This is a genomic window from Rhizobium sp. PK7-22, assembly GCF_056530405.1.
In genome coordinates this window covers 2,314,585-2,371,476 of record NZ_CP096514.1, presented here as the reverse complement: position 1 = coordinate 2,371,476, position 56,892 = coordinate 2,314,585, and the positions used below count along the sequence as shown (strand labels likewise).

The following is a 56,892-nucleotide window of genomic DNA, read 5'->3' as shown; positions in this document are numbered from 1 at the left end:
CATCAGCACCGTGTCGCCCGGCTTGATCTTCTGCAGGTGGGAGGTCAGCGGCCCGTCCGGCACCTTGATGGAGAAGAACTCCAGCTCCTCGTCCCAGGAGGGGCTGGCGATCGAATAGGCGCGGTAGATCGGCTTGTCGCCGACCATCAGGCCGATCATCGCAAATTCCCCGGAGCGGAAGCGGAAGCCCGCCGGCCGTGTCATGCGGAAGCGGAACAGGTGGTCGGTGTAATGCTCCACCGCCAGCACCGTCTCGGCATAGACGTTGTCAGGAATCGCCGGCTTGCTGGCTGCTGCCTCGGGGGCAACGAATTCGTCCGTCTTGGCTGGAGCGTTCATGCGGCTTCCGTCTCGCTTAAGCTTGTGGTCTCGCTCGAGCGAAATATACCATCCGCCGCGGCTTTTGAAGGGACGGGCGTGCATATGCCGCGCCCGACCCGGAAAATATGTGCGAATGGCTCCGCTTTTCGCCCCTTAGGACGACACGGAGCGGCGGCGCCAGGCGTAGGCGGCGCCCTCGCCCGCCACCTCGGCCCGGGGACGAACCTCCGTCCGGGCGGCCGGCTGGTAGTGCTCATCGATCCCCGGCAGGCGGTGTTCGGAAAGCCGCTTCAGCGCCGTGGCATTGGTGACGGCAAAGCTGTCGATGCCGGTGCGCAGCATCAGCGGCACCTGGTCGATCAGCACGTCGCCGACGGCGCGCAGCTCTTGTCTGTAGCCGAGCCGCTCGCGCAGCAGCGTCGCATGGGAGAAGGCGCGGCCGTCGCTGAAGGCCGGGAAGTCCACCGCGACGATCGCCAGGCGGTCAAGATAGGGCTCCAGCCGCCGCACGTCGTCGCCGGGCTTCACCAGCACGCCGAGCCCGGTGTCGTTGCTGGCATCGGCCTTCTCGATCAGCGCGTCGAGCGTCAGGAGCGGCTTCTCGTCGCCGGACGCCTCGCGTTCCTCGGTCTCGATCACCCAGGGATCGCCCTCGACGAAGCCGGTCTCCCGCCAGATCTTTGTCACTGCACCCGCCTCCGTCATGCCGCTTCCACCGCCGTGCCGTAGAGCGCATCCTTGAACGGCTGCGGCCCGACGCGGCGGTAGGCCTCCAGGAAGATCTCATCCTTGGAGAGCCGCAGGCCGAGGTAGGTGTCGACAATCTTCTCCACCGCGTCGGTCACCCGCTCCGGCTCAAAGCCGCGGCCGATGATCTCGCCGATCGAGGTGTGTTCGTCGCCGGAGCCGCCGAGCGTGATCTGGTAAAGCTCGGCGCCCTTCTTCTCGACGCCGAGCAGGCCGATGTGGCCGACGTGGTGGTGGCCGCAGGCATTGATGCAGCCGGAGATCTTGATCTTCAGCTCGCCGATCTCCGCCTGCCGCTCGGGATCGCCGAACCGGGTGGAGATCTCCTGCGCCACGGGGATCGAGCGGGCGTTCGCCAGCGCGCAGTAGTCCAGGCCCGGACAGGCGATGATGTCGGTGATCAGCCCGGCATTCGCCGTCGCCAGCCCCTGGGCGACGAGCGCCCGGTAGACCGGCTCGAGGTCGGCCAGCGCCACATGCGGCAGGATGACGTTCTGCTCGTGGCTGATGCGGATCTCGTCGAAGGCATAGTCCTCGGCGATCTCGGCGATGGCGTCCATCTGGGCGTCCGAGGCGTCGCCCGGAATGCCGCCGATGGGTTTTAGCGACACCGTCACCATGCCGTAGTCGGGGTGCTTGTGGGGCTGGACGTTCTGACCCACCCAGCGGGCGAAATCCTCGTCCTGCTTCTTCCAGCCGGCCAATTGGGCCCAGCCTTCCGGCCGCTCCGGCAGCGGCGGCGGGGCGAAGTAGCGGGTGATCGCCTCGATATCTGCCTCGGGCAGCGTCAGCTCGGTGCCCTTCAGGTGGGAGAACTCCTCCTCGACCTGGCGGGTCAGCTCCTCGACGCCGGTCTCGTGGACGAGGATCTTGATGCGCGCCTTGTACTTGTTGTCGCGCCGGCCGTGGAGGTTGTAGACCCGCATGATCGCGGTCGTATAGGTCAGGAGGTCCTCTTCCGGCAGGAAGTCGCGGATCTTCTTGGCGATCAGCGGTGTGCGCCCCTGCCCGCCGCCGACGTAGACGGCAAAGCCGATCCGGCCGTCGGCATCCTTCTTCAGGTGCAGGCCGATGTCGTGGACCTGGATCGCGGCGCGGTCGCGCTCGGCGCCGGTGACGGCGATCTTGAACTTGCGCGGCAGGAAAGAGAACTCCGGGTGGACCGAGGACCACTGCCGCAGGATCTCGGCGTAGGGCCGCGGATCGGCGACCTCGTCGGCGGCAGCGCCGGCGAAATGGTCGGCGGTGACATTGCGGATGCAGTTGCCGGAGGTCTGCAGCGCATGCATCTCGACGCTGGCGAGCTCCGAGAGGATCGCCGGCGTGTCCGAGAGCTTCGGCCAGTTGTACTGGATGTTCTGGCGCGTCGTGAAATGCCCGTAGCCGCGGTCGTACTTGCGGGCGATGTGTGCCAGCATGCGCATCTGCCGGCCGTTCAGCGTGCCGTAGGGAATGGCGACGCGCAGCATGTAGGCGTGCAGCTGCAGGTAGACGCCGTTCATCAGGCGCAGCGGCTTGAAGGCGTCCTCGGCAAGCTCGCCGGACAGGCGGCGCTCCACCTGGTCGCGGAACTGCTCGACGCGGCTGGAGACAAAGGCGTGGTCGAATTCGTCGTAGCGGTACATGATGTCCTCAGACTGCGATGAAGGCTGCGTCGGCCGGGCTGTAGCCGGCGGCGTATTCCATGGTGGGCCCGGCGGCGCGGATGCGCTCGCGCAGGCGTGTCGGCCAGAGCTTGCCGTCGACCTCGGTCACGTCGATGACATTGACGTCGACCACCAGGTTGCCGGCAAAGTCGCGCTTGCCGATGGCCGCCAGCGCGGCTTCGGCCTCGGCGTGGCGTGCCACCAGCGCGTCCTGCAGGTTTTCCGTCCACTGGCCGTTGGCATCGAGCCAGACGGCAATCCCGTCGCTCAGCCGGTTGGCGGTCAGCACCTTGTCTGTCATCGTTGGTTTTCCACTTCCTGGAGCGTCATAGATGTCCGGGCGGACAAAGGCGCTGACTTTTCGAAATTGGCGCCGGCGACGGCCTCGCCGATGATCACCATCACCGGCCCTGTCAGATCATCGCGCGTCTGAAGGTCAGGCAGTTGCCGCAGCACGCCATGGAACAGGCGCCGGTCGGCACGGCTGGCGTTTTCCACCACGGCGACGGTAGTGTCGGGCGAAAGTCCGGCGTCCATCAGCCGTCCGGCGACGGAGGCGGCCACCGTGCGGCCCATGTAGACGGCGACGGTCGCGCCGGAGATGGCAAGGCTTGCCCAGTCGGGCAGAACGTCGCCGGTCAGGTCGTGGCCGGTGGTGAAGATCAGCGAGGAGGCAACCCCGCGCAGCGTCAGCGGCAGCTCGAAATCGGCGGCAGCGGCGAAGGCGGAGGTAATGCCCGGGACGATCTCATAGGTGATGCCGGCTTCGCGCAGCGCCGCCATCTCCTCGGCAGCGCGGCCGTAGACGAGCGGATCGCCGGACTTCAGGCGCACCACCCGCTTGCCCTCGGAGCCCAGCCGCACCAGCAGCCGGTTGATCTCGTCCTGGGATTTCGAGTGACAGTTCTTGCGCTTGCCGACCGACAGGCGCTCGGCATCGCGGCGGCCCATATCGACGATTGCCTGCGGCACGAGCGCATCGAAGACGATGACGTCGGCCTCCATCAGCACGCGCTGGGCGCGCAGCGTCAGCAGGTCCTCGGCGCCCGGACCGGCACCCACCAGCCAGACGTGGCCTTCGACGCGGCCGGAACCGGCAAGAAGGTCGTCGGCGCAGTGGCGCGCTGCAGCGATATCGCCGGCATCAACGCTGTCGGCCACGGTGCCGGTGAAGAAGCGGCGCCAGAAGACGCGGCGCGAGACGCCCTTGGGGATATGCCGCTCGACGGCATCGCGGTAGTCGACGGCAAGCGAGGCCAGCCGGCCGAGCGAGGGCGACAGCATCTGGTCGACCCGGGCGCGGATCATCTGCCCCAGCACAGGGCCTGCGCCTTCGGTGCCGATGGCCACCGCGACCGGGGCACGGTTGACGAGCGCCGGCGTCAGGAAGTCGCAATAGTCCGGCTGGTCGACAGCATTGGCCGGGATTTTCGCAGCGCGCGCGGCTCTGACAATCGCCTGATCCTGCAGTTCGTCGCCGGTGGCCGCAAAGACCAGCGTCACGCCAGCCAGATGACCGAGGCAAAAGCCCGCCCTGACGGTTTCGACGCCATGGGTTGTGAGATAGGCATGGTAGTCGGCCTCCGGGTTGGCCGCATAGGCGACGATCCGGGCGTCGGTGTTGCGCAGCAGCCGGACCTTGGCATAGGCCTCGTCACCATCGCCAAAGATGGCGACGGTCTTGCCGCTGACGCGGAAGAATGCTGGAAACACGGTCAAAAGGTTGCTGGACATGCGGCCTTCCCAATTCTGAACCGCTACTATCGCCCATCGGGCAAACGGACAGAAGAAACTGTAGTGCGGTTTCGCAAGGAGGTGAACATTTCTGTTCCCGCTGACCCGCGTTCTTGAGTAAAAGCCACCGGAGCCCCCATTATCAGCCGGGCCGCCGACAGCGCCGCACTGCACCTCCCCGCTACAGGATTCTTCCGCCATGACACCCCTGATCCCTGACATTGCCTCTCGCCTGCTCGACGTCATCGAACAGGACATCCTGCCGCTCACGCGAGCGGGCGTTGCGACCGGCAACAAGGTGTTCGGCGCGGCCATCCTGAAAAAGTCCGACCTGTCGCTCGTCGTCGCCGAGACCAACAACGAACTGGAGAACCCGCTCTGGCACGGCGAGGTGCATGCGCTGAAGCGCTTCCACGAGCTTGGCGAAAAGCCGGACACGAAGGAGCTGATCTTCCTCTCCACCCACGAACCCTGCACCATGTGCATGTCGGCGATCACCTGGGCCGGCTTCGACAACTTCTATTATTTCTTCAGCCACGAGGACAGCCGCGACGCCTTTGCCATTCCGCACGACCTGAAGATCCTGAAGGAGGTGTTCGGGCTGGAACCGGGCGGATATCGCCGCCAGAACGCCTTCTGGCGCTCCTTTGCACTCAGCGAACTGGTGGAGACCGAGGAGGAACCGCAGCGGGCGGCGCTGCAGGCGCAGTCGGCCCGGATCCGCACCGCCTACGACCGGCTGTCCGACGCCTACCAGTCCGGCAAGGCCGACAACGCCATCCCGCTCCGCTGAACCCGAGACCAGGACGACATCCCATGGACGCTTCCAAAGACATCTCCCGCCTGATCGAGATCATGGTGGCGCTGCGCGACCCCGAGACCGGCTGCCCCTGGGACATCGTCCAGACCTTCGAGACGATCAAGCCCTATACGATCGAGGAGGCCTATGAGGTGGCCGACGCCATCGAGCGCAAGGATCCCGACGACCTCTGCGACGAGCTGGGCGACCTGCTGCTGCAGGTGGTCTACCACGCGCGCATCGCCGAAGAGGCCGGACAGTTTGCCTTCGGCGACGTCGTCGAGGCCGTCACCCGAAAGATGATCCGCCGCCACCCGCACGTCTTCGCCCGCTCCGACGAAATGACGCCGGATGCGGTCAAGGTTCAGTGGGACGAGATTAAGGCGGAGGAGAAGCGCGAGCGGGCCGAACGTCGGGCACGCCGCGGCGTCACGGAAGACTTCAAGGCGGGCTTCCTCGGCAGCGTGCAGCGCAGCCAGCCGGCGCTGACGGAGGCGCTGAAGCTGCAGCAGAAGGCGGCGCAGGTCGGCTTCGACTGGTCGGAGGCCGAGCCGATCCTCGACAAGATCGAGGAGGAGATCGGCGAGCTGCGCGAGGCCCTGCGCGGCGGACGCCAGGACAAGGTGGCCGACGAACTCGGCGATCTGATCTTCGCGCTGGCCAACATCGGCCGCCATGTGGATGCCGATCCGGAGGATGCACTGCGCGGCACCAACACGAAGTTCCGTCGCCGATTCAGCTACATCGAAACGGAACTTCAGAAGTCAGGTGAAACCCTGCAGGGCGCGACGCTGGAGCGGATGGAAGCGCTGTGGCAGGCGGCGAAGCTCGGGGAACGGTAGCGGCTCAAGCAGCGGCGGAGGCACGGCTGGCCGCACCCGCCTGTTCGGCATATCGCGAGGGCGGCAGTCCGACCAGCCGGGTGAATGCGGTGCTGAAAGCACTGGCGGAACCGTAGCCGATGCTCTCGGCAATCTCCTGCAGCCCGGCCTGCCCGTTCCGCAGCAGGTTCCTGGCCAGCGCCATGCGCCAGGATGTCAGATATTCCATCGGCGCCACGCCCAGCTTCTGCCGAAACCGGTTGAAGAAGGCCGAGCGTGAGAGGGCCGCCACCTGCGCCATCTGTTCGACGGTCCATGGCCGTGCCGGATCCTGGTGCAGGTGACGGATGGCCAGTGCGAGACGCGGATCTGCCAGTGCCCGCAGGATCCCGCTGGGCGCCGCCTCCGCGGCGGTCGAACGCAGCGCCTCCAAAAGCAGGACCTCCAACAGACGGGCAAGGATCATCTCCCGCGCCGGCCGCTGCGTGCGGGCCTCGTCCGTGATCAGCCGGACGATCGTCGACAGCCGGGGCTCGCCACGGATGTGCAGGAGTTGCGGCAGCAGGGAAACGAGCAGGTCGCTGTCGGGCGAACCAAAGACAAAATGGCCGATCAGCAACCGGACGTCGGCGGGACCCTCGGGATTGCCATGCCGCGTCTCTCCCTCACGCATGGTGACCGTCCCCTGCAGATCATCATCGGTCTCGGCCATGCCCGCCATGGTGAAGGCGAAGGCGGCCGGGATCAAAATGAAGTCCCCCTCCTGCAAGGTGATGGTCGGATGCCCCTGTACGGAGAGGCGAGCGCTCCCTTCAAGAACCACGCAATAGAAGGGTTCGCCGCGTTCAAGGCGGTCGACGCGCCAGGCGCCTGCGCCGCTGACCACCTTGGACAAAGGCGCAGCAGGCGCGAGGACGCCGACGATTTCGGCTAGAGGATCCAGCAAACGATACTCCTGATAATGAATACTCTATTTCCGATTATAGATGATATCCTCATTGCGGTCCATGATCTGTCATCCACAATGAAGGAGACAGACATGAAAACCATTCTCATCACCGGCTGCTCGTCCGGCTTCGGCCTCGAAATCGCGAAGTTCTTCCTCGACAAGGGTTGGCGGGTGGTCGCGACGATGCGCACGCCGCGGAACGACATCCTCCCCGCCTCCGCCAATCTGAAGGTTCTGGCGCTGGACGTGCGCGACGCCGAGAGCATCCGCGTCGCCGTCGAAGCGGCCGGTCCGATCGACGTCCTGGTGAACAATGCCGGCATCGGCTGGATGAACGCGGTGGAAGGGACGCCGATGGAGACCGTGCGGGACGTCTTCGAGACGAACACCTTCGGCACGATCGCCATGATGCAGGCGGTGCTGCCGCAGATGCGCGAACGCCGGGCGGGCGTCATCGTCAACGTCACCTCCAGCGTGACGCTGAAGCCGCTGCCGCTTCTGTCCGCCTATACCGCCAGCAAAGCGGCCGTGAACGCTTTCACGGAGTCCATGGCGCTGGAACTCGAGCCGTTCAACGTGAGGGTCCGGGTGGTTCTGCCGGGACGGGCGCCGCAGACCAGCTTCGGCGACACGGCGCGGGCCCGCATCCAGGGGCAAGGCGGATTTCCGGCGGCCTATTCCGACTTTGTGGCCGGTGTCTTCGCACCCCAAGAGCAGTCATCGGATGCACCGGTCACCCAATCGGCCGACGTGGTGGCAGCCGTCTGGCAGGCGGCTACCGATGCCGCTTCGCGCATGCGGATCCCCGCCGGCGCGGATGCTGTGGCACTGGCAGAGTAAGGCCGGCGCCGGCCAAGGGAGCCGCCGGCCCTAGCGGTCGTGCATGCCCTTGCCGGCCAGGATACGGTCGCGGCTCTTCGCGATGCGCGACTGGCGCGTGGCGGGCTGCTTCGGCTGAGAGAAATGGAGGATGTAGCCGCGTCGGCGGCCGGGCGTCAGGGCGTCGAAGGCGGTCTGCAGATCAGGATCGTCCTCGAGCGCCGCCACCAGCTCCTCGGGGTAGGCCAGATCGTCCTTCGGCAGATCGACCCGGGCTCCGACCACCTCGAGCTGCATTGCTTCGCGGAGATAGTCGCGGATCGATGCTTCCGTTTCGATGATCTGCGAGAGCGCCGTGAAGCGCATAACGCGCGAGGAGCGTGAGTTCTCGCCGGGCGCCACGAGAAGCCCGGCTGGATCCTTGAGGAGGACGCCCTTGAAGAAGCCGAGTGTGGCGCTGTCCTTGAAGCCCCAGAGGAGCGCGACATTGCCGCCATCGACCGTGTAGCAGGGCGAGCTCCACTTGAACTCTTCCGTCAGGCCACAGTCGAGGAGGATGGACCGAAGCGCGTCGAGCTCAGCCTGCCATCGGTCTTGTTGCGCAAAGAAGGCTTCGATCCTGCCAGCATCATCCATGGTGACCTCCACGTCTGACGCCACATGTAACGCGATCGCCGCCGATCCTTCAACAGGATCGACGTGCGTGGCGCAGACCGGGCGCGGTTACCGCTCCCAGTCTTCCTTTTCCGGCTTCTGGCCGTTGCCGAGCTTGCGCTCCAGCTCGACGGCCTGGCCGTCCGAGAGGCGGACGTCGAGTTCGACGGCTCCATCCTCGAGGTCTTCGCGGCCATCGACGATGGCGTTCTCGTAGACCCAGGAGACCAGCGCCAGCTTGTCGGCCGGAATCGTGATCGTCGCCTCGGTGAGGACGCCGGAGAGGCGCCTGGAGATCTCTTCCATCAGCGGTTCGACGCCCTCGCCGCTGACGGCGGAGACGGCCATGATGTCATCGCGACCATGGGCGCGCTCAATGAGCGCATCATGGGCTTCCGGGTCGAGCCGGTCGATCTTGTTCCAGACCTCGATGATGCGCTTCTCGCGCTCCTTCTCGTCGATGCCGAGATCGGTGAGGATGCGCAGCACGTCGCCGGACTGGGCGGCATTGTCGGGGTCGGACATGTCGCGGACATGCAGGATCAGGTCGGCCTCCAGCACCTCTTCCAGCGTGGCGCGGAAGGCGGCCACGAGGTGGGTCGGCAGGTTGGAGATGAAGCCGACGGTATCGGAGAGGATGACGGTGCGGCCATGCGGCAGCTTCATCCGGCGCAGCGTCGGGTCGAGCGTTGCAAACAGCATGTCCTCGGCCAGCACGCCGGCACCGGTGATGCGGTTAAAGAGCGTCGACTTGCCGGCGTTGGTGTAGCCGACGAGCGCCACGATCGGATGCGGCACCTTGCGGCGCTTGGCGCGATGCAGCTGGCGGGTGCGCACCACCTGCTCGAGCTCGCGCTCCAGCTTGACGATGCGGTCCTGCAGCAGCCGACGGTCGGCCTCGATCTGGGTTTCGCCGGGGCCGCCCATGAAGCCTGCACCGCCGCGCTGGCGTTCCAGGTGGGTCCAGCTGCGCACGAGTCGGCCCTTCTGGTAGTTCAGATGCGCCAGATCGACCTGCAGCGTGCCTTCCTTGGTGGAGGCACGGCGGCCGAAGATCTCGAGGATGAGGCCCGTCCGGTCGATGACCTTGGCGTTCCATTCCTTCTCGAGGTTGCGCTGCTGCACGGGGGTCAGCGGGTGGTCGACGATGACGAGGCCGGCGTCGTGCTCGTCGAGCAGCGCCTTGATCTCCTCGATCTTGCCGCTGCCCAACAGGGTCCCGGGCTTCGGCTGGGCGACCGGCACGACCAGGCCCTGCACGATCGTCAGGTCGATCGCCCGGGCAAGGCCGATGGCCTCCTCGAGACGCGCCTCGTCGGACCGCTGCGGCGACGGGGATGCGGAATCGGCCTGTGCCGAGCGGGCGGAACGGCCCTGCTTGAGGACCGGCACCATGACGACGGCACGCATGTCGTCCCGGTGACGCTCGGTCTCCGGGATCATCGATTCATTGGAAGTATCGCGATTTGAAATCTGTAGTTGTCCTGTTATGCGGCGGTTTCTTCGCTCTCGAACATCTGCATCGGCTGGCCGGGCATGATGGTGGAGATGGCGTGCTTATACACGAGTTGCGAATGTCCGTCACGGCGAAGAAGGACACAGAAGTTGTCGAAGGAGGTCACGACACCTGTGAGCTTCACCCCGTTGATCAGGAAAATAGTCAGGGAAATCTTCTGTTTGCGGACTGTATTGAGAAATAAGTCCTGCAGGTTCTGAGAACGTTCCGCCATGGCGCCGCTTCTTTCTATTTTGCCGGCCGTCGGCCGGATCATGATCTAGCTGTCAAGAGATGATTGGGAAGCGCCCTCGTGCTTCCCTCCCCTAAAACTTCGTTATCAAATCGCCGTGTTTTCCGCAACGTGCAAAAAGGCACTCCTAAAGTTCAGCGTCGTCCCGTTGTCTTAGAAATACTGAATGGAGACGCGGAACATCTGCTCGACGTTCTTGACCGCCTCAGCGGTGGAGAACAGCACGACCCGGTCCTTGGCCTTGATCTTCGTATCGCCGCTGGGGCGGATCACCGCGCCATCGCGGTAGATGGCGCCGATGCGGATGCCGTCGGGCAGTTCGAGGTCGCGGAACGGGCGTCCGACGAGCGGCGAGGTTTCCAGCGCCTCGGCCTCGATCACCTCCGCGGACCCCTGCTGTACCGCATAGACGGAGCGGATGCGGCCCTTGCGCACGTGCTGCAGGACGCGCGAGATGGTGACGGCGCGCGGGTTGATCTGGGCGTCGATGCCGAGCGACTTGGTGACGTTGTTGAGCGAGGAGCTGTTGATCAGCACGAGGTTCGACTTGCAGCCGAGCGATTTGGCCATGACCGCGCCAAGGATGTTGATCTGGTCGCTGTTGGTAAGCGTCACCATCAGGTCGGCGTCCTGGACATCGGCCTGCAGGAGGATGTTCTGGTCGAGCGCCGATCCGTGCAGGACGACGGTATTGCGCAGCTGCTCGGAGACGGCAACCGCCTTCTCGCGATCGGTCTCGATGATCTTCAGCCGGGTCTTCGGCTGGTGCTCCTCGATGGTGCGGGCGACGAAATGGCCGATGTTGCCACCGCCGGCGATGATGATGCGGCGGGCCTCCTGCTCCTCGTGGCCGAAGAGACCGAGGGTGCGGCGTACGTGTTCGCGCTGGCAGATGACATAGGCGAGATCGCCCGCATGCAGCTGGTCGCCGGAATGGGCGACCGAGAGGTGGCCATCACGGAAGATGCCGACGACGGTCGCCATCAGGTCCGGGAAGAGCTGGCTCAGCTGATGCAGCGGCGTGTTGAGGACCGGGCAATCCTCCATGCATTCGATCGCCACCATGGCGATCGAGTCCTCGGCGAAGCGGACGATGTCGGTGGCGCCGGGGAAGGAGATGCGGCGCAGCACCATCTTGCCGACTTCGATCTCCGGCGAGATCGTCACGTCGATCGACATGTTCTGGCGGCTGAAGAGATCGGCATATTCCGGCTGCAGATAGGCCTGGGCGCGGATACGGGCAATCTTGGTGGGAACGTTAAAGAGGGCGTGGGCGACTTCGCAGGCGACGATGTTGACCTCGTCGTAGAGGGTCACGGCGATGATCATGTCCGCCTGCTCGGCGCCGGCCTTGGCCAAAACGTCCGGATGAGCGCCGTGGCCGACATAGCCGCGCACATCCAGCGATTCGGTGATGGCATTGATCAGCGAGGCGGACGTGTCGATGACGGAGACGTCGTTATCCTCCTGCGACAGGCGCTCGGCGATGCCGTAGCCCACCTGGCCTGCCCCGCAAATGATGACTTTCATGCTTGCTCTTTCGTCGGTAGCGTGAAGCGGCCAGGTCCTGCCGTTTTGCTATACGCCCAGGGACTTCAGTTTGCGGTGCAGCGCAGAGCGCTCCATACCAACGAATTCGGCCGTGCGCGAGATATTGCCGCCGAATCGATTGATCTGCGCAATCAGATAATCGCGCTCGAACATTTCGCGAGCCTCGCGCAGCGGCAGCGTCATGATGTGATAGTCGCCCTTGGTGGAGATCTTCGGCAGCATGTCGCCGAGATCGGGCGGCAGCATGTCGGCCGAGATCGACGTGTCGGGGCCGTCGGTGCGGGCGAGAATCATCAGCCGCTCGATGTTGTTGCGCAGCTGGCGGATATTGCCGGGCCAGTCGTGCGCCTGCAGCACGGCCATGGCGTCCTCGCCGATCTTGCGCGGCCGGATGCCGGCCTGCTCGGAGATCTGGCGCATGAACATGTCGACGAGGAAGGGGATGTCCTCGCGGCGCTCCGCCAGCGCCGGAACCTTGATCGGCACGACGGCCAGCCGGTGGTAGAGGTCTTCCCGGAAGATGCCTTCGGAGATCAGGTTCTCGAGGTTGTAGGCGGTCGAGGAGATGATCCGGACGTCGACCTTGACGCGCTTGGAGCCGCCGACGCGCTCGAACTGTTGGTCGACCAGCACGCGCAGGATCTTGTTCTGCGTCTCGCGCGGCATCTCGCCGACCTCGTCGAGATAGAGGATGCCGCGATGCGCCTCTTCCAGGGCACCGATCTTGCGTGCCTGGCCGGGCCCGCCTTCGGTTCCGAAGAGGGCAATCTCCATGCGGTCCGGGGTGATGGTGGCGGCGTTCAGCGCCACGAAGGGACCATTGGCACGCGACGACTTCTTGTGGATCATGCGCGCCACGAGTTCCTTGCCGCAGCCGGAAGGTCCCAGGATCATGATGCGGCTATTGGTGGGCGCCACCTTGTCGATGGTCTGGCGCAGCTGCGACACCGAGACCGAGGTGCCGACCAGCTCGACCGCGTCGCCTGTCCGCTTCTTCAGCTCCGTGACCTCGCGCTTCAGATTGGAATTCTCCAGCGCCCGTTCGGCAATCAGGATCAGTCGGTCGGCCTTGAACGGCTTCTCGATGAAATCGAAGGCGCCGCGCTTGATGGCGGAGACGGCCGTCTCGACGTTGCCGTGGCCGGAGATCATCACCACGGGAAGATCCGGGTGACGGCTCTTGAGCTCGTCGAGCAGAGCCAGCCCATCGAGCTTCGACCCCTGCATCCAGATGTCGAGAAAGACGAGGCGCGGCACCCGATCGGAAATGGCCGAGAGCGCGCTGTCGCTGTCATGGGCCATGCGGGTTTCATGCCCCTCGTCGGAGAGGATGCCGGAGACGATCTCGCGGATGTCGGTCTCGTCGTCAACGACCAGAATATCAGACGCCATATGCGAATTCCTTGTCTGTTTCTGTTCCGGCGCCGCCCACCTGCATCACCTGCGGCAGCAGCACCCTGATCATGGCGCCCCGGCCCTGATCGAATTCGGCAGGTGCGTCGTGGAGTTCGAGCTGCCCGCCGTGGTCTTCAATGATTTTCTTGACGATAGCGAGGCCAAGGCCGGTGCCTTTCTCGCGCATGGTCATATAGGGCTCGAGGATCCGGTGACGGTTCTCCGCCGGCAGGCCGCTGCCGTTGTCGATGATCTCGACGAGGAACAGATCGCGGCTGTGGTCGAAGCGGGCGCGGACCCAGACCTTGCGGTCGTCGCGCTCCTGATCGCTCGGCACCGCCTCGATGGCCTCGACGGCATTCTTGACGAGATTGCCGAAGGCCTGACCGAGCATGCGCGCATCGAACATGCCGATCAACGGCTCGTCGCCCAGATCGCGGATGAACTCGACGTGGCTCGTGCCCATTTCGCGCAGGAAGACAGCATCGCGGACGATATCGCGCAGGTCGGTCTCTTCCTTGGCGGGCTTCGGCATGCGGGCGAAGGAGGAGAATTCGTCGACCATCCGACCGATATCGCCGACCTGGCGCACGATCGTGTCGGTGCACTGGTCGAAGACGGCGCGATCGTCCTCGGCAATCTGCTTGCCATAGCGCCGCTTCAGACGTTCGGCGGAGAGCTGGATGGGCGTCAGCGGGTTCTTGATCTCATGGGCGATGCGGCGGGCGACATCGGCCCAGGCCGTCGAGCGCTGGGCGATCACCAGATCAGTGATGTCGTCGAGGGTGATGACATAGGAATCGCGTGAGGAGCCCTGCTCCTCGCGCGTCACCTGGACGCTCAGCGTGCGCTCCTTGCCCCCGCGCATCAGGTTCACATGCTTGCGGAAGTCGTTGCGGGCACGCGCCGCCGCTTCCGACAGCACCGCATCGATTTCGGGCACGACCTCCGACAGCTCACGGCCAATCAGCCGGTCCGCCGGCAGCCCGAGGAAGAGTTCCGCCGACGAGTTGACGATCGTGATATGCCGGTCGTCCTCGACGCCGATGACGGCTGCCGTGACGCCGGAGAGCACCGCCTCGATGAAGCGGCGGCGGTCATCCACCTCGTCCTTGGCCTCCAGGATCTCGTCACGCTGGCTGCGGATCTCCGAGATCATCTTGTTGAAGGTGCGCGACAGGTTGCCGACGTCGCCGTCGGCGGCGCGGACCGGCACCACCACATTGAGGTCACCCGTGGCGACGCTGTCGGCGGCGCTGATCAGCAGCCGGATCGGCCGGACGATACGGTCAGCGACGGCGATGGCCGTCCAGATTGCAGCCAGAAGAACGATAAGCGCAAAGCCGAGGTAAAGGATGGCAAAGGCCACCTGCAGCGACATGCGGCCGGCTTCCATCGCCTGATACTCGGCGGTGTTGTCTTCCATCAGCCGCATGGCGGCCATGACCTTCGGGTCGACCGCGCGGATGGTGTACAGGAAGGAGCCGGGAATGCCGTCGAGCTTGATGATGGCGCCGACGAGGTTGGTCACGCCCGGCGGAATGAGGGTCGGCTGACCGGCAGCGGCCTTCTGCAGCGCATCCTGCGGGATGGCCGGCAGCGGTCGTTCGGTGCTGATGTCCGCCTGCGCCACCGCCGCGCCGTCCCCCTGAACGAGGAAAGCACCCAGCATGCCGCGGCCGCGGGCCTGGCGGGTCATCAGGTCGACGAACCCCGTGCGATCCAGGTAGAACATCGCCCGATTTCGATCGAGGTCATTGGCCATGGAGACCGTCTGCCCCTGAAGGTAGCTGGCATTCTCCATCATGTAGGCCTGGGCCACATCCGTGGACGAGCTGACGATCGACTGCGTGCGGATCGAGAACCAGCGGTCCAGGCCTGCACTCAGCGTGATGCTGGCGAAGATGGCGACCAGAACCGCGGGCGTGATCGCGACGATCGAGAACAGCACCACGACCCGGATGTGAAGCCTGGCGGCCGCACGGCCGCGGTTGCGGGCCTTGAAAAGCCGCGTCACTTCGCGGCCGATCAGATACATCAGCCCGACGACGAAGATCGAATTGAGAACCGCCGAGGCGATGACAACCCGGCTCGTGGGTGCGATCGGCGTGAGGCCGACGAGAACGAACAGGGTGAGAATGGCGCAGACGAGCGCACCGCCGGCCAGCAGCAGGCCCGGCAGGGCGAATGACGCGCGCCGGTCCTGTACCATGCCATCGGGCTCGGCTTCAGCCGTGGGCGAGACTACGCCCTCGATCATCACATCACTCCCTGCCCGACATTCGCGGTCGTCCGCCTGCCCGAGACATCGCAAGACCATCCTCGAACGACAGGACTCGCGTCGGGCCTATGCGTTGCCACCAAGCAACGCTTTGTGGCGAAAATGCAACGATGGCCTCGGGAATGTCAAGGACCGTCAGGCGCTTCGGGAGCTGCGATACACAGAGACCCCGAGCTCCCGGATCTTCTTGCGCAGGGTGTTGCGGTTCAGGCCGAGGAGATCGGCGGCCTTGATCTGGTTGCCGCGGGTTGCGGTCAGGGCCGCGAGGATCAGCGGGTATTCCATCTCCCGCAGCACGCGGTCGTACAGACCGGAGGGCGGCAGGGCATCGCCGAAGCCTGCGAAGTAGCTGCGCATGTTCTCCTCCACCGCCTGGGCGATGGTCAGCGAACCGTTGCGCGCCGTCATCTTGTCGATCGGGCTGTCGGTGGATTCCGAGCGCAGCTCCGCCTCGATGATCTCGCGGGTGATGCCCTCCTGCGGGTAAAGCGCCATCAGACGACGCATCAGGTTTTCCAGCTCGCGCACGTTGCCCGGCCAGGCGTAGCCCTTCATCACCTCGAGCGCCTCGCCATCGAAGCGCTTGACGTCGAGCCCTTCCTTCTCGCCCATCTGCATGAAGTGGCGGACGAGATCGGGGATGTCCTCGGCGCGGTCGCGCAGCGGCGGCAGGCGCAGGGGCACGACGTTGAGGCGGTAATAGAGGTCTTCGCGGAAGAGGCCCTGGTTGATGGCCTGCTTCAGGTCCTTGTTGGTGGCCGCGACGATGCGCACGTCGGTGCGGATCGGCGTGCGACCGCCGACGGTGGTGTATTCGCCCTGCTGGAGCACGCGCAGGAGGCGCGTCTGGGCGTCCATCGGCATGTCGCCGATCTCGTCGAGGAAGAGCGTGCCGCCCTCGGCCTGCTCGAAGCGGCCGGTGGAACGGTTCTGGGCGCCGGTGAAGGCGCCCTTCTCGTGGCCGAAGAGTTCCGACTCGATCAGGTCACGCGGGATGGCGGCCATGTTGATGGCGACGAAGGGGCCGTTGCGGCGCTTGCCGTAGTCGTGCAGCGCGCGGGCAACCAGCTCCTTGCCGGTGCCCGACTCGCCGGTGATCATCAGCGTCAGATCGGTCTGCATCAGGCGGGCGAGGACGCGGTAGATCTCCTGCATCGCCGCCGAGCGGCCGACCAGCGGCATGCCGTCCTGGGTGTCGTCGTCGAGCCGCGCGGGCTTCTTCTTCGGCTCGGCCAGCGCCCGGCCGATGATGGCGATCAGCTCGGTGAGATCGAAGGGTTTCGGCAGATAGTCGTAGGCCCCCTTTTCCGAAGCCTTGATGGCGGTCATGAAGGTGTTCTGCGCGCTCATCACCAGCACCGGCAGATCGGGACGGGCCTTCTTGATGCGCGGCAGCAGATCGAAGGCATTCTCATCGGGCATGACCACATCGGTGACCACGAGGTCGCCCTCGCCCGCCGAAACCCAACGCCAGAGGGTGGCGGCATTGGAGGTGATCCGGACATCATAGCCTGCCCGCGTCAGCGCCTGGTTCAGCACCGTGCGGATGGCCGCGTCGTCGTCTGCGACTAGGATCGTGGCAGTCATATGGCTTTCCCTGTGATGATATGGGCCGTACCCGGTCCCTCGATGCTGGCGTCCTTGTGCATCGGCATCAGCACCCGGAAGATCGTGCGCCGGTTCTGGCTGTCGCATTCGACGATGCCGCCATGGGCGCCGATAATCTTGGCCACCAGCGCAAGACCAAGGCCGGAACCGTTCGTCTTGGTGGTGATGAACGGATCGAAGAGATTGGGCACGAGATCGGCCGGCACGCCGGGTCCGTTGTCGATGACGCAGAATTCCAGCGGCAGAGAGATCTTCTCCCGCGAGCCCGCCACCGAGAGGCGGATGCCTGGACGGTAGGCGGTGGTCAGCATGATTTCGCCATCCGGCTGGCCGCCGATCGCCTCGGCGGCGTTCTTGACGAGGTTCAGGAAGACCTGCACCAGCTGGTCGCGGTTGGCATAGACGGAGGGCAGCGAGGGGTCGTAGTTTTCCGAGATCCTGATGTCACGGCCAAAGCCCGCCTTGGCGATCGCCTTGACGTGGTCGAGCACCGAATGGATGTTGATCGGCAGACGATCGATGGGACGTTCGTCGGAGAAGACCTCCATGCGGTCGACCAGCGACACGATGCGGTCCGTCTCGTCGCAGATCAGGCGGGTCAGTGCCCGGTCCTCGTCCGGAACGACGGTCTCCAGCAGCTGTGCGGCGCCGCGGATGCCCGACAGCGGGTTCTTGATCTCGTGGGCCAGCATCGAGGCGAGGCCCGTCACGGAGCGCGCGGCGGCGCGATGCGTCAGCTGCCGGTCGATCTTGTCGGCCATCGAACGCTCCTGGAAGACAACGACGACGGAGCCGGGTTCGCTGACGACGGGTGCCACGTAGAGATCGACGAGCTTGTCCTGGCCGAGCCGCGGCGACGAGAGATCGACCCGATACTCGTTGACCGGCGCCCGGCGTTCGCGGACCTGGTCGATCAGGGCCAGCAGGGGGCTGCCGAAGGGGATGAGCGCGGAAATCTCGTGGCGCGCCAGCTGCGCGACGCTGACCCCGAAGAAGGATTCCGCCTCCCAGTTGGCGAAGATCACATGGCCGGCGGGATCGACGAGGATGACCGGGTTCTGCACCGAATTGAGGACGGCCAGGGCGAGCGCGTTATCGCCGACCGGAGACGGAGCCTTGGTCATGCTGCCTCCCTTGCGGCCAATGGAGCGGCGGTGATCGCCGCCATCATCCGGCGCATCACATCGTCGGGGTCGGTGGAGCGGAAAATTGCCGCCTTCGCGTCGGTCTCGAGGTCGGGCGCCAGCCGGTCGAGGTACCAGCCGAGATGCTTGCGGGCATGCCGCAGGCCGCCCTCGCGGCCGTAGAACTGCAGCATTGCCTCGTAATGTGTAGCGATGATCTCGCGTTGCGCCCTTGCGGAGGGGAGCGCATGTCCGGCCAGCGCGCCGGCATGCCAGGGCCTGCCCTGGGCGCCGCGGCCGACCATGACCGCATCGGCGCCGGAGCGAGAGAGGATCTCCCGGGCATCGTCGGGCGTGCAGACATCGCCATTGGCGATCAGCGGCACCGAGACGGCGTCCCGGACGCTACGGATGGCGTCCCAATCCGCTTTGCCCTCGTAGAACTGCATGCGGGTGCGGCCGTGGATGGTGATCAGCTGGACGCCGGCCTCTTGCGCCTGGCGAGCGATCTCGGGGGCATTGATGGAATTCTCGTCCCAGCCGAGGCGCATCTTCAGGGTCACCGGTACGTCGACGGCCTGCACCGTCGCCTCGATCAGCGACAGCGCCAGCTGCGGATCGCGCATCAGCGCCGAGCCGGAGTAGCCGCCCGTGACCTTCTTGGCCGGACAGCCCATGTTGATGTCGATGATGTCGGCACCGTTGTCGGCGGCGATCCGGGCGGCCTGCGCCATCCACTGGGCCTCGCGCCCCGCCAGCTGCACCATGTGGGGACCAAGCCCCGTGCGCTTCAGGCGCGCCCAGGATTCGCCCCGGCTCATCACGAGTTCGCGGCTGGCGATCATCTCGGTCACCACCAGGCCGGCGCCCCATGTCCAGGCGATCTCCCGGAAAGGGAGGTCGGTGACGCCCGACATCGGGGCCAGCACGACTCTGTTACGAATGGCAACCGGCCCAATGCTGAAAGGCGTGGCTAGGTGCGGAAGGGACAACTGATGATCTTTCGGGCACGTGAAATTAATGCATTATTTTTAGCCACACTTTCGGCGGATCACAAGAGCAATTGCACAGAAAGAAGATGGCAGGGCGCGGCTGGCAAAACGCCTTGTGATTCTATAGTGCTCCACTGTCAACTCCATGTGTCAAAACAGCTTTGGATCACAACCTCTTCATGCAGATTGCCATCGTCATCGTTGCGGCCGGCCGCGGAGAGCGGGCGGGATCCGCGGAAGGGCCCAAGCAATACCGGCCGATCGGCGGCCGGGCGGTCATCGCGCATACGCTGCAGGCCTTTCTGAACTGGCCGCAGAGCGGGCCGATCGTGGCCGTCATCCATCCCGATGACGCGGCGCTGTTTGCCGGTGCGATCGCCGGTCTTGCGGGCGCGGAGCGGGTGACGACGGCCTTGGGTGGCGCCACGCGCCAGCAGTCGGTGCTTGCGGGGCTGGAGGCGCTTTCCGGCAGCGGCGCAACGCATGTGATGATCCACGACGGCGCGCGGCCCTTCGTCGATCACGCGATGCTCGACCGGATCGCCGAGCGGCTTGCCGCCGGCGACGATGCGGTGCTGCCGACGCTCGCCGTCACCGACACGCTGAAGCGCGGTGCAGAAGGGCTGGTTGCGGAGACGGTGTCGCGCGACGGGCTGTTTGCGGCGCAGACACCCCAGAGCTTTCGGCTTTCAGGCCTGCTCGACGCGCACCGACGTGCCGCGGCCGAAGGCCGTGACGGATTTACCGACGACTGCTCGATCGCCGAATGGGCCGGGATGCCGGTGCGGCTGGTCGAGGGATCGCCGGACAATGTGAAACTGACAGTGAGACGGGACATCACCATGGCTGACGAGCGACTTTCCGGCACCGCCCTCCCCGACGTGCGCACCGGCAACGGCTATGACGTGCACCAGTTGGAGCCCGGCGACGGGGTGACGCTCTGTGGCGTCTTCATTCCCCACGACCAGAGGCTCAAGGGCCATTCGGACGCGGATGTGGCGCTGCACGCGCTGACGGACGCGCTGCTCGCCACCTGCGGCGCCGGCGATATCGGCGACCACTTCCCGCCGTCCGATCCGCAGTGGAAGGGCGCGGCCTCGCGCATCTTCCTGGCGAAGGCCGGGGAGATCGTCCGCGCCCATGGGGGCACGATCATGAACGCCGACGTCTCGCTGATCGCGGAGGCGCCCAAGATGGGACCGCATCGCCTGGAGATGCGCGAAAAGATGGCGGAGATCCTGCAGATTGCGCTGGAGCGCTGCTCGGTAAAAGCCACGACGAACGAGACCATCGGCTTCGTCGGCCGCCGCGAGGGCATTGCCGCCATCGCCACGGCGACGGTCGTCTACCAGGGCCGCCCGTCGTGAGCCTGTTTCCGGCCGAGATCGAGGCGCAGGCGGCCGAAATCATCGCCTTCTTCAAGGAACGGGGGCTGATGCTGTCGACGGCGGAATCCTGCACCGGCGGTCTGATCGCCGGCGTGCTGACGGAAATTGCCGGCTCCTCCGCCGTCGTCGACCGCGGCTTCGTCACCTATACCAATCAGGCGAAGGTGGACCTGCTCGGCGTCCTGCCGGCGACGCTCGACCAGTTCGGGGCGGTATCGCGGGAGACGGCGCTGCAGATGGTCCGCGGCGCCTTGTACCGCTCGAATGCGGATGTGGCCGTCGCCGTGACGGGCATCGCCGGGCCGGGTGGCGGATCGCCGGAGAAGCCGGTCGGGCTCGTGCATCTGGCGGCAGCGTCGCGATCGGGACGGATGATCCATCGCGAGATGCGCTATGGCGTGATCGGACGCAGCGCGGTGCGGCTTGCGACTGTCGGCACCGCGCTCGAGATGCTGATGGAGGCGGCTCAGGCTTCGGCGTAGATCTTGTCGGCGCGCTTCTCGAAGGCTTCCGCGAAGGTGCGGAAGGCGCGATCGAACATCGAGCCCATCAGGGCGCCGAGGATCCGGCTCTTGAACTCGTAGTCGATGAAGAAATCGACCACCGAACCATCCGGCGCCGGCTGAAAGCGCCAGCGGTTGTCGAGATACTTGAACGGCCCCTCGATGTATTTGACGTCGATTGCCAGCTCCGCGGGATTGAGCAGCACCTGCGTGGTGAAGGTCTCCCGAATAGCCTTGTAGCCAACGGTCATGTCGGCAATCAGCAAGACCTTGCCGTCCCGCTCCGTACGCGAGCGGATGGTCAGCGCCTCGCAGAGCGGCAGATATTGCGGATATTTCTCAATGTCGGCCACCAGATCATACATCTGATGGGGCGAATGCTTGACGGGGCGGTGAGTCTCAAACTTTGGCATAGCCGAGAGCTAATGGTCCTGTCCGATGATGGCAAGTAGCCGGTTTGTCTCAGCCCGCGATTTCAGCTGCAGAACGGGGACACCGGGTCCGTATGCGGCGAGGTTCTCCTCGATCTCTGGACTCTCGGTCCTCTCGAAGTTCCAGATGTAGGCCAGAAACTGCCGGTCGATCTTCTCCGGGCAGCCTTCTGCCATCTCCGGACGCGACCGGCCATAATAGCGCAGCCATCGGGAGAGGACACCGAAGAGGGAGACCAGGCGCGGCGGGCGCATCCAGATGACCAGCTGGCTGCGCGGCAAGCGGAGCGGCAGCGTTCCCGGGCTGGTGCCGTCCATGATCCAGCGGGGTTGGGCGACGTAACCCTGCAGCCGCTCGACGATCTCCGGCCGCGGGCGCAGCTTCCAACCGGGAAGCCAAAAGACATCGCGGTCCATGGAGATGTAGGGGAGATCCAGGGTCGATGCGAGCCGCCGGGAGAGCCGGCTCTTGCCGCTGCCCGAACAGCCGATGACCAGCACGCGATCGCTCCGACGAAGGCGGCTTGCCGCATCCTCCAGGGCGATCGACGTCGTCATGCCTATCCCTCAAATGAAGCCCGCGGGTCACCCGTGAAGTCGGGGCCCGAGGACTGGGTGCAGCCTACTCCGCCGCCATCAGGACCTTGCGTTCGCGCGCGGCCCTCAGACGGGCGAAGTCGTCGCCGGCGTGGTGGGAGGAGCGCGTCAGCGGGCTCGAGGAGACCATCAGGAAGCCCTTGGTATAGGCGATGGTCTCGTAGGACTTGAACTCCTCGGGCGTGACGAAGCTCATGACGGCGTGGTGCTTGCGGGTCGGCTGCAGGTACTGGCCGATGGTCAGGAAGTCGACGTCGGCGCTGCGCAGGTCGTCCATCAGCTGCAGCACCTCGTTGCGCTCCTCGCCGAGGCCGACCATGATGCCGGACTTGGTGAACATCGTCGGGTCGAGTTCCTTGACCCGCTGCAGCAGGCGGACCGAGTGGAAGTAGCGGGCGCCGGGACGGACCGTCAGATAGTTTCCCGGCACGGTTTCCATGTTGTGGTTGAATACGTCCGGCTTGGCGGCGACGACGCGCTCCAGCGCGCCCGGCTTCTTGAGGAAGTCGGGGGTGAGGATCTCGATCGTCGTCAGCGGCGACGCGGCGCGGATCGCCCAGATGACCTTCTCGAAGTGTTCGGCACCACCGTCGGCCAGGTCGTCACGGTCGACCGAGGTGATCACGACATGCGAAAGACCCATCTGCTTGACGGCCTTGGCGACATTTTCCGGCTCGTCCATGTCGAGCGCATTGGGGCGACCGGTCGTGACGTTGCAAAAGGCGCAGGCGCGGGTGCAGATCTCGCCCATGATCATGAAGGTGGCGTGCTTCTTGTCCCAGCACTCGCCGATATTCGGGCAGCCGGCCTCTTCACAGACGGTGACGAGCCTGTGCGAGCGCACCAGATCGCGGGTCTCCATGTACCCCTTGGACACGGGGGCGCGCACGCGGATCCACTCCGGCTTGCGCAGGACTTCCGTATCCGGGCGGTGTGCCTTTTCCGGGTGGCGGACGCGCTTTGCATCGTCCACTACGGTTCTGTCGAGAATGGTGACCATCAATTACCTGCCTTCGCCGCCAAAGCGGCTACCGTCAACGCCGGGCGAGTTTTGCGAGGAATAACAGAACGCAGGAGCCGATGAAACCTGTGATCAGGAAACCCAGCCACCCGTCTGTCACATGGATGTCGGCGCTCTCGAAGACGGCGTTGGCGACAATGGCGCCGACGATGCCGATGAAGATGTTCATGAACAGCCCATAGCGCATGTCCACGACCTTGCCGGCCAGCCATCCCGCCAGACCGCCGATCACGATTGCTCCGAACCAACCTACGCCTTCCATCCGTCACCCCTTTCGTCGAAATCTACATGTGGGCGATGCCGGGCGTTGGAACAACCCCGGCACCTATCATCAGCTCAAGCGTTCAGGGCGCGCCCGTAGGCATCGAGCACGCTTTCCTTCATCGTCTCCGAAATGGTCGGATGCGGGAAGATGGTGTGCATCAGGTCTTCCTCGGTCGTCTCCAGGTTCATGGCGACGACGAAGCCCTGGATCAGTTCGGTCACTTCCGCACCGACCATATGGGCGCCGAGCAGTTCGCCGGTCTTCTTGTCGAAGATGGTCTTGACCATGCCCTGGTCCTCGCCGAGTGCAATTGCCTTGCCGTTGGCGACGAAGGGGAAGCGTCCGACGCGGACCTCCCTGCCCTCGGCCTTCGCCTTGGCTTCGGTGATGCCGACCGACGCAACCTGCGGATTGCAGTAGGTGCAGCCCGGGATCTTCAGCTTGTCCATGGGATGCACGTTTGGCAGGCCGGCGATCTTCTCGATGCAGATGACCGCCTCGTGTTCGGCCTTGTGGGCGAGCAGCGGCGGACCGGCGACATCGCCGATCGCATAGATGCCGGCGACATTCGTCTTGCCGTAGCCGTCGATGACGACGAAGCCGCGATCGGTCTTCACGCCGACGGCTTCCAGGCCGATGTTCTCGATGTTGGCCTGCACGCCGACGGCGGAGATCATACGGTCAGCGGTGATTTCCTGCGTCTTGCCGTCCTTCAGCTCGATGGTGGCGGTGACGGAGTTGGCGCCCTTGACGACCTTGGCGACTTTAGCCTCGAGCAGGATCTTCATGCCCTGGCGTTCGAACTGCTTCCTGGCGATCGCCGAGATTTCCTCGTCCTCGACCGGCATGACCTGCTTCATGATCTCGACGACGGTAACCTCGACGCCCATGGTGCGGTAGAAGCTCGCAAACTCGATGCCGATGGCGCCCGAGCCCATGACGAGCAGGGATTTTGGCATTTCTTCCGGCTTCATCGCCTCGAAGTAGGTCCAGATCAGCTTGCCGTCCGGCTCGATGCCGGGCAATGCGCGCGGACGGGCTCCGGTGGCGACGATGATGTGCTTGGCGGTATAGGTGCCCTCGCCGAGCGTGTTCTTCGGCACGGGGCCCTGAGGCTCGACGATCGGCTTCGACATCTTGCCGACGACGACTTCGCCGGGCTTGGTGATCTTCGCCTCGCCCCAGATGATGTCGACCTTGTTCTTCTTGAACAGGAAGCCGACGCCGCTGTTCATGCGGTTGGCGATGCCGCGCGAGCGCGCAACGATGGCCTTGACGTCGGGCTTGATGGTGCCTTCGAGCGTCAGGCCGTAATCCTTCGCATGGCTTGCCGTATGCATCACGTCGGCGGTGCGCAGGAGCGCCTTCGTCGGGATGCAGCCCCAGTTGGAGCAGATGCCGGCGAGATGCTCGCGCTCGACGACGGCAACCTTCATGCCGAGCTGGGCTGCACGGATGGCGGCGATATAGCCGCCGGGGCCGGAGCCGATGATGATGACGTCATAAGCGTTGGACACGGGCCTTCATCTCCTCTTCTGACGAGGCAGGCCCGACCGGCGGCCGGGCCCTCACCCCGCGGGATGAAGCACGATGGCCTCAGGCCCGTGTCAGCATCCCGTAAATTTCGTCCTTCAGAACCATCCGCCGCTTGCGCATATCTTCCATATGCGGATCGGCAACCGGCTCCACTTCAGTCTCTGCCCGATGGATGGCGCGGTTGACGTCGCGGTAATCCTCGAGCAGTTGGGCGAAATGCGCGTCGCTGACTTTCAGCGCGTGCATCCTGCCCACATATTCCGGAAACTCATCCTGAATTTCGTGGGGCGTGTTCGACATGGTCCGTCTCCTCTTGTCTGTTCGACGACTGAGGATCAGCCATAACGATCGCGTCCGCCTATTCTTTGATCGTGGTCAACTCCGTAGCCGAAACAGCTTTAAATTCCGAGCATCATGCGAACGATCGGCTCGAGCCCCTTGCCGAGCGCACGCGTATTGTCGGCATTCAGATGCACCCCGTCGAGCGGCGTGGTGCGGGCCACCGAGGCCGCATCGTAGAAACCGCAGCCCATTTCGTCGGCGAGATCGCGGTAGAGCGAGGCCAGCATCTGCGACTGCTCGACGCCACCGGCAAAGATCGCGGCAAACACCGGGTTGGCGGTCTCGCAGAGCGGCGGCGGCGAGACGATCAGGATATCCGGCGTCTCGTAGTCGAAGGACCATTCGTGGTGGCGCACCAGACCGACCAGCCGCTGGATGCCCTGCCGGGCTGCAAAGGCCGGACCGGCGACCACCGGCTTCATATCGTTGGAGCCGAGCATGATGACCACCAGGTCGATGGGCATATGGGTGTGCAGCACCGTCGGGAGGGACTTCGCGCCATTGCGCTCGCAATCGGCCAGATGGTCGTCATAGCCGGTGGTGCGGCCGTTCAGTCCCTCGGGGATGACGTTCACTTCGGGGCCGAGTGCTGCCGACAGAACGCTTGGCCAGCGGTCCTCGAAGCGGTGGCGCCCGAGGGTCTCGGCGTCGTAACCCCAGGTGAGCGAGTCGCCGAAGCAGAGGACGGTCTTCATAGTCTCCATACGCCAGTCATTCCCCGCCGTCCTGCGGCTGGCGACACTCGAGAAAACCCGATTGCCGCGGCTCCTACTTGCCCTTGGTGAGCGCGTCCACCTTGCGCTCCAGTTCGAAGATCCGCTCCTCGAAATCGCCGGTTACGAACTTCGACATCATGGTGTCGGCAGGCAGCGCCTGACGAATGGTCTTCTGGCCGGTCTCCAGCTTATCCAGCTGCTGCTTCATGCCCTGCATATCACCGCGCATCTCGCGCATCTCGCCGCGCATTTCCCGCAGCATCGGCATGATCATGTCAACAGGTTCATCGGCCATCTGACGCTCCTTGAGGACCTCTGTCTTCACCTCACCCAGGATATGGAGATCATCGCACCAAAAGTCACGATCCGGCACTTTCTATGCCGGAGCGGGACACCCTCCCCGCAAGGGGGAGGGACAACGAGCTACACCAACATGCCCATCGGGTTCTCGACGTGGCGCTTGAAGGCGGCCGCGAGTTCGGCACCGAGGGCGCCGTCGATGACGCGGTGGTCGAAGGCGAAGGTCGCCGTCATCACCGTGGCGATCGCGATCTCGCCGTTCTTCACCACCGGCTTCTCGACGCCGGCACCGATCGAGACGATCGAAGCATGCGGCGGGTTGATGATCGAGGTGAAGTTGGCGACGCCGAACATCCCGAGGTTGGAGACGGCCGTGGTGCCGCCCTGGTACTCGTCGGGCTTCAGCTTCTTGTCGCGGGCACGCCGGGCCAGATCCTTCATCTCGTTGGAGATGATCGACAGCGTCTTCTCTTCCGCCCTCTTGATGATCGGCGTGATCAGGCCATCCGGGATGGAGACGGCGACACCGACATCCGAATGCTTGTGCATGAGCCGCGCCGTCGAGGTCCAGGAGGCATTCGCCGCCGGAACGTCGCGCAGCGCCGCCGCCATGGCCTTGATGACGAAGTCGTTGACCGACAGCTTGAAGACCGGGACGTCGCCCTTGTCCGTCTTCTTCATCGGCGCCGACTTGTTGATCTCGGCACGCAGCTTCAAGAGCGCGTCGATCTCGCAGTCCATCGAGACGAAGTAGGCCGGTACGGTCTGGTGCGATTCGAGCAGGCGCGAAGCGATCGTCTTGCGCATGCCGTCATGCGGCAGGAGTTCGTAGGAACCTTCCTCGAAGAGCTTCAGGACGCTGTCGTCCGAAGCGCCCTTGGCGGGTGCCGGAGCGGCGGCTGCCTGCGGTGCAGCGGCAGCTGCCTTGCCGGTTCCGGAGGAGACGGCCTTCTCAATGTCCGCCTTGACGACGCGACCATGCGGACCGGAGCCGGAGACGGCCGAAAGGTCGAGACCGGCGTCCCTGGCGAGACGGCGGGCCAGCGGCGAGGCGAAGATGCGCTCGCCGGAGGCGGCCTTCGGTGCCGGCGTCGAGGGTGCCGGCGGCGTGTCGGCGACAGGCTGTTCGGCCTGCGGCTCTGCCGGCTCGGATTTGGCGCCATCCGGCTTCGATGCTTCCGACTGGGCTTCGGCCGGAGCCGCAGCGGGCTTCGGCGCTTCCGCGGATGCGTCACCGGATGCGGCTGCGTCCTTCACGTCCTCACCTTCGCCGGCAAGAATCGCGATCAGGGCGTTGACCTTGACGCCCTCGGTGCCGGCCGGGACGACGAGTTTCGCCACGGTGCCTTCATCGACGGCTTCCACTTCCATGGTCGCCTTGTCGGTCTCGATCTCGGCGATCACGTCGCCGGGGCCAACCTTGTCGCCTTCCTTGACCAGCCATTTGGAGAGGTTTCCCTCTTCCATGGTCGGCGACAGGGCGGGCATGGTGATGTTGATCGGCATATTATTCCTCCGCCCACACGAGTTCGAACTGCGCCAGTTCTTCCGGATGTTCGACCAGCCGGTCGACATCCTCAGGCGGCACTTCGATATAGCCGGCAACGTCCTCGAGCCAACCGTCAACGGCACCGATTACGCCAAGCTCCTGGCGCGGAACGCCGACAATCACGTCGGTCTTCTCGGTGTTGACCAGGGCCCAGACGACAATCCTTTCCAGAACCGGACTGTCCTTGGTACCGATAACCCTGAACCACGAGCCCGAAACCGGCAAGATCTGCTTCACAGTCGATTTAGGCATCAGCCGTACCCCTTACTTGTAGCAGACGGTCTTCACCGCCTGCACGACTTCGCCGACGGTCGGCAGGGCCAGCTTCTCGAGGTTTGCGGCATAAGGCATGGGCACGTCCTTGCCAGCGATCGTCAGGATCGGCGCGTCGAGATAATCGAAGGCCTGCTGCATGACGCGGGTGGCAATTTCGGTGCCGACCGAGTTCTGCGGGTAGCCTTCCTCGACGGTGACGAGGCGACCGGTCTTCTTCACCGATTCGATGACCGTCGGCAGATCCATCGGACGCAGGGTGCGCAGATCGATCAGTTCGACATCGATGCCGTCCTTCTCGAGTTCGACGATCGCCTTGGTGGCATAGCTCATGCCGATGCCGAAGGAGACGATGGTGACGTCCTTGCCGGTCTTGTGGATGCGTGCCTTGCCGATCGGCAGGACGAAGTCATCCATCTTCGGCACGTCGAAGGACTGGCCGTAGAGGATCTCGTTTTCCAGGAAGACAACCGGGTTCGGATCGCGGATGGCAGCCTTCAGCAGGCCCTTGGCGTCGGCTGCCGTATAGGGCATGACGACCTTGAGACCCGGGATCTGGCTGTACCAGGCGGCGTAATCCTGGCTGTGCTGGGCGCCGACGCGGGCGGCGGCACCATTGGGGCCGCGGAAGACGATCGGCGCGCCCATCTGGCCGCCAGACATATAGAGCGTCTTGGCAGCCGAGTTGATGATCTGGTCGATCGCCTGCATGGCGAAGTTGAAGGTCATGAACTCGACGATCGGCTTCAGGCCTGCCATGGCGGCACCGACGCCGACGCCGGCAAAGCCATGCTCGGTGATCGGCGTATCGACGACGCGACGGGCGCCGAATTCCTGCAACAACCCTTGCGTGATCTTGTAGGCGCCCTGGTATTCGGCGACTTCCTCACCCATGACGAAGACGTTTTCGTCGCGGCGCATTTCCTCGGCCATGGCATCGCGCAGCGCTTCACGCACCGTGGTGGAGACCATTTCGGTGCCTTCCGGAATGTCCGGATCGGCGGCGACATCGACCTTCGGCGCCGCTGGCACCTTGTTGTCGGCGGAAGAGGCAGGCTCGTCCTTGGCTTCGCGGGCCTTGCCGCCAGCGGCATCCGAGGTTGCGGCCGGGGTGTCGGCGTCGGCCTTCGGCGCTTCCGGCTGGGCCGACTTTTCCGCAGACATGGCGTCGGCGCTTTCGCCTTCCTGAAGCAGGACGGCGATCGGCGTGTTGACCTTGACGTTTTCGGTGCCGGCTTCGATCAGCAGCTTGCCGATCACGCCTTCATCAACGGCTTCGACTTCCATCGTCGCCTTGTCGGTTTCGATCTCGGCAATGACGTCGCCGGAGGTGACGGTGTCGCCCTCCTTCTTCAGCCATTTGCTGAGGGTGCCCTCTTCCATGGTCGGGGAAAGGGCGGGCATGAGGATATCGATTGGCATTGGGTGTCCCTCCCCTGATCAGAGCAGAATGTCGGTGTAGAGCTCGGCGGTATCCGGCTCCGGATCGGACTGTGCGAAGTCGGCCGAGTCGGAGACGATATCGCGGACATCCTTGTCCATCGCCTTCAACTGCTCTTCCGTCGCCCAACCCTTGTCCATCAGGCGGATCTTCACCTGCTCGATCGGGTCGTGTTCCGAACGCATCTTCTGCACTTCGTCCTTGGAGCGATATTTCGCCGGGTCGGACATGGAATGGCCGCGGTAGCGGTAGGTCAGCATCTCGAGAATGACCGGCCCCTTGCCGGAGCGGCAGTGTTCGACCGCCTCGTCGCCGGCCGCCTTGACGGCGCGTACATCCATGCCATCGACCTGGAAGCCGGGAATGCCGAAGGAGGCGCCGCGCTGCGAGAAATCGGTCTGGGCGGAGGCGCGCGAGACCGAGGTACCCATGGCGTAACGGTTATTCTCGATCACGTAGACGATCGGCAGCTTCCAGAGCTGCGCCATATTGAAGCTTTCGTAGACCTGGCCCTGGTTGGCCGCGCCGTCGCCGAAATAGGCGGTGGAGACGCTGTCATTGCCGCGGTACTTGTTGGCAAAGGCGAGACCGGTGCCGAGCGAGACCTGGGCACCGACGATGCCGTGACCGCCGTAGAAATGCTTTTCCTTGGAGAACATGTGCATGGAGCCGCCCTTCCCCTTGGAATAGCCGCCCCGACGCCCCGTCAGCTCGGCCATGACGCCACGAGCGCTCATGCCGGTTGCCAGCATGTGGCCGTGGTCGCGATAGCCGGTGATCACCTGATCGCCTTCCTTCAGCGACATCTGCATGCCGACGACGACCGCTTCCTGACCGATGTAGAGGTGACAGAAGCCGCCGATGAAGCCCATGCCATAGAGCTGTCCGGCCTTTTCCTCGAAACGCCGGATGAGCAGCATGTCGCGGTAGGCCTGGATCTCCTGGTCCTTGTCGAATTCGGCGTAGGTGCCGCCGTTGAAGTCTTTTCGTGCAGGCTTTGCCGCGAGTTTGCGGCCGGATACAGACGCGGTCTTGTTAGGCGCCATTGATCCCTCCCTTTGTGCTGCATGTGTCATTTCTGAGCGCTACCATAGGGAAGAAACAGCACCCCAGCAATGCCATAAATGCATGGCACACATTCAGCACAACCCGATGATATCATTAATGAAAAATAGATTAACCAGGATCAGGTTAATCTAGAAGTAGTTGTTGAATATGACAATTTCATTGTCGCGAGAGACGTTCAGCTGGTAGCGGGCGATCTCGTCCAGCATATCCTTTTCGAGAGAACCGTCGCTCAAAAGCTGAACCTGGCGCTCCAGGCCGCGCCGCTTTTCCGTCAACTGGCCAAGTTCTGCCACCCGTTCCAGCCGCTGCCGCTCGAACTTCTCTGTCGCCACGAGCCCCAGATCGCCGTTGAGCGAATGGTAGCCGAAATAGGAGAGGAAGGCGACAGTGATGAGCGGAAGGACGAAACGGCCCAGTTTTCTTTCTTTATGATGCTTGGTCCACATTACCCAGCGACATCCTGCAACGCATTACGAATGCCTCAAACTGCCAGAACTTGCTTAAGCAATCGTTGACCCTGCGCAGGACGCAGAAAAGCCCGGACGAACCGGGCTTTTCTAAACGTTGAACAAAGACGGCGCGTTACGCCCGGATCATCGAGCGGCCGGCGTAGGCTGCCTGGGGACCGAGCATTTCCTCTATGCGGATCAGCTGGTTGTACTTGGCCAGCCGGTCGGAACGCGACAGCGAGCCGGTCTTGATCTGTCCGCAGTTGGTGGCGACCGCGAGATCGGCAATCGTGGAATCCTCGGTTTCGCCGGAACGGTGCGACATGACGCTGGTGTAGCTAGCCTTGTGCGCCGTCTCGACGGCGTCGAGCGTTTCCGTCAGCGTGCCGATCTGGTTGACCTTGACGAGGATGGAGTTGGCAACGCCCATTTTTATGCCGTCGCGCAGGCGGGCGGAGTTGGTGACGAAGAGGTCGTCGCCGACCAGCTGGCACTTGCTGCCAATCTTGTCGGTCAGATACTTCCAGCCGTCCCAGTCGTCCTCGGCCATGCCGTCCTCGATCGAAATGATCGGGTATCTGCCGGCGAGCTCGGCCAGGTAGTCAGCCATGGCTTCCGGCTCCAGCGTGCGGCCTTCGCCTTCCATCTCGTATTTGCCGTTCTTGAAGAATTCGGTCGAAGCGCAATCAAGCGCCAGGCACATGTCCTCGCCCGGCGTGTAGCCGGCCTTCTCGATCGACTTCATGATGAAGTCCAGCGCTTCCGGGGCGCTCTTCAGGCCCGGCGCAAAGCCGCCCTCATCGCCGACGTTGGTGTTGTAGCCCTGCGCCGCCAGTTCCTTCTTCAGGATATGGAAGACTTCCGAGCCCATGCGCACGGCATCACGGATGTTTTCCGCGCCGACCGGCATGATCATGAATTCCTGGAAGTCGATCGGGTTGTCGGCATGGGCGCCGCCGTTGATGATGTTCATCATCGGCACCGGCAGGAGATGGGCGCTCGCGCCGCCGACATAGCGGTAGAACGGCAGGCCGGACGAATCGGCGGCAGCCTTGGCGACGGCGAGCGATACGCCGAGGATCGCATTGGCGCCAAGGCGCGACTTGTTGGCGGTGCCGTCGAGCGCGATCATTGTCTGGTCGACATGGATCTGGCTCTCGGCATCGAAGCCGCCGATGGCATCGAAGATCTCGGTGTTGACGGCTTCCACAGCCTTCTCGACGCCCTTGCCGTGGTAGCGGTTACCGCCGTCACGCAGCTCGACCGCCTCGTGGGCACCGGTCGAGGCGCCAGAGGGAACCGCAGCGCGACCCATGCTGCCGTCTTCCAGATACACATCGACCTCGACGGTCGGGTTGCCTCGGCTGTCGAGGATTTCGCGTGCGACAATGTCGGTGATGGCGGTCATGAGGGCCTCCCTGCTTGTGGGTGAGGATTGAGGATGGCCTGTCTTACTGGATGAATTCAAAAATACAATGGCAGCCGCCCGACGGGCGCCCTGACAAGCAACACAGGAAACAGCTGGCGCTTTGGCAGCGGCAACCTTCTCCGCTTCAATAATTGGTAAGAGTTATACGTTAACCATAACGTATTGCCGGGCCAAGAGGACAGTTTGTCCCGAGGCCAAAAGTATTTTTCTAAGTCATTGATGAGGACGCCATGAAGTTTACTATTGCGCGCAGCCTTGCCTTATTTGGCACCGTCGTTTGCCTCGGCATGGCCACATCGATCGGGATTCAGACCAAGGCCTTCAACGATCTGAGAATCAACGGACCCGCCTACCACCAGATCGTCAATGGCAAGGACCTGGTGGCCGATATCCTTCCGCCCCCGCTCTACGTGGTGGAATCCTACATGCTGGCGCTGGAAGCCTCGGCCGATCCCGCTCGGGCGCAGATGGCGGGCAAACGCATCGTTGGGGTTCTGGGGCCCGATTACGAAGCGCGACGAACCTACTGGCAGTCCTCCGACCTGCAGCCCGCGCTGAAGGCTAAGCTGCTCGACGACGTGCTGGTCAAGGGCGACGTCTACTGGACAATCATGCAATCGCAGATCATCCCGGCGCTGAGTTCGAGCGATGCGGCGGCACGCCAATCGGCCTTTGCCCGACTCAGCCAAGCGTTCCACGATCACGAGGCCTCCGTCGTGCAACTGGTTCAGGCCGCAGTAGCCTTTCAGGCCGCCAGCGAAGCGGCCGCAGCCGAGGATACCGCTTACTACATCCGCTATACCTACGCAGCAGCTGCCGCATCGATCCTGATCCTGCTGGCCGGACTGTTTGCCCTTCGCCGCCGTGCCATCGTGCCGCTGGCGGCCATGCGCGACTACATGGCCGTGCTGGCGAACGGCGATTACGGCAGGCCGGTGCCTTATGAAGGACGCGCCGACGAGATCGGCGCAATGGCGCGTGCCGTCACGGTGTTCCGAGAGGCTGCGCTGGAGCGGGACGTCAGCCGCAGGCAAAGGGAGACGGATCAGGATCGCCAGATCGAGACCGAGCGCCGCCAGATGGCCGAGCGCGCAGCGGCAGATGCCGAACGCAGGCAGGTCATAGACCTCCTGAGCGGAGCGCTGGAGCGGTTGGCCAGGGGCGACCTGACCTGCGAGATCACGCAGAGCTTCGGCGACGAATACGAGAAGCTGCGCACGGAGTTCAATTCGACCGTTGCCGTGCTGGGTCAGACACTCAGCGAGATCTCCGGTGTGACAGAGACCGTTCGCAACGGCACCCACGAGATCGCCACCGCGACCGACGATCTGGCTAAGCGAACCGAAGCACAGGCGTCCTTGCTCGAGCAGGTGGCGTCAGCGCTCGAGGAAATCACCACGACCGTCAAGACGGCCTCGGACCGAGCGCTGGAAGCCAATCAGATGGTTGCCGTGACGAAAGACAGTGCGCAACGCTCCTCTTCCGTCATGAGCGAGGCTGTGGCGGCGATGGAGAAGATCGAGGATTCGTCTGCGGAAATCAGCAAGATCATCAACGTCATCGACGAGATCGCGTTTCAGACGAACCTGCTGGCACTGAACGCCGGCGTCGAGGCGGCACGCGCCGGCGAGGCCGGGCGAGGTTTTGCCGTCGTTGCGCAGGAAGTCCGCGAACTGGCGGGCCGCTCTGCCAATGCCGCCAAGGAGATCAAGGCGCTCATCCATACCTCCTCATCACAGGTGGCCGCCGGCGTGGGGCTGGTCAACCGTACAGGCGACACGCTGGAGGAGATCAACAAGGGCGTTCAGAACGTGGACGGGCTGATCGCGACGATCGTGCGGGCATCCTCGGAGCAGGCGACGGCGCTGGCTGAGGTAAGCGGCGCCGTCAACCGGATGGATCAGGTCACACAGCAGAATGCCGCCATGGTGGAAGAGAGCAGCGCTTCCTGTCGCGACCTTAATGGCGAAGCGCTGAACCTCAACACGCTGATCGCGCGCTTTCAGGTGGCCGAACAGCAGGCTCGCCCGAAGATTGCTTCACCGGCACCTCAGGCAGTGAGGCCGCACCCGGACCTTTCGGCTCAACAGGCCGCGGGCAATGCGGAGCGCCTTGCCGCTTCACCATCGCCGGCACTCGCGCTGAGCCGCAAGATCGCCGACGCCTTCGATGGTGCAGGCAAACCGGCCGCGGCGCTGAGCAGAAAGACGTTCTGAGCGGCGTGATGGACCGCTAGCAGAAGAAGGGCGCTGCCCGAACCGGCGCCGCTGCCTTCTTCTCTCAGGCCGGACCGATGGAAGCGGAACTCAGCCCTTCGTCACCGCATCGAAGGCCAGAAGCTTTTCCAGAAGCCGTGGCATGTCGTTCAGATGCACCATGTTCGGGCCATCGGAAGGGGCGTTGTCAGGATCTTCGTGAGTTTCGATGAAGAGGCCGGCGACACCAACGGCAACGGCGGCACGCGCCAGCGTCTCGACGAACTCGCGCTGTCCTCCGGTCGAACCGCCCTGGCCGCCCGGCTGCTGCACGGAGTGGGTCGCATCGAAGACCACCGGCGAGCCCATGGCCGCCATGGTCGGCAGCGAGCGCATATCGGAGACCAGCGTGTTGTAGCCGAAGGAGGCGCCGCGCTCGCACAGCAGGACGTTCGGGTTGCCGCTGGCCAGGAACTTCGACTGGACGTTCTTCATGTCCCAGGGGGCGAGAAACTGCCCCTTCTTAACGTTGATGACGCGACCGGTCTTTGCGGCAGCGATCAGGAGATCGGTCTGGCGGCAGAGGAAGGCGGGGATCTGCAGGATGTCGACCGTCGGCGCCACCAGGGCGCACTGTTCCTCGGTGTGGATGTCGGTGAGGACGGGGAAGCCGAACTCCGTCTTCAGGTCGGCGAAGACTTCCATCGCCTTCTCCAGCCCAATGCCGCGCTTGCCGGAGATGGAGGTGCGGTTCGCCTTGTCGTAGGACGACTTGTAAACAAGCCCTATGCCGAGCTTGCCGCAGAGCTCCTTCAGGACGCCGGCGATCATGAAGGCATGGTCGCGGCTTTCCATCTGGCAGGGGCCGGCAATCAGGGAAAAGCGAGCCGTCTGCGAGAAGAGCACGCGGCCGGCGCCCTCGCCCGCATAGACCTCAGAATTCGGGCTCACGTCCATCGCATCACTCCTCGAAGGCAAATACCACTTTCTGCCCGGTGGCCTCCGCCACGATCAGGCGGTTGTCCCGGCGCAGGAACGGCACGTCATTAGCAGCAAGGACCGCCTCTGTCACGGCGAGATCGGCGACGGCAAAGACCACCGTATGCCCCCGCAGACCCGGTACCGCCGCGCTCGGGTCGGCCGGGGATTCCGCGGACGGCGTCGGCTCCTCGACGACCCGCAGAATGCCGTTGCGGGTGTCGAATACGATGGTATCGCTTTCGCGCACACCCTGCGCCGCCAGCACCGTCTCCAGGAGGTGACACTCCTCATCGAGACGGCTTGCGGAAAGAACAACCTCCCGCAGCCCGGACACGCCGTTGGCGTGGTGCGCCAGCGCGCCGATATCCCGGGGGAGCGCGTTGATCCGCTGGCAGGAAAACAGGAAGAACGCCGGCGAACGGTCAACGGCTGCAAATGCCAGGCGGAAACTGGCGAGGACCTCTTCGCCATTTGGCAGCTTGAGCTTACGGGAAAATTCGAGGATCTCGCCGGCGGACACGCCCGAGGCGCGGTAACCGGCATCCTCCGCCGCGGCATCGTCGGTCGCCAGCACGAGGCCGGACAAGCCGACGTCCGGGAAGGCCTGGCGCACCTGAAGGTCGCGGCCGGTGAAGACATTGCCGGCATCGGCCGAGTGGACATAGGCATCGCGGTCGGCGATGGCGAGCGGCTCCAGATAGGCGCCATCCTCCAGGAATACGCAGGCATTTTCGGTACCGAACGGATGGCGAGCGTCCGGGGCAACCGTGAAGCCCAGTCGCTCGAGCGCGGCGCGCGCCTGCGGCAGTCCGGCGACGGGAAGGACAAGGTGATCGATGCTGCGGGTCATGTGTGCGCCTCTTTCATTCATGCTGCATGAGAGCGCGCTTTCGCAGCCATCGGAAGATGTCCCGGCCGACGCTGCACGGATATTTTGACCCTTGCGGAACACATGTGGAACAGATACAGTCTGTTCCGTATTTGTTTCACACCAAAGGGGCCATGATGCTCACGCGCAAACAGCAGGAACTGCTTCTCTTCATTCACGAACGGATGAAGGAATCGGGCGTGCCGCCCTCCTTCGACGAGATGAAGGATGCGCTGGACTTGGCCTCGAAGTCGGGCATCCACCGGCTGATCACGGCGCTCGAGGAGCGCGGGTTCATCCGCCGCCTGCCCAACCGGGCCCGGGCGCTGGAGGTGATCAAGCTGCCGGAAGCGTATAGCAGCAGCCTGCAGCCGCGTCGCGGCTTCTCGCCGAGCGTCATCGAGGGCAGCCTCGGCAAGACAAAACCGGCGCCCGCTCCCGCGGCGCGGGCCGCCAACGACGAGAGCGGCAGCGCGACCGTTCCGGTCATGGGCCGCATCGCCGCCGGCGTGCCGATCTCGGCCATCCAGAACAATACCCACGATATTTCCGTTCCGATCGAGATGCTGGGACCGGGCGAACATTACGCGCTGGAGGTGAAGGGCGATTCGATGATCGAGGCCGGCATCCTCGACGGCGACACGGTGATCATCCGCAACGGCCAGACGGCCGGCCCGGGCGACATCGTCGTGGCACTGGTGGACGACGAGGAAGCTACGCTGAAGCGCTTCCGACGCCGCGGCGCCTCGATTGCGCTGGAAGCCGCCAACCCGGCTTACGAGACCCGCATCCTGCCGGCAGAGCGGGTCAAGGTTCAGGGCAAGCTCGTCGGCCTCATCCGCCGCTACCACTGATCAGCGTCGCGATCGATACCGGCACCGTTGCGTCGAAGCTGTCGCTGCGCCAGTCATAGTTTCGATGGCGGTTCCAGGGGCGGTCGACACCGCTGATCGCCGCGATTGCGTGCCAGCGTGTTGCGTCCCGGCTGCCGTTCAGGTGGATCTCCAGGGCGCCCGTCTTTCGCAAAATCCTGCCGCTGATCAGCAGGGCGCCGGAGCGGCATTCGTCGAAGCCGGCCCGGGGTGCGACGACGACCGTTGCCACATCGCAGCCTATGCCGGTCAGCCGGCCATCCTCCATCACCGCAACCATTGCTCCCTCCGTCGTCACGGCCAGACACCAGGCTTTCGGCAGGCAGTGGAAGAGCCCCCTCTTCTCCTCCGCCACCCGGGCCATGTCCCGCATTGCTGTGCGAACCTTTGCCAGCTGATCTGGATCCAGTGGCAGACGTTCGGCTGCGTCACCGGCCAGGATCGCCTCGATATCGTCGGATGGTGACACTTCCGGCCCGAGAGGCTCCCCCAGCACCAGAGCCCGCTGCCATTGCCCGTAGATGAAGTCCGGCGGACGCGCGCGGTTGGTGGCGACGGCTGGCCCCGTAAGCGCCACGAGCGAACCGTCCTGCGCCACCAGAAGATCGGCCGGAGGGTGTCGCTGCGCGTGCCAGCTCAGCAGGAACGCTGCCGCCAGAAGCGGAAGTCCGACCAGCCGCAGACGGGTGCGCAGGAGCGCCAGGAGCAGAAAGCCGGCCGATGCCATTGCCAGGAACCACAGGTGCTGGCGGCCGACCTCGACGTCACCACCCCAGGCTGCCACGTATCTGGCCACAGCAATCACTGCGGCGAGGCCATGCCCCATCAACGTCAGGAAAGGACCGTCGAGGCCGAAGGGCATCAGCAGCATGGCGATGAGACCGGCCGGCATGACGAGGAAGGAGATGATCGGCATCACGGCGAGGTTTGCCGCCAGGCCGTAGCCTGCAAGGCGGTGGAAGTGGTCCATGGAGTAGATGGCGGTCGACAGTCCGCCGATCAGGGAGGTCGCGAAAATGCCGGCCATGAAATGCCAGCCGGTGATGACCACAGCCCATCGCCCCTTGAGCGGCGGAAAGAATGTCGCCTCGGCATCGGCGGCCCGCCGGCTCCAGACCGCATAGCCGGCGACCAGCGCGACCGTCGCGGCAAAGGACATCTGGAAACTCGGCCCCAGGATCTCCGAGGGCGACATGGCGAGGATCACGAGCGCGGAGATCGCGACATTGCGCAGGCTGATGGCCATCCGGTCGAAGAAGACGGCAATCAGCATCACCGCCATCATCAGATAAGCCCTCTCGGCCGAGATGGCGAAACCGGAGATCAGGTAATAGGCGGTCGCCATCAGCAGGGCGCCGAAGGCGGCGATCTTCTTGACCGCAAAGGCCTGTGCAAAGCCGGTGAACCAGCCGAGGCCCGTCCGCAACCCGACGAAGAAGATGCCGGCGGCGAGCGCCATGTTGAGGCCGGAGATGGCGACGATATGGGCAAGGCCGGAGACGCGCAGCGCCTCGGTCGTGTCCCTGGAAATCGCGCGTCTCTCGTCGGTGACAATGGCGGCTGCAAAGGCGCCGGCATCGCCCGGCACGGTCGCGCGGATCCGCTCGGCGATCGCGCCCCGAAGCGCAAAGATCCGCCGCTCCAGACCATCTGTCGATGCGCTCTCGGAGGCCCGCGGCTCTGCTGTGCGAACGGGTGCGCCATAGAAGAAGCCGACGGCGCCGATGCCATCGAAATAGGCGCTGAAGGCGAAATCGTTGAGGCCGGGGAGCGCCGGACCCGAGGGCGGCGACAGGCGCGCGCGCCCGCTGATCCATTCTCCGGCTTCAAACGGGGTGTGTCGGGAGCGCGCCAGCAGCACGACCTGCTCAGGCGGGCGGCGGATCACCGGGTCGGCGGTCGCGGCGAGCCGGATGATGTAGCGCCAGCGGCCCGGCCCGGCGGCCTCCCGCCGTTCTATCTCGCCCGTCACCATGGTCGTCACGGGCGAGTCGAGGAGCAGGGTCGACCGGCGCCAGGTCTCCACCTGCGCCAGCCCTGCCCCCGCCAGTAGCAGCGCCAGCGTCAGCGGGACGAGCGGGAAATTGCCTGATCGCGCCCTTGTGACGATGGCGACGAGCGTGAAGACCAGGAGGCCCGCCATGAGGGCGACGGCGGGCGGATCGACGGGAGACGCGAACCAGGCAATCGCACCGATGCCGACCAGCACAGGGCAGAAGAGGAACAGGTGCCCGTGGTCCTTTTCCTCCTCGACCATGGCGGAAAGGCGCAGGGCAAGCCGATCACGCTCTCGGGCGACATGCCAGCGCCTGCGGGAAGCGTCCCATCGGCCGGCGCCGTAGAGCGGCACATCCGTCAGGTCTTGAGCGGGTGTCGGAAGGACCAGAGGCAAAAGACCTGCCTCACGGACCGAGGGCGCCTCGTCCGCCTCCCACTTTTCGAGAAGCACGCGTTCCTGCGGCATCGGTGGCCCGTCCCGGCTGGCCATGGAGCATGCAACCGGCAAAGACAAAATGCAACCCGCGCCTGTGGCAGCAGCGCGCTGGACACGTCGCGCTGACTGTTTCTTAACCTCATTCAAGCATCGGAGGCAGAAGGATTTTGGCAGTGCACAATTAGACATCAGCAGTGCTTGGCAGCAGCCGCCGGATCATATAGCTACACGATACGCTTATTTCTTGTGGCGTTTTGGGACGCCACGCCGCCAACAGGTTGGAGGATCACATGACGGATAGAAGCGCAAATCTGGTGTTGGGTGACAAACACGTCGATCTCACCGTCAAGTCGGGCACGCTCGGGCCGGACGTGGTCGACATCGGAAGCCTTTACAAGCAGACCGGAGCTTTCACCTACGACCCGGGCTTCACGTCCACGGCCTCCTGCGAGTCGAAGATCACCTTCATCGACGGCGACGAAGGCATTCTGCTGCATCGCGGCTACCCGATCGAGCAGCTGGCCGAACACGGCGACTTCCTGGAAACCTGCTACCTGCTTCTCTACGGAGAACTGCCGACGGCAGCCCAGAAGAAGGACTTCGACCATCGCGTGACGCACCACACCATGGTGCACGAGCAGATGAGCCGCTTCTTCACCGGCTTCCGCCGCGATGCCCACCCGATGGCCGTCATGTGCGGCTGCGTCGGCGCGCTGTCAGCCTTCTACCACGACTCCACCGACATCACCGATCCGCACCAGCGCATGGTCGCTTCGCTGCGCATGATCGCCAAGATGCCGACGATCGCAGCCATGGCCTACAAGTACCACATCGGCCAGCCGTTCGTGTATCCGCAGAACGATCTCGACTACGCGTCGAACTTCCTGCGCATGTGCTTTGCCGTGCCGTGTGAAGAGTACAAGGTCAACCCGGTTCTGGCACGCGCCATGGACCGGATCTTCATCCTGCACGCCGACCACGAGCAGAATGCATCGACTTCGACCGTGCGCCTTGCCGGCTCGTCGGGTGCCAATCCGTTCGCCTGCATCGCGGCCGGCATCGCCTGCCTCTGGGGCCCTGCCCACGGTGGCGCCAACGAGGCTGCGCTCAACATGCTGTCGGAGATTGGCAGCGTCGACCGCATCCCGGAATATATCGCCCGCGCCAAGGACAAGAACGATCCGTTCCGTCTGATGGGATTCGGCCACCGGGTCTACAAGAACTACGATCCGCGCGCCAAGATCATGCAGAAGACGACGCATGAGGTTCTGAACGAACTCGGTCACAAGGACGATCCGCTGCTGCAGGTCGCCATGGAACTAGAACGCATCGCGCTGACCGACGAGTACTTCATCGAGAAGAAGCTCTACCCGAACATCGACTTCTATTCGGGCATCACGCTGAAGGCGATGGGCTTCCCGACCACGATGTTCACGGTGCTCTTCGCGCTGGCCCGCACCGTCGGCTGGATTGCCCAGTGGGCCGAGATGATCGAGGATCCGCAGCAGCGCATCGGTCGTCCGCGCCAGCTCTACACGGGCGAGGCACAGCGCGACTATCTTCCGGTTTCGAAGCGCTAAGCCAGGAAATCGACAATCAAGAAAAAAGGCCCGGTGATCAACCGGGCCTTTTTTCGTCCACCATCTCTAGAACAATGCCGGCCGCCGCCTCGCCGGGCGGTACCCCCGTCTGAAGGCGCTGCCAGGTGAGGTCGAAGCCGTCGATCATCGCGCGGCGCTGCGGCGTGTCGGACGACAGGCGTTCGGCCCAGCGGCACAGGCTGCCGGGGCGCACCATTTCATTGATGTATTCCGGGATCAGTGGATAATCGGAGATCAGGTTCGGCAGTGCCGCAGACCAGATCTTGATACGCTTCGACATCATCGTGATCAGCCAATCGGCCCTGTAGGCGGAGACCACGGGCACGCCCGCCAGCGCCAGTTCCAGGATCACCGTGCCGGAGGCGGCAATGGCTGCGTCCGCTTCGGCGAAGGCCGCCCATTTGTACTCGGCCGTCACGCTGATCTCCGGCGAGACCGGCAGGGAAGCGGCGATATCCCGCACGAGCGCCTCCTGGCGCGGCACGGTCGGCAGCAGGAAGCGCGTCGGCCCATTGCGGCTGACAAACTGCGCCGCAGCGTCCCCGAAGATCGGCAACAACTGGCGGATCTCGGCGGATCGGGAGCCGGGGAGCAGCATGATAGTCTTCTGGTCGTCGACCTGCTGCAGCGGCCGCTCCGAGCGGGCTGCGCGCACGCGGGAGATTTCCGGGTCGCTGGTCAGCCGGTGGCCAACGAAGGTCGTCGGCGGTCCGCCCAGACGCTCCATCGCCGCAGGCTCGAACGGCAGCACGGCCAGAACGTGATCGATGTAGGGCACCATGGCCCGAGCCCGGTATTCCTTCCAGGCCCAGACGCTCGGGCAGACATAATCGACGATCGGCAGATCCGGCAGGGCCGCCCTCACCCGTTTGGCGACACGATGGGTGAAATCCGGGCTGTCGATGATGACAAGCACGTCGGGCCGGGCGGCAATGATGGCGTCCGCAGTCTGACGGATTCGGCGCATCAGCTGCGGCAGGCGCTGCAGGACCTGCGTCAGCCCCATGATGGAGAGTTCGGAGAAGTCGAACAGCGACCGGAGGCCCTCGGCCTGCAGGGCATCGCCGCCGACGCCGACCAGTTCGACAGGACCGCCATTGGCAGCCTTCAGCGCGGCGACGAAGTCACCCCCGAGAAGATCGCCGGAGACCTCGCCCGCGACCACGGCAACCTTGAGAACGGTGTCGGTCATTTCAACCCTCCGCTGGCAAGCTTCGTATCGATACCGCAGACGAACAATCCCGCATCTTCGGCGGCCGCAATCACCGCCTGCTCGTCGAGAATGAGCGCACGACCGGCTTCGACGGCGATGCCGGCCAGACCGGCGCGGGCGGCATTGGTGACCGTGGACATGCCGATGGCCGGCAGGTCGGCCCGCACATCCTGCTGCGGCTTGCAGAGCTTGACAAGAACGCCTCGGCGGCGCCGCGAGATCCGGCCTTCGTCGCGCAGCAGCGCAACGCGCTCGAGCATGCGGTCCGTTCCTTCCGCGCCTTCCAGCGCGACCACGCGTCCTCCCACACTCACCGCACCCTGGCCGACATCCAGCTCGCCGAGCGCCAGGGCAGCCTTGATCGCCTCCTCAACGTCGCGCAGGTCATCGGCGGAGGGCGTGGCGGTGGTGAGGGATCCAATTCGGGCCAGCAGCCCGGGGGCAATCTCATGGGCACCGATCACGCGGCATCCCATGCCTTCGAAAAGCCGGATCACCATCTGCAGCAGCGCGTCGTCGCCGCCCGACAGCAGGGTGCGCGCAACGGCCGGTACTTTGACGAGGGTTCGCAGCGTCGGACGAATTTCGCGCCAGTCCGGGCGACGCCTGACGGCGCCCGACATCACCACGCGGTCGACACCCTTCTGGCGCATGAAGCGCTCGATGCCGGCGAGATCGCCGACATTGGCGGTGACGCTGTCGAAGCCGGTGAAATTCTGGTTGGCTTCGTTGTCCAGAGCAATGACGACGGGATCTTCACCGGCAGCGCGGGCCGCCTCGGCGAGGTAAAGCGGAAGATGTCCCCAGCCGGCGACAATGGCAAGCCGCCCGTCTCTCTCGGGCCGCGCGGGGACTGCCATCGCTCAGGCTTTGCCGCGGTGGGGCGAAGAGAGAGCGCGATCGCTGTCGGCAGCGATGAAATCGAGGATTTCCATCACTTCCTTGCAATCGGCATAGTCGTCGCGAATGGCGGCTGCATTGCTGCGGATGTTGCCCTCGCCCTCGAAGATCTGCTTGAAGGCCCGGCGCACGATGTGGATCGTCGCCCGCTCGATGCCCGAACGGCTCATGCCGACGACATTGAGGCCGGCAAGCACGCCCGGGTTGCCGTTCAGCATGCCATAGGGAATGACATCATAGCTGACGGCGGACAATCCGCCGATGAAGGCGTGGCGACCGATGCGGCCGAACTGATGCACGGCGCAGCCGCCACCGAGGATGGCGCGGTCGTCGACCCGCACGTGGCCGGCCAGCATCACATTGTTGGACATGATGATGCCGTCGCCGAGAATGCAGTCATGGGCAACGTGGGAATTGGCCAGGAGCAGGCAGTTCTTGCCGACCACGGTCTTGCCGCCGCCGCCGACCGTGCCGGTGTTGATGGTCACGCCTTCGCGCATGGTGCAGCCGTCACCGACCGTCAGCGTCGAATCCTCACCCGCCTCGTGGAGGCTCTGGGAGCTACCGCCGATCACGGCCATCGGGAAGATCTTGCTGCCGCGACCGATCTCTGTCCTGCCGGTGACAACCGCATGGGAGACGACCTCGACGTCATCCTTTAGCACCACATGAGCGCCGATGGTGCAGAAGGGGCCGACAGACACGTTTTCGCCGATCACGGCGCCGTCCTCGATCACCGCCATCGGATGGATGCGGGCCGTGGAGGCGACGGTGCTCATGCGCCCTCCTTGCGGCGGATCATGGCGCCGATATCTGCCTCCGCAACGAGGGTGCCATCAACGATCGCGTCGCAATGGAACTTCCAGATATTGCCGCGCTGCTTCTGCTTCTTGACGTGAAATTCGACGCGGTCGCCGGGCACCACGGGCCTCCGGAAGCGGGCGTTGTCGATGGTCATGAAGTAGACCAGATTGCCGCCCTCGCCTTCCTTGCGGGCGCAAATGGCACCGGCCGTCTGCGCCATGCCTTCAACGAGAAGAACGCCCGGCATGATCGGCTGATCGGGGAAGTGCCCGGTGAAATGCGGCTCGTTGGCGGTCACGTTCTTGATGCCGATGGCCGAATCGTCGCCGTCGATCTCGATGATCCTGTCCACGAGCAGAAACGGATACCGATGCGGCAGCAGTTTCATGACCTCGAGAATATCAGCTGTCCCAAGCGTTGCGCCGGCTTCCTTACTCATTCCTCTCTCCTCTACGCTTCGCCCGTTCGTCAGACCGCGTCATCGATTCGGCGACATCGCGCAGGAAATCCTTGAGCGGTCTTGCCGGCACGCCGCCATAGCGCGCGCCTGCGGGGACGTCGGCCATCACGCCACTCATTGCAGCGATCTGAACGCCGTCGCCGATGGTGATGTGTCCGTTGACGCCGGAGGCGCCACCGATCATTACGCCATTGCCAATGGTGGTCGAACCGGCAATTCCCACGCCGCTGACGATGCCGCAGTGGCGACCGATGCGGACATTGTGGGCAATCTGAACCAGATTATCGATTTTCGTGCCTTCGCCGATGACCGTATCATCCATGGTGCCGCGGTCGATCGTGGTGTTGGCGCCGATCTCAACGTCATCCTGAATGATGACCCGCCCGACCTGGACGATCTTGATCATGCCGCGGGGTCCGGGTGCATAGCCGAACCCGTCCTGGCCGATGCGAACGCCATTGTGGACGATGACATTGTTGCCGAGGAGCGCCGCAATAATGCTCGCGCCAGCGGCGACCGTGCAGTTGCGGCCGATCTTGACGTCGGCACCGATGACGGCGCCGGCGCCAATGCGGGTTCCGGCACCGATTTCCGCACGAGCACCGATGACGGCCATGGGCTCGATCTCAACGCCGTCCTCAAGACGTGCGGTCGCGTCAACGAAAGCGGCCGGGTGAATACCGGGAGCGTCCGAGAGGATCCGCGGAGGACGCAGCGCAACGGGGTGAAGCAGACCACCGGCCAGGGCGAATGCCGCATGCGGCTTCGGTGTCAGGAGAACCGGTATGTGAGCAGGGACAATCGGGCGGAGCGCTTCGTCGCAAAGGATCGCGGAGGCGTTGCAGCTTTCCAGGTCGCCACGCGCCTTGCGCGACAGGATATAACAGATGTCGCCCTCGCCTGCCCTTGCGACGGGCGCAACGGAGCGGATGCGGCGGTCGCCCGCCGCATCGTCAAGAAGTTCTGCCCCCAGATGGGCGGCCAGCTCGCGCAAGCCTATTCCATCGTGGGGCGGAAAGAAGTCGTTGGATTCCATCAGGTCGATCAGCTCCAGAACAGATTTTGACCGCAGTTCTGGTCGGCGGAGATCAGAACTGGTTCGCCATGCTGAACCGGAACTGCTGCTCCTCGTCGAAGTCTTCCTTGACAACCGGCATTGCGTAATCGACGCGGATCGTACCGAAGGGCGATGCCCACTGGATGCCCGCACCGACCGAGGCGCGCCAGGACATATCCGTGCCCACAGCGCCCGCACTGTTGGCAACGTCGTTGCCGTAGAGCGTGCCTGCATCGGCAAAGAGCGCGGCGCGAAGACCGAAGTCCTCCGGGAAAGCCGGCATCGGAAGCGTCACCTCAGCCGAAGCCGTGAAATAGGTGGTGCCGCCGAGTGCGTCGCCATTCGGCATGCGCGCACCGATGCCATTGTTTTCAAAGCCGCGCACCTGACGACCGCCAACCATGAACTGATCGAAGACATTGAGCGAGTCGCCCGTCCCCATCACATGTCCGGCGCCCACAGCCACCGAGCCGATGATGTCCGCCTCGTCGGAGAGCAGCTGATAGTAGCGGGCCCGACCGTAGATCTTGTAGAACTCCGAGTCGCCGCCGAGACCGGCATACTCATGCGTCAAGGTTGCATAAATACCCTCGCGCGCCAGCGTCGAGCTGTCGAGCGTGTTGTAGGTCAGCGTCTGGGAAACGGAGGACTGAACGAATTCACCGTGGGTGATCAGATCACGATACGGTGCGGAAAGCTGGTTCTGCCAGTCACCATCGCCGGTGTAATCGATCTGCTTGTAGGTGTAGCGGAACGTCGTCGCCAGATCCTCGGTGATCGGCGCCGTGACACGCAGCGTCACGCCCTGCTCGTCATAGTCGTAATAGTCTTCCGACGAGGTCTGGCTCTTGAAGAGATCAAAGCCGGCTGCCAGGCGGTAGCCCAGGAAGTAGGGCTCGGTGAAGGACAGCGAGTAGCTGCGCGCATCGTCAAGACCACCACCGACGGCGACGCGTATGAACTGGCCACGACCGAGGAAGTTCTTTTCTTCGACCGACGCTTCCAGGATCAAGCCATCGCCGCCCGCCGAGTAGCCGGCACCGATGCCGAAGGAGCCGGTCGGCTGGTCCACGACGTCCACGACGACCACGACGCGGTCGGCTGCAGAGCCCGGAGCCGTCGAAATGTTGACGGTGGTGAAGTAGCCGAGAGCTTCAAGCCGGCGCTTGGCGCGCGAGACCATCTGTTGGTTGAAGGCGTCGCCTTCGCTGAAATCGAATTCGCGACGAATGACATAGTCGCGGGTGCGGGTGTTGCCGCGGATATCGATCCGCTCGACGTAGGCGCGCTCACCCTGATCGACGAGATAGGAGACGCCGACCGTCTGATTGTTGAAGTCGCGATTGCCGCGCGGCGTGACCCGAGCAAAAGGATAGCCGGCGGAGGCAACGCGCTGAGAGATGGCTTCCATCGACTTCTGGACCTCGGCAGCATCGTAGGTGTCGCCGGCGCGGGTCCGGACCAGGCCCTGAAGATCTTCGGAGTTCACGCCATCGACCGTCGATTCGACGACGATGTCGCCGAACTGGTAGCGAGGGCCTTCTTCGACCGTAAAGGTGATCGTGTACTGGTTCGACGCTTCATCAAGCACCGCTTCAGACGAGATGATGCGGAAATCCGGGTAGCCGTGGTTGTAGTAGAACTGGCGCAGCGCATCTTCGTCGGCACGCAGCTTGTCCTGGTTGTAGACGTCCTTGCGGGTCAGGAACGACAGCGGACCCGACTCCTTCGTCAGGATAACGGACTGTAGGCGTCCATTGCCGTAGGCCTGGTTGCCGACAAAATTGATCGTCGAGATCTTGGTGCGATCGCCTTCGTTGACAACGAAGGCGAGGTTCACACGACCTTGACCAACCGGAACGACCTGCGTCGTCACTTCGATATCGCTGCGACCGATCGCGGAATAGGCTTCCCGAAGGCGCTCGATGTCGGCGTTGACCAGTTCCTGATTGTATGGACCCAGTGGCTGGGTCTGCACGACCGCGGCCAGCTTGTCGTCCTTGATCTTCCGATTGCCGTTGAAGACAACCTGGTTGACCAGCTGATTCTCGCTGACGTTGACGACGAGCGTGCTACCGGAAACCGCAATGCGGACATCGGAGAAATAGCCCGTCGAATACAGACGCTTCACCGACTCGTCGATATCGACGTTGGTAAAGCTGACGCCCGGGCGAATGGTGAGATTGGCGCGAACCGCCTCTTCGCCGGCACGCTCGGCTCCGCGAACCTGAACGCTGCGGATGACGGCCGCTTCTGCGACGGATGCCGAAGCAAGCACCGATACCCCGGCGCCGGATGCAACAACACTAGTAGACAGCGCAAACGCCGACACTGCGTTCAAAAACTTCGAACCAGCCTTCATTTTCAATTCTTACCTTTTTCCGTTGTCCCGCAGCGGGTGGAGCCCGACTCCGGCCACACGTGTGTCGTTTTACCTTCTTTTGCCTTACAAGCAAGGCATGGCGTTAAAATCTGTTTACTTCACACGAAGGCGTGGCTGCCATGCCACGCAGAGCTCAAAAGACGGTAAACAAACAGTTTTAATCAAAGTCATCCCATCCAGCGTCCGAAGGTATCATTCCAGGTCGCAAACACCATCAGCGTCAGAATCATGGCAAGCCCGAAGCGGAAAACGACCTCCTGCACCCGCGGGCTCAGCGGACGTCCTCTCACTGCTTCAAGAGCGTACATGAGCAAGTGACCACCGTCGAGCACGGGGATCGGGAACAGGTTCATCAGACCGAGCGAGACGGAAATGATCGCGGCGAAATTCAGCACCGCGGCAAAGCCGAGGCTTGCCATCTGTCCGGTCGTCTCGGCGATCCGGATCGGTCCACCGATCTGGTCGGCGCTCATCTTGCCGGTGAAGATATTGCCGAGGTATTTGAAGGTGCCGGTGATGATGTGGCCGGTTTCGCGCACGCCCTCGCCCACCGCGGCAAGCGGCGAGAAGGTCTGCTGGCGGAAGTTGCCCCTTTCGGCATTGGTGACGATGCCGATCTGGCCGAGTTCGACCTTGTTGCCGAACTGGTCGGTGATTTCGGTGCGAATCGGCGTCATCGGCAGGTCGATCTGCTGGCCGTTGCGCTCAACGGTGACGATGATCTGCGTTTCGGGACGGACGGCGACATAACGACGGACATCGTCGAAGGTGACGATCTCCTGTCCATCGAGCGCGACGAGCAGGTCGCCCGGCTCGACCCCGGCGGCGGCAGCCGCGCTTTCGGCGCGGACTTCCGCGACAACCGGATCGGAAATCATCTTGCCATAGGTCGAAAACAGGACGGCGAAGATGGCGATTGCCAGCAGGAAGTTGGCGATCGGACCGGCGGCGACAGTCGCGGCGCGCTTCCAGAGCTTGGCGCCGGCTAGCGTCTGGCTGCGCTCGGCCTCACTGTAGCCGGCAAGGCTTGCCGAATCCGGCATGCTGGCCACGTCATCGTCGCCGAAGAATTTGACATATCCGCCCAGCGGAATAGCCGACAGCTTCCAGCGAGTACCGTGGCCGTCGGTGAAACCAACCAGTTCCGGACCAAAGCCGACGGAGAAAGCGGTAACCCGCACGCCGCACCAGCGCCCGATCAGGTAGTGGCCCATCTCGTGAACGAAAACCAGCACCGACAGGACGATGATGAAGGGGATGATATAGCCCGTGAGCAGTCCGATGATCGCCATTGAAGCTTCCGTTCAGTCGTTCTTCTGCCGGCAAGCCGGCCGCCGTCTATTGACCGAACAGGAATTCGGCCACCGACACATCAACATGGCCCCTCAGCGGACCCGACACAAGCGCCAGAAGGAAGATGACGGAAGCGGCAAAAACAAGGCCATCGACCCGGTCCATGACCCCACCGTGGCCCGGTATCATCTGGCTTGAGTCCTTGACGCCGAATCGCCGCTTCATGAAGGATTCGAAGAGATCCCCGATCTGGCTTGCCACGGACAGGATCAGCGACAGGGCAAGGATCCAGACCGACAGCCGACCGAAGAACGCATAGGTCAGGATCGAGCCGGCGACCACGGCAGAGACCGCGCCGCCGACCGCGCCCGACCAGGTCTTGCCGGGCGAGATGCGAGGGGCAAGCTTGGGCCCCCTCAGAGCCCGGCCAACAAAATAGGCCAGAATATCGGTTGCCCAGACGACTGCGAAGATAAACAGGATCGCCGCCAGACCGGCCGCGCCACCATCGCGGATTGCCGCCAGCGAGACGCCGCTCAGGCCTGCATACAGAAGCCCGCCAGGCAGCCACCACGTCCCGCCTCCGATCAACACAATCAGGCACACGGTGATCGCAAACCCGCTCAGGAGCGGCATGCTCATGGCAGGATCTCCGAACGCGATATTGGCGGCAAGCAGAATCACGGCGACCCAGGCGACGAGATTGCCGGTAAAGTTGCGCTCGGTCAGGCGCGCGATCTTCGACCATTCGAAATAGACGAGAAGACTGATGGCTGCCGCCAGAATCTGAAACGGCATGCCCCCTGCCCAGGTCGCGGCGAGCACGACGGCTGCCATGACGAGAGCGGAGATGATGCGGCGCTTGAGCTCCAGGCTCATCATCCGACCACCGCGGTGGTGGCGGGCGACAGACCACCGAAGCGCCGATCGCGCGAGGCAAAGATCCGTAGTGCCTCCTCGAACTGCTGGCGATCGAAATCGGGCCAGTAGCAGGGCAGGAAGACAAGTTCGGAATACGCGGCCTGCCAGAGCAGGAAGTTCGACAGCCGCTCCTCACCGCTGGTGCGGATGATCAGGTCCGGGTCGGGAATGTCGGCCGTATCGAGACGGCGGCTGATCATTTCAGCATCGACGGCATCGGGGTTAATGAATCCGGCGGCGACATCTACGGCGATTTTTGCAACGGCGCGCGCGATCTCGTTGCGGGAGCCATAGTTGAAGGCAATCACCAGCGTCATCGCGGTATTGTTGCGGGTCGTTTCCTCGGCTTCGAGCAGCAGCGGCAGGATGTCGCTTCGCAGCTTCTCGCGCTCCCCAATAATGCGGATGCGGACGTTCTCCCGGTGCAGATCGGCGAGATCGCGGCGGATGAACCGTCGCAACAGGCCGAGCAGCGCTTCGACCTCACTCTCGGGCCGGCTCCAGTTCTCCGATGAAAAGGCAAACAGCGTGAGAAACTTGACGCCAGCGTCGCCGGCAGCCTTCACCGTCTCGCGGACCGCCTCGACCCCCTTGTTGTGGCCGATCGTGCGCGGAAGGCCGCGCTGCTTTGCCCAACGGCCGTTGCCATCCATGATGATGGCAACATGCTCTGGAATGACTGAAAGATCGAGACTAGCCATCGCAATTCCGATTGTCGGGCGTCAGGAGTGCCGGTGCAGGTTAAGCCTACACCTGCATGATTTCTTTTTCTTTCTCGCCGAGCAAGCGGTCGACTTCCGAAATCGTCTCGTCCGTCATCTTCTGAACCCTGTCAGAGAGCGAACGGCTCTCATCCTGGCCGATGACACCGTCCTTTTCGGACTTCTTGAGATCATCCATGCCGTCGCGGCGGACGTGACGAATCGCGACCTTGGCCTTTTCAGCATAGTCGTGCGCGACCTTCACCAGCGATTTGCGCCGCTCTTCGTTGAGCTCCGGCAGCGGAATGCGCAGGTTCTGGCCGTCCATGATCGGGTTCAGGCCCAGGTTGGATTCGCGAATGGCGCGATCGACCGCGTTCACCATGGACTTGTCCCAGATGGACACGCCCAGCATGCGAGGCTCGGGGACCGTGATGTTCGCGACCTGGTTCAGCGGCACGCGCGAACCATAGGCCTCCACCGTCACCGGATCGAGAATGCTGGGCGAAGCACGCCCCGTGCGCAGCGAGTTCAGGTCGCTCTTGAAGGCATTGATGGCGCCGTCCATCCGGCGCTTGATGTCGTTGAGATCGATCGATCCGCTCATCCGTACACTCCCGTCTTGTCTCAGGTTCCTTAACCCGCTTCAGTTGTCGGAGACGATGGTCTTGCGACCGCCACCGTTCAATATCTGGGCGAAACCGCCCTTTTCGTGAATCGAGAATACAATGATCGGGATGGAATTCTCCCGCGCCAGCGCTACGGCTGCGACGTCCATCACCGCAAGCCCCTTGTCGAGCACTTCGCCATGCGTCAGCTGCTCGAACCGGGTTGCCGTCGGGACCTTCTTCGGGTCGGCGGAATAGATGCCGTCGACCTGGGTGCCCTTGAAGATCGCTTCCGCGCCGATTTCGGCGGCACGCAGGGCGGCGGCCGAATCCGTGGTGAAGAAGGGATTTCCGGTGCCGCCGGCAAAGATCACCACCCTGCCCTGCTCCAGATGGTGCAGAGTGCGCAGCTGAGTGAAGCTTTCGCAGATCTCCGGCATGGCAATGGCCGACAGGACTACCGTGTCGATGTCGAGCTTGCGCAGCGACGTCGCAAGCGCCAGCGCGTTGATGACGGTTGCCAGCATCCCCATGTGGTCGCCGGTCACGCGGTCGCCACCCTTGGAGGCAACGGCTACGCCGCGGAAGATATTGCCACCGCCGACCACGACGCCGACCTCGACGCCCATGGCGCGGGCTTCTGAAATGTCGGAGGCAATACGATCCACCACTGCGACATCGATCCCGAAGCCCTGGCTGCCCATCAGAGCTTCACCGGAGGCCTTGAGGAGGACACGCTTGTACATGGGCTTGGGGGACATGGGTACTCCTGACGATTAACCGGCTTGCCGATACACGAAGGGCACCGCGTTGTCACGCGGTGCCCTTGTCGTTTTACCGGGATAGTTTCGTCAGGGTCAGCCTTTGGCGACTGCAGCGACTTCCGCCGCAAAATCGGACTCTTCCTTGGCGACGCCTTCGCCGAGCAGAAGACGGACCATGCCGGTGACTTCGATCGGCGCGCCGACTTCCTTCTCGGCTTCCTTGACGGCTGCGCCGACAGTGAGGTCCGGGTTGATGACGAAGGCCTGCGACAGCAAGGCGACTTCCTCGAAGAACTTGCGCATACGGCCTTCGACCATCTTTTCGATGATGTTGTCCGGCTTGCCCGATTCGCGCGACTGCTCGATGAAGACATTGCGTTCGCGCTCTGCGACGGCCGCGTCGACTTCGTCGGCGCGAATGGCAAGCGGCGCAGTCGCTGCGATGTGCATGGCAACCTGGCGGCCGATGGCCGTCAGAGCTTCCTTGTTGCCGGTCGACTTCAGGGCAACGAGGACGCCCAGCTTGCCGAGGTTGTCGGCCGCTGCGTTATGGATGTAGGTAGCGACGACGCCATCGTCGACGGACAGCAGTGCCGAGCGACGCAGGCTCATGTTTTCGCCGATGGTCGCGATCGCATCCTTGATGGTGTCCGCGACGGGCTTGCCCGACGCCGGGAAGGTTGCTGCGCTGACCGCCTCGACCGAACCGTCGGTCGACAGGGCTACCTGGGCGATACCGCGGACCAGGTCCTGGAAGGCATCGTTGCGGGCAACGAAATCGGTTTCCGAGTTGACCTCGACGACGACGGCCGTCGTGCCGGTGCTGGCGATGCCGATCAGGCCTTCGGCTGCGGTGCGGCCAGACTTCTTGTCGGCCTTGGCGATGCCCTTGGCGCGCAGCCAGTCGATCGCAGCTTCCATGTCGCCGTTGTTTTCAGCGAGTGCCTTCTTGCAGTCCATCATGCCTGCGCCAGACTTCTCGCGCAGTTCCTTCACCATTGCGGCTGTGATTTCGGTCATTGTGTGCCTCTTTTTTCAAGATCGCCTTGGCCGGAAGTACATCGGCGAAGGCAGCGTTGGGGACGAATGTACCCGGAAATATGACAGGGTAATGAAGACCAGTCGCGGGGAGGCTCGCCTCGACCCGGAGGACGAGAGGCGGCGCGGACGCCGCCTCTCGAAAGGATCAGGCCTGCGCCTGAGGCTCGGCCACGGCTTCAGCTTCAGCTTCAGGCACGACTTCACCTTCGAGCGCCGGTTCGACCAGAGCTTCGGAGGACGCGCCGAGATCACGGCCGGATGCGCCCTGCTGGCGTGCGATGCCGTCGATGGCAGCGCGAGCGATCAGGTCGCAGTACAGAGCGATGGCGCGCGAGGCGTCGTCGTTACCCGGGATCGGGTAGTCGATGAGGTCCGGATCGCAGTTGGAATCGATGATGGCCACGACTGGGATGCCCAGGCGCTTGGCTTCGTCGATGGCAATCTTTTCCTTGTTGGTGTCGATGATGAACATCAGGTCCGGGGTGCCGCCCATGTCGCGGATACCGCCGAGAGCCTTGTCGAGCTTCTCGCGTTCGCGCTCAAGGTTGAGGCGTTCCTTCTTGGTGAAGCCCGATGCGTCGGAAGACAGGATCTCGTCGAGCTTGCGCAGGCGCTGGATCGAGTTCGAGATGGTCTTCCAGTTGGTCATCATGCCGCCGAGCCAGCGGGAGTTGACGTAGTACTGGGCCGAACGCTTCGCCGAATCGGCGATCAGTTCGGATGCCTGGCGCTTGGTGCCGACGAACAGAACGCGGCCGCCACGGGCAACGGTGTCCGAAATCGCCTGCAGGGCGCGCGACAGCATGGGCACGGTCTGTGCCAGATCGATGATGTGGATGTTGCTGCGATCGCCGAAGATGTACGGCTTCATCTTCGGGTTCCAGCGGTGGGTCTGGTGGCCGAAGTGAACGCCGGCTTCCAGAAGCTGGCGCATGCTAAAATCAGGCAGTGACATGCCTTTTTCTCCTTTTCCGGTTGAACCTCCGCAAGGCGAACAGCACCCTCTTCGAGAATGCCACCGGCGGAACAGTCCGGATTTCTCCCGGAACATCCCATGCCTTACGTGTGGAATGGTGGTGCGCATACAGGCGATCCCTTGCAAAGGCAAGGGTATTGCGGAAAATAACCCGCGATCGGGCGGCCCCGCGGGTCGCTCAATCGGTTCCGAGGGCGAGCTGCTTCATCTCCTCCAGAACAGAATCGCGGCTGTCTGGAGAGACGCGGTGGATGTCGTCGATGACATAACCGCCGTTTTCCGCCACCACGTCGAAATGCACCTCGTCCGTGCTGTCCTTCAATTCCGCCTGGTCGAGGCAGCGCCAGAGCTTGAAGCGAACCTTGACGGTGGTGACACCGTTTTCCTCGCCGCCAGCATCGATCGCGACATCCTCCAGCGGGCAACCGTCCTGGGAGGCGGTGACGACATCATAGCCGAAGGGATCGCCGGGGCCGCCGTCATCGGTCTCGTAGGCAGGCTTCTTGGACGCCTCGAGATAGGCTGCCTGAAAGCGCTGGCTGAACAGGCGACGCAGCGGCTCCTCGTCGAAGATGTAGCGCCACTCGCTTTCGGCGCTGCCCCAGTTGCTGGTCGTGATTTCCATCACTTCGCGAACCGGGTTGACGGGTTCGGCCGCCGATGCAAGGCCGGCAACAAGGCTGAGGGCAGCGGCGAGGACGAGATTCCGCATGGTGGAGGTCCGATCGGGTTGCGTGTGGCGGCACATTATCCGAGCGCACCTGATTGGCAACAACCAAATCGGGCGACCGGACCGGACACCGGGCGCACCTTTAAATGCCACTCCGTTCCTGCGTATGGCTTTGCGTTCCGGGCCGTGGATGCTATAGCGCAGCCGATCCATGTCCAATCCGCGGGGATAGCCATCCCTGCCCGTATTCGAAGAGGAATCCATGCAAAAGATCAAGGTAGCCAATCCGGTCGTCGATCTCGACGGCGACGAGATGACCCGCATCATCTGGCAGTTCATCAAGGACAAGCTGATCCTGCCCTACCTCGATCTGGACATCGAATACTACGATCTGTCCGTCGAGAACCGCGATGCGACGAATGACCAGGTGACGGTCGATGCGGCGCACGCCATCAAGAAGCATGGCGTCGGCATCAAATGCGCGACGATCACGCCGGACGAGCAGCGCGTCGAGGAATTCGGCCTGAAGCAGATGTGGAAGAGCCCGAACGGCACGATCCGCAACATCCTGGGCGGCGTCATCTTCCGCGAGCCGATCATCTGCAAGAACGTGCCGCGCCTCGTTCCCGGCTGGACCCAGCCGATCGTCGTCGGCCGCCATGCCTTCGGCGACCAGTATCGCGCCACCGACTTCCGCTTCCCCGGCAAGGGCAAGCTGACGATCAAGTTCGTCGGCGAGGACGGTGAGGTCATCGAACGGGAAGTGTTCGACGCCCCGGGCGCCGGCGTCGCCATGGCGATGTACAACCTCGACGATTCGATCCGGGACTTTGCCCGCGCCTCGCTGAACTACGGCCTGATGCGCAAGTGGCCGGTCTACCTGTCGACCAAGAACACTATCCTGAAAGCCTATGACGGCCGCTTCAAGGATATCTTCGAGGAAGTCTACCAGGCCGAGTTCAAGGCGCAGTTCGACGAACTGAAGATCACCTACGAGCACCGGCTCATCGACGACATGGTTGCTTCGGCACTGAAGTGGTCGGGCGGTTATGTCTGGGCTTGCAAGAACTACGATGGCGACGTGCAGTCCGACATCGTGGCGCAGGGCTTCGGCTCGCTCGGCCTGATGACTTCGGTGCTGCTCTCGCCAGATGGCCGCACGGTCGAAGCAGAAGCCGCGCATGGCACGGTCACACGCCACTACCGCCAGCACCAGAAGGGCCTCGAGACCTCGACGAACTCGATCGCCTCGATCTTCGCCTGGACACGTGGCCTCGCCCACCGCGCCAAGCTCGACGAGAATGCCGAGCTCGGCCGTTTTGCCACGACGCTGGAAGAGGTCTGCGTCGCGACCGTCGAAGCCGGCTTCATGACCAAGGACCTGGCGCTCTTGATCGGCCCCGACCAGCCATGGCTGTCGACCACGGCCTTCCTCGACAAGGTGGACGAAAACCTCAAGGCGGCAATGGCTGCCTGAGGCGACGCTTGTTTCTGATCCGAACGGCGGGATGAAAATCCCGCCGTTTTTTTGTGCCTGCGGTTCGCCGGCAGACGGCAATTGCGCCATGTCTCCGGCTGGCGACACGGCAAAGCCCAAGGATCCCGACACAGGCGCCCCGCTTGCCAAGCCGCGGCATCCCGATCACACTTCGG

General features: G+C 63.9%; 55 protein-coding genes (1 of these 55 only partly in view). 9 read left to right on the top strand and 46 right to left on the bottom strand.

The window, feature by feature from the left end; all coding sequences use genetic code 11:
* The 5 genes from M1E10_RS16350 to cysG form a co-directional block, all read right to left on the bottom strand.
* On the bottom strand, window positions 1–339 hold the 5' end (the start) of the coding sequence (locus M1E10_RS16350; RefSeq protein WP_499173876.1) for a ferredoxin--NADP reductase. 498 nt of this gene lie to the left of the window's left edge; only the first 339 of its 837 coding nucleotides appear in the window; its start codon is at window positions 337–339; the stop codon falls past the left edge of the window.
* 135 nt (window positions 340–474) lie between these two features.
* Complete coding sequence (locus tag M1E10_RS16345; RefSeq protein WP_499173875.1) at window positions 475–1,008, bottom strand: DUF934 domain-containing protein; 534 nt, start codon at window positions 1,006–1,008, stop codon at window positions 475–477.
* A 14-nt stretch (window positions 1,009–1,022) separates the two neighbouring features.
* Window positions 1,023–2,693 carry a nitrite/sulfite reductase gene (locus M1E10_RS16340; RefSeq protein WP_499173874.1) on the bottom strand — a complete coding sequence of 557 codons (1,671 nt, stop codon included), beginning with the start codon at window positions 2,691–2,693 and terminating at the stop codon, window positions 1,023–1,025.
* 7 nt (window positions 2,694–2,700) lie between these two features.
* Entirely contained in the window at window positions 2,701–3,015 is a 315-nt protein-coding gene (locus tag M1E10_RS16335) for a DUF2849 domain-containing protein (protein ID WP_499173873.1), read from the bottom strand.
* Window positions 3,012–4,448 (bottom strand): siroheme synthase family protein, encoded by a 1,437-nt coding sequence (gene cysG / locus M1E10_RS16330; RefSeq protein ID WP_499173872.1) that lies wholly within the window; start codon window positions 4,446–4,448, stop codon window positions 3,012–3,014. The genes M1E10_RS16335 and cysG overlap by 4 nt, the downstream gene beginning before the upstream one ends.
* A 211-nt stretch (window positions 4,449–4,659) precedes the next feature.
* Between cysG and M1E10_RS16325 the strand changes: the two genes are divergently transcribed.
* Together M1E10_RS16325 and mazG are read left to right on the top strand one after the other, a co-directional pair.
* Window positions 4,660–5,241 (top strand): tRNA-specific adenosine deaminase, encoded by a 582-nt coding sequence (locus M1E10_RS16325; RefSeq protein ID WP_499177205.1) that lies wholly within the window; start codon window positions 4,660–4,662, stop codon window positions 5,239–5,241.
* 23 nt (window positions 5,242–5,264) lie between these two features.
* Window positions 5,265–6,089: a nucleoside triphosphate pyrophosphohydrolase gene (gene mazG, locus M1E10_RS16320; RefSeq protein WP_499173871.1), complete on the top strand. Its 825-nt coding sequence runs from the start codon at window positions 5,265–5,267 to the stop codon at window positions 6,087–6,089.
* A gap of 4 nt (window positions 6,090–6,093) precedes the next feature.
* On the opposite strand, the gene M1E10_RS16315 is transcribed toward mazG, so the two are convergent.
* Entirely contained in the window at window positions 6,094–7,014 is a 921-nt protein-coding gene (locus tag M1E10_RS16315; protein WP_499173870.1) for a cupin domain-containing protein, read from the bottom strand.
* 93 nt (window positions 7,015–7,107) lie between these two features.
* Between M1E10_RS16315 and M1E10_RS16310 the strand changes: the two genes are divergently transcribed.
* Window positions 7,108–7,857, top strand: coding sequence for an SDR family oxidoreductase (locus M1E10_RS16310; protein ID WP_499173869.1), 750 nt, complete (start codon window positions 7,108–7,110; stop codon window positions 7,855–7,857).
* Between the two features lie 30 nt (window positions 7,858–7,887).
* Here M1E10_RS16310 and M1E10_RS16305 read toward each other — a convergent pair whose 3' ends face one another.
* From M1E10_RS16305 to dusB, 9 genes are all read right to left on the bottom strand, one after another.
* On the bottom strand, window positions 7,888–8,472 hold the full coding sequence (locus M1E10_RS16305) for a YdeI/OmpD-associated family protein (protein WP_499173868.1): 585 nt from the start codon (window positions 8,470–8,472) through the stop codon (window positions 7,888–7,890).
* Window positions 8,473–8,559: 87 nt separating this feature from the next.
* Window positions 8,560–9,933, bottom strand: coding sequence for an HflX GTPase family protein (gene hflX / locus M1E10_RS16300; protein ID WP_499173867.1), 1,374 nt, complete (start codon window positions 9,931–9,933; stop codon window positions 8,560–8,562).
* Window positions 9,934–9,977: 44 nt separating this feature from the next.
* Window positions 9,978–10,220 carry an RNA chaperone Hfq gene (gene hfq, locus M1E10_RS16295; RefSeq protein ID WP_029620765.1) on the bottom strand — a complete coding sequence of 81 codons (243 nt, stop codon included), beginning with the start codon at window positions 10,218–10,220 and terminating at the stop codon, window positions 9,978–9,980.
* 171 nt (window positions 10,221–10,391) lie between these two features.
* On the bottom strand, window positions 10,392–11,768 hold the full coding sequence (gene trkA / locus M1E10_RS16290) for a Trk system potassium transport protein TrkA (RefSeq protein ID WP_499173866.1): 1,377 nt from the start codon (window positions 11,766–11,768) through the stop codon (window positions 10,392–10,394).
* 48 nt (window positions 11,769–11,816) lie between these two features.
* The gene (gene ntrX, locus M1E10_RS16285; protein WP_499173865.1) at window positions 11,817–13,181 is read right to left on the bottom strand and encodes a sigma-54-dependent transcriptional regulator; all 1,365 of its coding nucleotides are present in this window, start codon (window positions 13,179–13,181) and stop codon (window positions 11,817–11,819) included.
* A complete protein-coding gene (locus M1E10_RS16280; RefSeq protein WP_499173864.1) occupies window positions 13,171–15,444 on the bottom strand; it encodes a sensor histidine kinase NtrY-like in 2,274 nt (757 codons plus the stop codon). The genes ntrX and M1E10_RS16280 overlap by 11 nt, the downstream gene beginning before the upstream one ends.
* 156 nt (window positions 15,445–15,600) lie before the next feature.
* Complete coding sequence (gene ntrC / locus M1E10_RS16275; RefSeq protein WP_499173863.1) at window positions 15,601–17,052, bottom strand: nitrogen regulation protein NR(I); 1,452 nt, start codon at window positions 17,050–17,052, stop codon at window positions 15,601–15,603.
* Window positions 17,049–18,197: a two-component system sensor histidine kinase NtrB gene (locus M1E10_RS16270; protein WP_499173862.1), complete on the bottom strand. Its 1,149-nt coding sequence runs from the start codon at window positions 18,195–18,197 to the stop codon at window positions 17,049–17,051. Before M1E10_RS16270 ends, ntrC begins: the two co-directional genes overlap by 4 nt.
* Complete coding sequence (dusB, locus tag M1E10_RS16265) at window positions 18,194–19,219, bottom strand: tRNA dihydrouridine synthase (protein WP_499177204.1); 1,026 nt, start codon at window positions 19,217–19,219, stop codon at window positions 18,194–18,196. The genes M1E10_RS16270 and dusB overlap by 4 nt, the downstream gene beginning before the upstream one ends.
* A 149-nt stretch (window positions 19,220–19,368) precedes the next feature.
* Here dusB and M1E10_RS16260 point away from each other — a divergent pair, with 149 nt between their 5' ends.
* Entirely contained in the window at window positions 19,369–20,556 is a 1,188-nt protein-coding gene (locus tag M1E10_RS16260) for a bifunctional 2-C-methyl-D-erythritol 4-phosphate cytidylyltransferase IspD/2-C-methyl-D-erythritol 2,4-cyclodiphosphate synthase IspF (protein WP_499173861.1), read from the top strand.
* Window positions 20,553–21,059, top strand: a complete 507-nt coding sequence (locus tag M1E10_RS16255; protein ID WP_499173860.1) for a CinA family protein — start codon at window positions 20,553–20,555, stop codon at window positions 21,057–21,059. Before M1E10_RS16260 ends, M1E10_RS16255 begins: the two co-directional genes overlap by 4 nt.
* Here the strand turns inward: M1E10_RS16255 and M1E10_RS16250 are convergent.
* The 14 genes from M1E10_RS16250 to eno form a co-directional block, all read right to left on the bottom strand.
* A complete protein-coding gene (locus M1E10_RS16250) occupies window positions 21,044–21,493 on the bottom strand; it encodes a type II toxin-antitoxin system RatA family toxin (RefSeq protein ID WP_499173859.1) in 450 nt (149 codons plus the stop codon). The two genes, M1E10_RS16255 and M1E10_RS16250, sit on opposite strands and share 16 nt — an antisense overlap.
* Window positions 21,494–21,502: 9 nt before the next feature.
* The gene (locus M1E10_RS16245; RefSeq protein ID WP_499173858.1) at window positions 21,503–22,069 is read right to left on the bottom strand and encodes a P-loop NTPase family protein; all 567 of its coding nucleotides are present in this window, start codon (window positions 22,067–22,069) and stop codon (window positions 21,503–21,505) included.
* Window positions 22,070–22,133: 64 nt separating this feature from the next.
* Window positions 22,134–23,108, bottom strand: a complete 975-nt coding sequence (gene lipA, locus M1E10_RS16240) for a lipoyl synthase (protein ID WP_499173857.1) — start codon at window positions 23,106–23,108, stop codon at window positions 22,134–22,136.
* A gap of 34 nt (window positions 23,109–23,142) precedes the next feature.
* The gene (locus M1E10_RS16235) at window positions 23,143–23,391 is read right to left on the bottom strand and encodes a GlsB/YeaQ/YmgE family stress response membrane protein (protein WP_499173856.1); all 249 of its coding nucleotides are present in this window, start codon (window positions 23,389–23,391) and stop codon (window positions 23,143–23,145) included.
* A 74-nt stretch (window positions 23,392–23,465) separates the two neighbouring features.
* On the bottom strand, window positions 23,466–24,911 hold the full coding sequence (gene lpdA, locus M1E10_RS16230; protein ID WP_499173855.1) for a dihydrolipoyl dehydrogenase: 1,446 nt from the start codon (window positions 24,909–24,911) through the stop codon (window positions 23,466–23,468).
* 79 nt (window positions 24,912–24,990) lie between these two features.
* Complete coding sequence (locus tag M1E10_RS16225; RefSeq protein WP_499173854.1) at window positions 24,991–25,230, bottom strand: HP1242/YdcH family protein; 240 nt, start codon at window positions 25,228–25,230, stop codon at window positions 24,991–24,993.
* A gap of 98 nt (window positions 25,231–25,328) precedes the next feature.
* Window positions 25,329–25,967, bottom strand: coding sequence for an SGNH/GDSL hydrolase family protein (locus M1E10_RS16220; RefSeq protein ID WP_499177203.1), 639 nt, complete (start codon window positions 25,965–25,967; stop codon window positions 25,329–25,331).
* Between the two features lie 73 nt (window positions 25,968–26,040).
* Window positions 26,041–26,283, bottom strand: a complete 243-nt coding sequence (locus M1E10_RS16215; RefSeq protein WP_499173853.1) for a hypothetical protein — start codon at window positions 26,281–26,283, stop codon at window positions 26,041–26,043.
* 128 nt (window positions 26,284–26,411) lie between these two features.
* Window positions 26,412–27,794, bottom strand: coding sequence for a pyruvate dehydrogenase complex E2/E3BP family protein (locus M1E10_RS16210; protein ID WP_499173852.1), 1,383 nt, complete (start codon window positions 27,792–27,794; stop codon window positions 26,412–26,414).
* Between the two features lies 1 nt (window position 27,795).
* A complete protein-coding gene (locus M1E10_RS16205; RefSeq protein ID WP_499173851.1) occupies window positions 27,796–28,089 on the bottom strand; it encodes a hypothetical protein in 294 nt (97 codons plus the stop codon).
* Window positions 28,090–28,101: 12 nt separating this feature from the next.
* Window positions 28,102–29,532, bottom strand: coding sequence for a pyruvate dehydrogenase complex E1 component subunit beta (locus M1E10_RS16200; RefSeq protein WP_499173850.1), 1,431 nt, complete (start codon window positions 29,530–29,532; stop codon window positions 28,102–28,104).
* A gap of 18 nt (window positions 29,533–29,550) precedes the next feature.
* Window positions 29,551–30,597 (bottom strand): pyruvate dehydrogenase (acetyl-transferring) E1 component subunit alpha, encoded by a 1,047-nt coding sequence (pdhA, locus tag M1E10_RS16195; RefSeq protein WP_499173849.1) that lies wholly within the window; start codon window positions 30,595–30,597, stop codon window positions 29,551–29,553.
* Window positions 30,598–30,747: 150 nt separating this feature from the next.
* Window positions 30,748–31,065 carry an FtsB family cell division protein gene (locus tag M1E10_RS16190; RefSeq protein ID WP_499173848.1) on the bottom strand — a complete coding sequence of 106 codons (318 nt, stop codon included), beginning with the start codon at window positions 31,063–31,065 and terminating at the stop codon, window positions 30,748–30,750.
* 136 nt (window positions 31,066–31,201) lie between these two features.
* On the bottom strand, window positions 31,202–32,476 hold the full coding sequence (gene eno, locus M1E10_RS16185; protein ID WP_499173847.1) for a phosphopyruvate hydratase: 1,275 nt from the start codon (window positions 32,474–32,476) through the stop codon (window positions 31,202–31,204).
* Window positions 32,477–32,727: 251 nt separating this feature from the next.
* Here eno and M1E10_RS16180 point away from each other — a divergent pair, with 251 nt between their 5' ends.
* On the top strand, window positions 32,728–34,713 hold the full coding sequence (locus tag M1E10_RS16180; protein ID WP_499173846.1) for a methyl-accepting chemotaxis protein: 1,986 nt from the start codon (window positions 32,728–32,730) through the stop codon (window positions 34,711–34,713).
* Window positions 34,714–34,803: 90 nt separating this feature from the next.
* On the opposite strand, the gene kdsA is transcribed toward M1E10_RS16180, so the two are convergent.
* Window positions 34,804–35,649, bottom strand: a complete 846-nt coding sequence (gene kdsA, locus M1E10_RS16175; RefSeq protein WP_499173845.1) for a 3-deoxy-8-phosphooctulonate synthase — start codon at window positions 35,647–35,649, stop codon at window positions 34,804–34,806.
* 4 nt (window positions 35,650–35,653) lie between these two features.
* Window positions 35,654–36,523, bottom strand: a complete 870-nt coding sequence (locus M1E10_RS16170) for a VOC family protein (protein ID WP_499173844.1) — start codon at window positions 36,521–36,523, stop codon at window positions 35,654–35,656.
* Between the two features lie 155 nt (window positions 36,524–36,678).
* Here M1E10_RS16170 and lexA point away from each other — a divergent pair, with 155 nt between their 5' ends.
* The gene (lexA, locus tag M1E10_RS16165; RefSeq protein WP_499173843.1) at window positions 36,679–37,395 is read left to right on the top strand and encodes a LexA family protein; all 717 of its coding nucleotides are present in this window, start codon (window positions 36,679–36,681) and stop codon (window positions 37,393–37,395) included.
* Here lexA and M1E10_RS16160 read toward each other — a convergent pair.
* The gene (locus M1E10_RS16160) at window positions 37,376–39,877 is read right to left on the bottom strand and encodes a ComEC/Rec2 family competence protein (protein ID WP_499173842.1); all 2,502 of its coding nucleotides are present in this window, start codon (window positions 39,875–39,877) and stop codon (window positions 37,376–37,378) included. The genes lexA and M1E10_RS16160 overlap by 20 nt on opposite strands.
* Window positions 39,878–40,137: 260 nt before the next feature.
* On the opposite strand from M1E10_RS16160, the gene gltA reads away from it, so the two are divergent.
* Window positions 40,138–41,427, top strand: a complete 1,290-nt coding sequence (gltA, locus tag M1E10_RS16155; RefSeq protein WP_029620792.1) for a citrate synthase — start codon at window positions 40,138–40,140, stop codon at window positions 41,425–41,427.
* Between the two features lie 37 nt (window positions 41,428–41,464).
* Here the strand turns inward: gltA and lpxB are convergent, their stop codons facing one another.
* From lpxB to M1E10_RS16085, 14 genes are all read right to left on the bottom strand, one after another.
* Window positions 41,465–42,640, bottom strand: a complete 1,176-nt coding sequence (gene lpxB / locus M1E10_RS16150) for a lipid-A-disaccharide synthase (RefSeq protein WP_499173841.1) — start codon at window positions 42,638–42,640, stop codon at window positions 41,465–41,467.
* Window positions 42,637–43,521, bottom strand: coding sequence for an LpxI family protein (locus M1E10_RS16145; RefSeq protein WP_499173840.1), 885 nt, complete (start codon window positions 43,519–43,521; stop codon window positions 42,637–42,639). Before M1E10_RS16145 ends, lpxB begins: the two co-directional genes overlap by 4 nt.
* A 3-nt stretch (window positions 43,522–43,524) precedes the next feature.
* A complete protein-coding gene (gene lpxA, locus M1E10_RS16140; protein WP_499173839.1) occupies window positions 43,525–44,340 on the bottom strand; it encodes an acyl-ACP--UDP-N-acetylglucosamine O-acyltransferase in 816 nt (271 codons plus the stop codon).
* Window positions 44,337–44,804 carry a 3-hydroxyacyl-ACP dehydratase FabZ gene (gene fabZ / locus M1E10_RS16135; protein WP_499173838.1) on the bottom strand — a complete coding sequence of 156 codons (468 nt, stop codon included), beginning with the start codon at window positions 44,802–44,804 and terminating at the stop codon, window positions 44,337–44,339. Before fabZ ends, lpxA begins: the two co-directional genes overlap by 4 nt.
* A complete protein-coding gene (gene lpxD / locus M1E10_RS16130) occupies window positions 44,797–45,861 on the bottom strand; it encodes a UDP-3-O-(3-hydroxymyristoyl)glucosamine N-acyltransferase (protein ID WP_499173837.1) in 1,065 nt (354 codons plus the stop codon). The genes fabZ and lpxD overlap by 8 nt, the downstream gene beginning before the upstream one ends.
* Window positions 45,862–45,913: 52 nt before the next feature.
* Window positions 45,914–48,244, bottom strand: a complete 2,331-nt coding sequence (gene bamA, locus M1E10_RS16125) for an outer membrane protein assembly factor BamA (RefSeq protein WP_499173836.1) — start codon at window positions 48,242–48,244, stop codon at window positions 45,914–45,916.
* A gap of 188 nt (window positions 48,245–48,432) precedes the next feature.
* Window positions 48,433–49,557, bottom strand: a complete 1,125-nt coding sequence (rseP, locus tag M1E10_RS16120) for a M50 family metallopeptidase (RefSeq protein WP_499173835.1) — start codon at window positions 49,555–49,557, stop codon at window positions 48,433–48,435.
* Between the two features lie 46 nt (window positions 49,558–49,603).
* Entirely contained in the window at window positions 49,604–50,437 is an 834-nt protein-coding gene (locus M1E10_RS16115; RefSeq protein ID WP_499173834.1) for a phosphatidate cytidylyltransferase, read from the bottom strand.
* A complete protein-coding gene (locus M1E10_RS16110; RefSeq protein ID WP_499173833.1) occupies window positions 50,437–51,180 on the bottom strand; it encodes an undecaprenyl diphosphate synthase family protein in 744 nt (247 codons plus the stop codon). The genes M1E10_RS16115 and M1E10_RS16110 overlap by 1 nt, the downstream gene beginning before the upstream one ends.
* 46 nt (window positions 51,181–51,226) lie before the next feature.
* The gene (gene frr / locus M1E10_RS16105; protein ID WP_029620802.1) at window positions 51,227–51,787 is read right to left on the bottom strand and encodes a ribosome recycling factor; all 561 of its coding nucleotides are present in this window, start codon (window positions 51,785–51,787) and stop codon (window positions 51,227–51,229) included.
* A gap of 39 nt (window positions 51,788–51,826) precedes the next feature.
* Window positions 51,827–52,549, bottom strand: coding sequence for a uridine monophosphate kinase (pyrH, locus tag M1E10_RS16100; RefSeq protein WP_499173832.1), 723 nt, complete (start codon window positions 52,547–52,549; stop codon window positions 51,827–51,829).
* Between the two features lie 96 nt (window positions 52,550–52,645).
* Window positions 52,646–53,572: a translation elongation factor Ts gene (tsf, locus tag M1E10_RS16095; protein WP_499173831.1), complete on the bottom strand. Its 927-nt coding sequence runs from the start codon at window positions 53,570–53,572 to the stop codon at window positions 52,646–52,648.
* 166 nt (window positions 53,573–53,738) lie between these two features.
* Complete coding sequence (gene rpsB, locus M1E10_RS16090) at window positions 53,739–54,548, bottom strand: 30S ribosomal protein S2 (RefSeq protein ID WP_499173830.1); 810 nt, start codon at window positions 54,546–54,548, stop codon at window positions 53,739–53,741.
* A gap of 199 nt (window positions 54,549–54,747) precedes the next feature.
* Window positions 54,748–55,281: a hypothetical protein gene (locus M1E10_RS16085; RefSeq protein WP_499173829.1), complete on the bottom strand. Its 534-nt coding sequence runs from the start codon at window positions 55,279–55,281 to the stop codon at window positions 54,748–54,750.
* Window positions 55,282–55,501: 220 nt separating this feature from the next.
* Here M1E10_RS16085 and M1E10_RS16080 point away from each other — a divergent pair, with 220 nt between their 5' ends.
* Window positions 55,502–56,716 (top strand): NADP-dependent isocitrate dehydrogenase, encoded by a 1,215-nt coding sequence (locus tag M1E10_RS16080; protein WP_499173828.1) that lies wholly within the window; start codon window positions 55,502–55,504, stop codon window positions 56,714–56,716.
* The last annotated feature ends 176 nt before the right edge of the window (window positions 56,717–56,892 follow it).

Coding starts and splice junctions, on each gene's coding strand:
- M1E10_RS16235 (WP_499173856.1), bottom strand. CDS start 23,391: ATGGAAGGCGTAGGTTGGTTCGGAGCAATCGTGATCGGCGGTCTGGCG.
- ntrC (WP_499173863.1), bottom strand. CDS start 17,052: ATGACTGCCACGATCCTAGTCGCAGACGACGACGCGGCCATCCGCACG.
- M1E10_RS16160 (WP_499173842.1), bottom strand. CDS start 39,877: ATGCCGCAGGAACGCGTGCTTCTCGAAAAGTGGGAGGCGGACGAGGCG.
- lpxD (WP_499173837.1), bottom strand. CDS start 45,861: ATGGAATCCAACGACTTCTTTCCGCCCCACGATGGAATAGGCTTGCGC.
- M1E10_RS16215 (WP_499173853.1), bottom strand. CDS start 26,283: ATGGCCGATGAACCTGTTGACATGATCATGCCGATGCTGCGGGAAATG.
- pyrH (WP_499173832.1), bottom strand. CDS start 52,549: ATGTCCCCCAAGCCCATGTACAAGCGTGTCCTCCTCAAGGCCTCCGGT.
- lexA (WP_499173843.1), top strand. CDS start 36,679: ATGCTCACGCGCAAACAGCAGGAACTGCTTCTCTTCATTCACGAACGG.
- hfq (WP_029620765.1), bottom strand. CDS start 10,220: ATGGCGGAACGTTCTCAGAACCTGCAGGACTTATTTCTCAATACAGTC.
- eno (WP_499173847.1), bottom strand. CDS start 32,476: ATGACCGCCATCACCGACATTGTCGCACGCGAAATCCTCGACAGCCGA.
- M1E10_RS16310 (WP_499173869.1), top strand. CDS start 7,108: ATGAAAACCATTCTCATCACCGGCTGCTCGTCCGGCTTCGGCCTCGAA.
- M1E10_RS16205 (WP_499173851.1), bottom strand. CDS start 28,089: ATGCCTAAATCGACTGTGAAGCAGATCTTGCCGGTTTCGGGCTCGTGG.
- lpxA (WP_499173839.1), bottom strand. CDS start 44,340: ATGAGCACCGTCGCCTCCACGGCCCGCATCCATCCGATGGCGGTGATC.
- cysG (WP_499173872.1), bottom strand. CDS start 4,448: ATGTCCAGCAACCTTTTGACCGTGTTTCCAGCATTCTTCCGCGTCAGC.
- ntrX (WP_499173865.1), bottom strand. CDS start 13,181: ATGGCGTCTGATATTCTGGTCGTTGACGACGAGACCGACATCCGCGAG.
- M1E10_RS16190 (WP_499173848.1), bottom strand. CDS start 31,065: ATGTGGACCAAGCATCATAAAGAAAGAAAACTGGGCCGTTTCGTCCTT.
- M1E10_RS16080 (WP_499173828.1), top strand. CDS start 55,502: ATGCAAAAGATCAAGGTAGCCAATCCGGTCGTCGATCTCGACGGCGAC.
- lpxB (WP_499173841.1), bottom strand. CDS start 42,640: ATGACCGACACCGTTCTCAAGGTTGCCGTGGTCGCGGGCGAGGTCTCC.
- rpsB (WP_499173830.1), bottom strand. CDS start 54,548: ATGTCACTGCCTGATTTTAGCATGCGCCAGCTTCTGGAAGCCGGCGTT.
- M1E10_RS16200 (WP_499173850.1), bottom strand. CDS start 29,532: ATGCCAATCGATATCCTCATGCCCGCCCTTTCCCCGACCATGGAAGAG.
- gltA (WP_029620792.1), top strand. CDS start 40,138: ATGACGGATAGAAGCGCAAATCTGGTGTTGGGTGACAAACACGTCGAT.
- tsf (WP_499173831.1), bottom strand. CDS start 53,572: ATGACCGAAATCACAGCCGCAATGGTGAAGGAACTGCGCGAGAAGTCT.
- mazG (WP_499173871.1), top strand. CDS start 5,265: ATGGACGCTTCCAAAGACATCTCCCGCCTGATCGAGATCATGGTGGCG.
- M1E10_RS16250 (WP_499173859.1), bottom strand. CDS start 21,493: ATGCCAAAGTTTGAGACTCACCGCCCCGTCAAGCATTCGCCCCATCAG.
- hflX (WP_499173867.1), bottom strand. CDS start 9,933: ATGATCCCGGAGACCGAGCGTCACCGGGACGACATGCGTGCCGTCGTC.
- M1E10_RS16335 (WP_499173873.1), bottom strand. CDS start 3,015: ATGACAGACAAGGTGCTGACCGCCAACCGGCTGAGCGACGGGATTGCC.
- kdsA (WP_499173845.1), bottom strand. CDS start 35,649: ATGGACGTGAGCCCGAATTCTGAGGTCTATGCGGGCGAGGGCGCCGGC.
- M1E10_RS16115 (WP_499173834.1), bottom strand. CDS start 50,437: ATGAGCCTGGAGCTCAAGCGCCGCATCATCTCCGCTCTCGTCATGGCA.
- M1E10_RS16260 (WP_499173861.1), top strand. CDS start 19,369: ATGCAGATTGCCATCGTCATCGTTGCGGCCGGCCGCGGAGAGCGGGCG.
- M1E10_RS16085 (WP_499173829.1), bottom strand. CDS start 55,281: ATGCGGAATCTCGTCCTCGCCGCTGCCCTCAGCCTTGTTGCCGGCCTT.
- M1E10_RS16220 (WP_499177203.1), bottom strand. CDS start 25,967: ATGAAGACCGTCCTCTGCTTCGGCGACTCGCTCACCTGGGGTTACGAC.
- M1E10_RS16170 (WP_499173844.1), bottom strand. CDS start 36,523: ATGACCCGCAGCATCGATCACCTTGTCCTTCCCGTCGCCGGACTGCCG.
- M1E10_RS16225 (WP_499173854.1), bottom strand. CDS start 25,230: ATGTCGAACACGCCCCACGAAATTCAGGATGAGTTTCCGGAATATGTG.
- lipA (WP_499173857.1), bottom strand. CDS start 23,108: ATGGTCACCATTCTCGACAGAACCGTAGTGGACGATGCAAAGCGCGTC.
- M1E10_RS16145 (WP_499173840.1), bottom strand. CDS start 43,521: ATGGCAGTCCCCGCGCGGCCCGAGAGAGACGGGCGGCTTGCCATTGTC.
- M1E10_RS16110 (WP_499173833.1), bottom strand. CDS start 51,180: ATGGCTAGTCTCGATCTTTCAGTCATTCCAGAGCATGTTGCCATCATC.
- M1E10_RS16280 (WP_499173864.1), bottom strand. CDS start 15,444: ATGATCGAGGGCGTAGTCTCGCCCACGGCTGAAGCCGAGCCCGATGGC.
- fabZ (WP_499173838.1), bottom strand. CDS start 44,804: ATGAGTAAGGAAGCCGGCGCAACGCTTGGGACAGCTGATATTCTCGAG.
- M1E10_RS16270 (WP_499173862.1), bottom strand. CDS start 18,197: ATGACCAAGGCTCCGTCTCCGGTCGGCGATAACGCGCTCGCCCTGGCC.
- M1E10_RS16210 (WP_499173852.1), bottom strand. CDS start 27,794: ATGCCGATCAACATCACCATGCCCGCCCTGTCGCCGACCATGGAAGAG.
- pdhA (WP_499173849.1), bottom strand. CDS start 30,597: ATGGCGCCTAACAAGACCGCGTCTGTATCCGGCCGCAAACTCGCGGCA.
- M1E10_RS16180 (WP_499173846.1), top strand. CDS start 32,728: ATGAAGTTTACTATTGCGCGCAGCCTTGCCTTATTTGGCACCGTCGTT.
- M1E10_RS16305 (WP_499173868.1), bottom strand. CDS start 8,472: ATGGATGATGCTGGCAGGATCGAAGCCTTCTTTGCGCAACAAGACCGA.
- bamA (WP_499173836.1), bottom strand. CDS start 48,244: ATGAAGGCTGGTTCGAAGTTTTTGAACGCAGTGTCGGCGTTTGCGCTG.
- frr (WP_029620802.1), bottom strand. CDS start 51,787: ATGAGCGGATCGATCGATCTCAACGACATCAAGCGCCGGATGGACGGC.
- M1E10_RS16340 (WP_499173874.1), bottom strand. CDS start 2,693: ATGTACCGCTACGACGAATTCGACCACGCCTTTGTCTCCAGCCGCGTC.
- M1E10_RS16245 (WP_499173858.1), bottom strand. CDS start 22,069: ATGACGACGTCGATCGCCCTGGAGGATGCGGCAAGCCGCCTTCGTCGG.
- rseP (WP_499173835.1), bottom strand. CDS start 49,557: ATGGCGATCATCGGACTGCTCACGGGCTATATCATCCCCTTCATCATC.
- trkA (WP_499173866.1), bottom strand. CDS start 11,768: ATGAAAGTCATCATTTGCGGGGCAGGCCAGGTGGGCTACGGCATCGCC.